The following is a 57671-nucleotide window of genomic DNA, read 5'->3' on the forward strand; positions in this document are numbered from 1 at the left end:
ATCTTTGCGCTGATGGCGTTTGCCGCCGGGTTTATCGTGCGACCGTTCGGGGCACTGGTGTTCGGTCGGTTGGGGGACATGATCGGGCGTAAATACACCTTCCTCGCGACGATCATTCTGATGGGCGTAGCAACATTTTGCGTCGGTCTGTTGCCGACCTACGCCAGCATCGGCATCGCCGCGCCGATCATTCTGGTGGTGCTGCGCATGCTTCAGGGCCTGGCGCTCGGTGGCGAGTACGGCGGCGCCGCAACCTACGTCGCAGAACACGCGCCGATGGGTAAACGCGGGTTCCACACCAGCTGGATTCAATCCACCGCGACCCTCGGCCTGCTGCTGTCGCTGCTGGTGGTGCTCGGTTGCCGCTACTTCACGGGCGACCAGTTTGAAGTGTGGGGCTGGCGGATTCCGTTCCTGCTGTCGATTGTGCTGCTGGGCATTTCCACCTGGATTCGCCTGAGCCTGCACGAGTCGCCGGCCTATCTGAAGATGAAAGAGGAAGGCAAAACCTCGAAAGCGCCGATCCGCGAATCCTTCGGCAAATGGGAAAACCTCAAAGTCGTGCTGATCGCCCTGTTCAGCATCAACGCCGGGCAAGCCGTGACCTTCTACGCGGCGCAGTTCTACGTGCTGTTCTTCCTCACCCAGTTTCTGAAAATGGATCCGGCGCTGGCCAACACCTTGCTGATTATCAGCGTGGTGATCGGCGCGCCGTTCTTCATTTTCTTCGGCTGGCTGTCGGACAAGGTCGGGCGCAAACCGGTGCTGATGCTCGGCCTGCTGCTGGCGACGGTGCTGTACTTCCCGATTTTCAAATCCCTCGCGCATTACGCCAACCCGGCGATCGATCAGGCCAGCCGTCAGGCGCCAATCACGGTGCTGGCCGACCCTGCAACCTGCACCTTCCAGTTCGATCCGGTGGGCAAGGCGAAATTTGACAGCCCGTGCGACAAGGTCAAAACCTTCCTGGTCAAACAAGGCCTGCCCTACTCAAGCGCCGCCGCACCGGCCGGCAGCGCCGTACAGGTCAGTGTTGGCGACGTGAAACTCGACGGCTTCGATGAATCGGCCTTACGCGGCGCAATCACCCTCGCCGGCTATCCGCAACAGGCCGATGCGCAGCAGACCAACAAACCGATGATCGTCGCCCTGATCGTGGCGCTGATCATCATCTCCGCCATGTGCTACGGCCCGCTCGCGGCGCTGATGGTCGAACTGTTCCCGACCCGCATCCGCTACACCTCGATGTCGCTGCCGTACCACATTGGCAACGGCTGGTTCGGCGGATTTCTGCCGACGGTGTCGTTTGCGCTGGTGGTGTACACCGGGGATATTTTTTACGGGCTGTGGTACCCGGTGTTGATCACCGGGGTGAGCCTGGTGGTGGGGATGATCTTTCTGCGCGAGACGAAGAATATCGATCTGGACAAGAACTGAAAGTTGCCTCTCGCCACAGACCCTGTGGTGAGGACCCCTGTGGCGAGGGGATTTATCCCCGATGGGTCGCGGAGCGGCCCCCTTAAAAAAGGGCCTGCTGCGCAGTCCATCGGGGATAAATCCCCTCAACACAGAATCACCTCACCACAGAATTCACCCCCCCACTTGAACCTCCTCAGCGAGAGGTCAGGCATCTGCCTTGATCACCTCAAACTTCACCTGATCCGGATAAAACGCCACATAGTTTTTGATCTGATCGACCGATATTTTCGGTTTCTCGTAAGTCCACACCGCATTCGCCCCCTCATGCCCCGGCACCTGCAGGCTGAAGTAATTGGCGTCGCCCTTGTACGGGCAGTAACTGGTGTGGTCGGTGCGGGCGAAATACTTTTCGTCGATGTCTTCGCGAGGGACGTAGTAAACCGGCGGGTAGTTGGCCTCGTTGAGGATCATCGCGTGGGAGGATGCGGCAACCTGGATGCCATGGAATTTCACCAGCAGGCAACCTGTAAGTTGTTCGAGGGTGATGACGGGGCTGGGGCCGGAGGTTTTCATGGGGCTCTCCTGATACGGCGAACAGACCGGTTCAGGTATAGCGCATGTGTCAGGTTCAGGTGGACTTCACGGCCGAACGGCAATCTTGAACGCTAACCGCGTCCCGACGATGCCAGTCACTTCCCGCAACCCTTTTTATCTGTATATCCATACAGATAAAAGTTGCCCATGGGCGTAAGTGCGGCCATTCTGTGCACCTCTTCGGACATTGATCGACGTGGTGGCTATGCGGCTGTACCTCTGTGAAAAACCTTCCCAGGCCAAAGACATTGCGGCCGTACTCGGTGCCAGGCGCCGGGGCGACGGCTGCTGGCTGGGAACAGACGTCACGGTGACCTGGTGCATCGGCCATTTGCTGGAAACCGCTCCGCCGGACGCCTACGACGCACGCTACAAGCGCTGGGTACTGGCGGATCTGCCGATCATTCCGGATAAATGGAAAATGACCGTCAAGCCGCGCACCGCCAGTCAGTACAAAGCAGTCAAACGCCTGCTCGGCGAGGCCAGCGAACTGATCATCGCCACCGACGCCGACCGTGAGGGCGAGATGATTGCCCGGGAACTGGTCGAGCATTGCCGCTATCGCGGGCCGATCCGCCGCTTGTGGCTGTCGGCACTGGACGAGGCGTCGATCCGCAAGGCCTTGGCCGCGCTGAAGCCAGGTGCAGAGACGTTCAGCCTCTATCACTCGGCACTGGGTCGCTCCCGGGCCGATTGGTTGATCGGCATGAACATGAGCCGCCTGTTCACCCTGCTCGGTCGGCAGTCGGGTTATCAAGGTGTGTTGCCGGTCGGTCGAGTACAAACGCCGACATTACGCCTGGTGGTGGATCGCGATCGCAGCATCTCCGATTTCGTGCCGGTGCCGTTTTGGGCGATCGACGTGCAACTGCTGCACAACGGCACGCCGTTTACCGCGCAATGGCACGCGCCGTCGGACGTCTGTGATGATCAGGATCGTTGTTTGAATCAGGCACTCGCGCAACAAGCCGCCGCCGCGATCACCAGCGCTGCCACGGCCCGGGTCGTCAAGCTACGCACCGAACGTATGCGTGAAGTGGCGCCCATGCCCTTCGACCTCGGTACGTTGCAGGAAGTCTGCTCGAAGAAACTCGGCCTCGGTGCGCAGGAAACCCTCGACATCGCTCAGGCACTCTACGAAACCTACAAAGTCGTCACCTATCCGCGCAGCGATTGCGGTTTTCTGCCGCTGAGCCAGCACGGTGAGGCGCCAGGCATTCTCGCGGCACTGCGTCAGGCCGATCCGAGCCTCGAAGCACTGCAGGGCTTTCTCGAGCCGCAACGTCGCTCCCGGGCGTGGAACGACGCCAAGGTCACCGCGCACCACGGCATCATCCCCACCGCTGCGGCAAAGAACCTTGAACGCCTGACGGGCAAGCACCGCGCGGTCTACACACTGATCCGCGCGCGGTATCTGGCGCAATTTCTACCCAACCATGAATACGACCGCACCCAGGCTGATTTCGATTGCGCCGGTGAAGCGTTGCGTGCGGTCGGTAAACAGATCATCGAACCGGGCTGGAAGCGCGCATTGCCCGAGGCACTGGCACCGAGCAAGGGCCGTGAAGCGCCGGCACCGCAAACCTTGCCGACGCTGAGCCAAGGTATCGACTGCGCCGTCGCTGATGTGAAACTCAAGGATTTGTGGACGCAGCCACCCAAGCCCTACACCGAAGGCGATCTGATCAAGGCGATGAAGAACGTTGCCAAACTGGTGGAAGATCCGCTGCTCAAACAGAAGCTCAAGGACACCACCGGCATCGGCACCGAAGCCACCCGTGCGTCGATCATTCAGGGTTTGCTTGATCGCGGTTATCTGGTGAAAAACGGCAAGGCACTCGCGGCAACACCGGCGGCGTTCAGCCTGATCGACGCCGTACCCCGAGCGATTGCCGACCCCGGCACCACGGCGATCTGGGAGCAGGCGCTGGACATGGTGCAGAGCGGTGAGATGAGTCTGGAAGAATTCGTCACCAAGCAAGCGGCGTGGATGAGCAAGCAGGTGACTCGCTGCTCTGCTCTGAGCCTGAACATCAGCGGCCCACCGCCTACCGGCAAGGCTGCTACGCCGTGGAAGAAAAAACGCAAATCAACGCGCAGCAAGACTACCGGCACAACCAAACGCACGGCCAAATAACAACGTTTCTTATGGTGAGGGGATCCTGTGGCGAGGGGATTTATCCCCGATGGGCTGCGCAGCGGCCCCTCTCTTGATTCAAATAAAGGCCTGCTGCGCAGGCCGTCGGGGATAAATCCCCTCGCCACAAAGTCAGAGTCCACAATATTGGAGTCATCACAGTGGGAGATTCGCCAAAATGCCCAACATCGAACTCCACCCCGTCCAGCGTGACGAACTGCAAATCATCGAAAACCTGATGCAGTTCTACGCGTACGACTTCAGCGAATGGCTGCCGCTGAAGCTCGCCGGGCATGGCTTCTTCGACCTTCAGCCAAAAGACGCTTACTGGCGCCACCCGGACACCCGACCCTTTCTGATCCGCGTCGACGGCGAACTCGCCGGCTTCGTCACGGTGGATAACGAAACCCACATCGCCGGCGCCGAATTCAATATCGGCTACTTCTTCATAACCCGACGCATGCGTGGCCAAGGCGTCGCGCAGTTTGTCGTCTCTGCCCTCTTGAGCCAAATCCCCGGTCGGTGGCAGATTTTCCATATCGACGCCAACCTGCCCGCACAGCGCTTCTGGGCCAGGCTAATGCCGGAATTGGCCGGAGCCGAACTCACTTTGAGCCACCGCGATGTAGACGGCTATCCGTGCACGTTCTATACCCTGCGCAGCCCCGTTTCCGTTGCCTGAACGGATCCGTTCTCATTCCAAAACAGCTTTGTCCGACAATATGTAGTGCTCAAAAATAATCACTACAAAACCGTTGACGGCGTCGTTTTGCTTTTGCATGATGAAGACGTTCCCCGATCGGGAACACGGGTAACACGCTTGAGCAAACTCGTCTGACCGCCGAGTTGTTTTTTCCGGATACACGCTGCCCACAAGGCAGATTGAAGAAGCTGACCTGGCCTGAACGTCCAGTACAAGGACGAGAAGCGCTGGCGAAAATTCTCAAGACGCTTGTGCGTCGACCCTGAAAACGTCGACAAGGGCCTCCCGGTTTTCGCTGCTTCTCCTCGTTGTGACGCTATCGCGTAGCAGTTATTCAACACGACTACATGCAACAGATGCACGACCCCGTATTTCAAACGGGCGACCGCTGACGTCCTGGTTTCGGTGCCAGGGATCAACTAACCGATGGGCTACCTGTATTAGCGAATCAACTTAGAAAGATCACCAAACTGGTCAAGGGGCAAAATCATGAATCTGAACAATCAACCTACTATCGAAGAACTGGCTCGTATGTTCGCTGCGCAAAAAGACAGCCTCGACAGCCATATTCTGTGGATCAGCAAGTCGGGCCAAGTGCATATCGACTGCCTGGCGCCCCACGCTGGCGAAGAAGAGTTCGACCGCAACAATCAGAACCTGCTGGCCCGCCTGAAGATGTACCGCCGCGGCCAAGGTTATGTCGGCAAAAAAGCCGCGGCCGACAAAGACTTCATCGGTAATGTTCTGCAAACGCTGAAACAAGCGTGGGACTCGATGCAGAACAAGAATGAAGTTCGGGTGATTGATCGGTTCTGCTAAGCCACAACTTCAACATTAAAAAAGGGCCTGCTTCCCAATGGAAGCAGGCCCTTTTTTACTATCCCCTGTAGGAGCTGCCGAAGGCTCCTACAGGTGGGTATGTGTTTTGAGGACAAGGTTGGTGAAAGCCTGCGCCGCAGCACTGTGATAATTATTCTTGCGCCGCAACAACGCCGCCCCGCGCTGCGGCGCTTCGCTTTCTACCCGCAGCCTGCGCAAAGCGCGATCCTCAGTCGCAATCGCCTCCGGCAACATCGTCGCAATCGGCGAATGCCGCACCACCTCCAGCAACGTACTGACCGAATTCACTTCAATACGCACCTTGGGCGTGATGCCGTGCTGACGGAAATACTCATCCACCGATAAGCGCGTGATGAAGTCCGGCGCCAGCAAGGCAAAATCCATCTGTGCAATGTCATCCGGTGTCAGCCTCAACGTGCTGTCGTACAACGGGTGCTCGCGCCCGACCATGATTCCCAACACTTCGGTGAACGCCGGAATGCACTCGATATCGGCATTGCGCACCGGGGTGAAGGCAATGGCGATATCCAGAGAGTCATCCGCCAGACCCGCCTCAATGTCATCCATCGACAACTCGAAAATCTCCAGATGAGTCCCCGGAAATCGCGCCGTGTAGTCGCGCACCAGCGGCCCGACCAGATACGCCATGAAAGTTGGTGTCATGGCCAGGCGCAAGGTGCCACGCGACAGATCCTTCACGTCATGCAGCGCCCGCTTGCCCGCCTCCAGCTCCACCAGCACCCGTCGCGCACATTCGATATAGGCCTCACCGGCGTCCGTTGGCTTGACCGACCGGGAGGTGCGATCAAACAGGTTCACCCCGAGGGCTTCCTCAAGTTGGCGAATCTGTTGTGACAGCGTCGGCTGTGACACATGCAGCGCTTCAGCAGCGCGGGTGAAGCCGCCGTGATCGGCAACGGCGAGCAGATAACGCAAATGTCGCAACAGCATCGGGCACACCATCTATAGGCAAGGCTTATGCGAAGCATTGTATATGGGTCTTGGACGCTATGAGTCAATCGGCAGAAGATCAGTCCCACACAGCAAGCCAACCCCTGAAAGGAGTGACACCATGCAACAGTCCCACGCCTACAACGACACCAGCCTGGCCCTGACCACCCGCATTCTCGACGCCAAGGCAGGCAAAAATCTGTCGTGGCAGGATCTCACCGACGGCACCGGCCTGAGCCTGGCTTTCGTCACCGCCGCCCTGCTCGGCCAGCACCCACTGCCGGAAAACGCTGCCCAAGTGGTCGGCGACAAACTTGAGCTGGATGCAGCTGATGTATCGGCGATGCAGATCATCCCGTTGCGCGGCAGCCTCAGCGGTGTGCCGACCGACCCGACCATCTACCGTTTCCACGAGATGATCCAGATCTACGGCACCACCCTCAAAGCCCTGGTTCATGAGCAATTTGGCGACGGCATCATCAGCGCGATCAACTTCAAACTGGACATCAAAAAAGTCGAAGACCCGGAAGGCGGCTCCCGCGCCGTGGTCACCCTCGACGGCAAGTTCCTGCCCCTGCGCCCGTTCTGATGCGTCCCGGCCCGTACATCACGTGCGGGCCCACCGATCTCCATTGAAGAGGACATGCACATGAAAGCCCTGATCGACGGTTTCCTGAAGTTCCAGAACGAAGCCTTCCCGCAACGCACTGAACTGTTCAAACACCTGGCGACCACCCAACAGCCCGGCACCTTGTTTATCACCTGTTCCGACAGCCGTGTCGTGCCGGAACTTCTGACCCAGCAAGAACCCGGCGAGCTGTTTGTGATCCGCAACGCCGGCAATATCGTGCCGTCCTACAGTCCGCATCCGGGTGGGGTTTCGGCGACGGTGGAATACGCCGTGGCGGTGCTCGGCGTGACCGACATTGTGATCTGCGGCCATTCGGACTGCGGTGCGATGACGGCGATTGCCCAGTGCAAATGCATGAATCACCTGCCCGCCGTCAGCGGTTGGTTGCAGCATGCCGAGTCAGCGAAAGTGGTGAATGAGGCGCGGCCGCATGCCAGTGACGCGGCAAAATTGAGTTCGATGGTGCGCGAAAACGTGATCGCGCAACTGGCGAATATCCAGACCCATCCGAGCGTGCGCCTGGCGCAGGAGAAAGGCCTGCTGAATTTGCATGGCTGGGTGTACGACATCGAGACTGGCTCGATCGATGCGTTGTCCTCGGACCGCCGCACCTTTGTACCGCTGGCCGAGCAACCGGCAGTTTGCGCAGTTCAAGCAAAAGCAGCTGCCTGAACAGACAACAAAATTCCCTCGCCACACGTGCGATCTACACAATGAACAGCTCACCCCTGTAGGAGCTGCCGAAGGCTCGGGCCGCGATCGGACGATCTTTTGATCTTGCTTCTAAAAAACCAAAATCAAAAGATCGCAGCCTGCGGCAGCTCCTACACAAGGCACTCAGCGTTTTACGGTGAGATCAATTTGAGTCATGCGACTGCGAACAGTAAATACGCCATCCCCCGAAAGAATCGCACTGCGCGCAAACAAGCGCCCGCTCTCCCAGTTCGAAAGCCCCAGCTCCGGCTTGTTCAGCGCGTACTGGCCATCGACCCAACGGGTGATGCCGTTGCCCACGAACGGCGCGTTGACTGCGTTGTAAAAACGCTCCTGAACCTGCGCACTTTCGCTGATCAGCGACACGGTGAATTGCGGGCTATAACGGTTGAACAGCGCAATCGCCTGATCCAGATCTTCAACGATCATCAGGCTGACTTCCGGCGTTTCCTCCCATTCCCACTCGCGGCCCAACGCGGATTCCGCCAGTGGTTCGGCCAGCGCTTCAGTCTGATAACCCTCGGCGCGATAAACCTGCACCGTCGCGCTCTGCCATTCAGTCGGCAGGCAATTTTCACTGCCTTCGACGATGTGCAACTTGCAGCCCTGCCCGCGTGCGGTGCCGGCCTGTTGCAACGCATCCAGGAACAGCGGCACCAGTTCAGCAGCACGTTCGCGCTGAATCAGGCAGACATTCAGGGTGTTGCAGACCTTGCGATCCAGCGAGTTGCGCACCACTGCCGCGAAGCGCTGAGCGTCAGCGTCTCGATCGGCAATCAACCACGCACCACCGGTGCCATGCAGGCTGACCGCAGTCCCCGCCTGCTGCGCAATGCTGCCCAACTGACTGACCGCACGCCCCGATCCACGAGCCACCGCCAGCGACAGGCGCCGATCGGCAAACATCGCCCAACCGGCCGCGTGATTGACGCTCTCCACCAACGACACAGCGCCCGCCGGAAGACCCGCCGCTGCCAGCGCCGGGTTCAACGCGTGAGTGACAATGGCTTGCGCCGTGCCCAACGCATCACTGCCAATGCGCAGCACCGCAGTATTGCCGGTGCGCAGAACCCCGGCGGCATCGGCAAATACATTAGGGCGACCTTCGAAGACAAACGCGACAATGCCCAGCGGCGAAACCACTTGCTCGACCTTCCAGCCGTCGTGCTCGACGCTGCTGATGACTTTGCCGCGCGTCGGTGGCGCATCACGCCAGGCCCGCAGACCGGCAATCATGTCGCGGCGCATGCGCTCATCGGCGAGCAGCCGTGTAGTGGAACGTCCGCGAGCCTTGGCGCGCTCGATATCGGTGAGGTTGGCGGCTTCGATCTGCGCCCAGCAATCGGCGGTTTCCAGACGTTGCGCGAACAGATCGAAGAATTGGCTGATCGCCTCGTCCGACACCGCCGACAATGCGCCAAACGCCGCAGCCGCGCGCTCGATCGCAACAGACGCCGCTTGTTGATCCACGACCGGAATCAGCAATAACTCGCCAGTCAACTGCTCCACCAAAAGGTGGTCACCGGGCTGAAAGCGCGCAGCCAGTTCGGGGCTGACCACGGTGACGCGGTTACCAGCGAAAGGGATCGGCGTGCCAGCGACTAGACGTTCGAGCGCAAGAGACATGAAGCGGATTCACCATGCAGAGGGCGGCCGGAAAATGTATAGGATTCTTCGCTGAAATACACCTTCCGCAAACATGACTAACCCTGTGGGAGCTGGCTTGCCAGCGATGAGGCCGGCACATTCAAAATTGATGTCGCCTGATCCGCCGCCATCGCTGGCAAGCCAGCTCCCACAGGTTTTTTCAGCGTTCGTGCTATAGGGTTAAAACACAGACCAGCCAATCCGCGAACTGAGCATCTCCAGCGCCGCCATGCCCGCCAGCGAATTGCCCGCGGCATTCAGCTCGGGCGACCATACGCACACCGTGAATTGCCCCGGCACTACCGCGACGATCCCGCCGCCGACGCCGCTCTTGCCCGGCAGACCGACGCGATAGGCAAAGTTACCCGCCTCGTCGTACAGACCGCTGGTGGCCATGATCGAGTTGACCTGCTGAGTCTGGCGCCGAGTCAGAATCTGTTCGCCGCTGTGTTTGCAATAACCGTCATTGGCCAGGAAGCAGAACGCCCGGGCCAGATCGATGCAGTTCATGCGCAGGGCGCAGTGGCTGAAGTAACTGCGCAGCACCGCTTCGACGTCATTGTGGAAGTTGCCGAAGGACTGCATCAGGTAAGCCATCGCCGCATTGCGCGCGCGGTGCTGATATTCGGAGTCGGCGACTTTGCCGTCGATCATGATCTGCGGGTTGCCCGACAGGCGCCGGACGAAGTCACGCATCGACAGGGTCGGTGCGGCGAAACGCGACTGGTTGATGTCGCAGATCACCAGCGCGCCAGCGTTGATGAACGGGTTGCGTGGGCGCCCGCGCTCGAATTCCAGCTGCACCAGCGAGTTGAACGGCTGACCGGACGGCTCATGGCCAAGGCGTTCCCAGATCGCTTCGCCGGAATGATCGATGGCCTGCACCAGGCTGAACACCTTGGAAATACTCTGCACCGAAAACGCCGTTTCGGCGTCGCCAGCGCAGTACATCTCGCCATCATTGCCGTACACGGCGATGCCCAATTGATTGGCCGGCACGGTGCCGAGGGCGGGAATATAGTCAGCCACCTTGCCCTGCCCGATCAGTGGCCGGACAGCGTCAAGGATCTCGTTCAACAGCGCTTGCATGCCGGGTTCCGAAGTCTCGCCCCATGGGATTGCGGGGACACAGGGGCTAGACGCTGCGGGCGCGCGTCGAATCACACCGGCAGGCACCCGGCACAATGATCTAGGCTCAGGCGCTCAACCCTGCTATCGGAGAGCACCCATGCACCTCGAAGGCTCCTGCCATTGCGGCGAGGTTTCGTTCAGCCTCACCAGTGCCCACCCCTACCCTTATCAACGCTGCTATTGCTCGATCTGCCGCAAGACCCAGGGCGGTGGCGGCTATGCGATCAACCTCGGCGGCGCCGCCACGAGCCTAAAGATTCGGGGTCGCAAACACATCAGCATCTACCACGCACGAATGAAAGACGAAGGCGAAAAACGTGCTCACCGCAGCACCGCCGAACGGCATTTCTGTTCGCTGTGCGGCACTGGATTGTGGCTGTTCAGCCCGGAATGGCCGGAGCTGATCCACCCGTTCGCTTCGGCCATCGACACACCGTTGCCGGTGCCGCCGGAACACACTCACCTGATGCTGGGCTCGAAAGCGCCGTGGGTCGAGGTCGATGCGCATCCCAACGATCAACAATTCGAGATCTACCCAGAAGAATCCATCGCCCAATGGCATGAACGCCTCGGGCTGACCCAATAAATCACGGAACCTTGGCGAGCATCTGCAAACGCAATCCAAGTGTAGGAGCTGCGGTACGCTGCGATCTTTTGATCCTGGTATTAAACGCCAGATCAAAAGATCGCAGCGTGCCGCAGCTCCTACAGTTTTTTGTGTCTGCCCCGGCCAGCATCGTTAATCCAGATGCGCCCAGGTCATCCGAAACGACGCTCCGCCCCATGGCGAATCGCCGACTTCAACCTGACCGCCATGGGACTGCGACACCCGCCGCACCAGCGCAAGGCCCAATCCAAAACCACCGGTACGCCGATCGCGACTGGCATCCAGCCGCGAGAACGGTTCGAAAATCTTCTCCCGGCCATGCACAGGCACGCCTGGCCCGTCGTCGTTGACCCGCACTTCGTAATAATCCCCGGTGCGCACCAGCGTCACTTCCACGCGCTGCTCGGCATAGCGAATGGCATTGCGCAGCAGGTTGATCACCGCCCGCGCCATGAAGCGCGGTTCGATGCGCACCGTGTCGAGCCGGCACTCACCGATCAACAACTGCACCCCCGCCGCTTCCGCCTCCAGCGCCACGCTGCCGACGACGCTGTCGAGCCAATTGGCCGCTTGAATGTTCTCGCGCTTGATGACCGTCGCACCCCTTTCAAGGCTGGCGTAGGTGAGCAGTTCCGAAACCATTTCCTCCAGCTCGCCAAGGTCGGCGTACATGTCGGCAATCAGTTCGCGGTTCTGACTGGCGTCCGGCAACTGCTTGAGCTGGTCGAGCTCAAACGACAGCCGCGCAATCGGCGTGCGCAGCTCATGGGAGACGGCGTTGGTCAGTTCACGCTGATTGGCAATCAAGCCTTCGATGCGCGCCGCCATCAAGTTGAAGTGCTCGGCCAGGTCGCGGATGTTCGAGCGTTTGGACAACTGAATGCGCGCCGACAGATCGTTGTCGCCAAAGCGCTCTGCCGCCAGACGCAGCTTCTCCAGGTCACGCCAGTGCGGGCGCACCCAGAAAAACAGGACGATACCGATCAACACCGACAGCATCCCGTAAGCGGCGGCGATGTAAAACGGCATCAGGCTCGGTTCCGGCGGCAGCTTGATGCTGAGCACCTGCGAACCGCCGTCTATGTTGCTGATGAACTGGGTGTAGTTGTCGCGGATCACCAGCACATCCTGCGCCAACTGGGCTTTTTCCTCTGGCGTCAGGGCCAGTTGATCGGCTTCGACCAGTTTCAGTGTCAGACCGTAATGCGGCCGTAAGCTCTCCAGTCGCTGCTCACGATCGGCGCCCTGCCGCCCGCGCAAATGATCTACCAACGACCACGCCTGACCGCGCACCGCCTCGCGGTTGTAGGCCTGCATCTGGTTGTCGAGCAACGCGTTGAAGGTGTGTTCGACCGTCTGCAACGCCAGCACCAGACCGACCGTCATCACCAGAAACAGCCCGAGGAATAACCGCAGCATCTACAACTCCCACGCAAACGGATTGAACAGATATCCCTTGCCCCACACTGTCTTGATGCACACCGGTTCGCGAGGGTTGTCCTTGAGCTTGTTGCGCAACTTGCTGATGTACACGTCGACGCTGCGATTGAGCCCATCGAAGGCAATGCCGCGCATGCGATTGAGGATGTCATCGCGCGACAGCGTATTGCCGGCGGCACTGGCCAGCAGCCACAGCAGCTCGAACTCCATGGTAGTCATTTCGATAATCTCGCCCCCCAGGCGCACTTCGCGGCAACTGCGATCAATGCTCAACTGACCGAATTCAAGGAAATGCACCACGCCGCTGTCCGGCACCTGCCGGCGCTGCAAGGCGCGCAATCGAGCCAGCAACACCGGCGGTTTGATCGGCTTGATCACGTAGTCATCAGCACCGGACTCCAGGCCCAGAATATGATCGAGGTCGTCTTCTTTGGCCGTCAGAATGACAATCGGCGTGTCCGACACACTGCGGATTTCCCGGCACACGTGCAGACCGCTCTGCCCCGGCAGCATCAGGTCGAGCACCACGACTTTGGGCCTGAACGCCAGAAAAGCCGCCACGGCGAGATCACCGCGATGCACCGTGCGCACCTCGTAGCCATGTTGTTCGAGGAAGTGTGCGATCAGTGTGGCGAGGCGCTCATCGTCTTCCACCAACAGGACTTTGCCAAAACCCAGGTTATCCATAACGACCATCTGCCAACCATCTGTGAAGTGGGCGGCATTATGGCGGCAATCAGGGGCGAGACGTTTATCCCAGGCAGCAAAAACCGGCCGCGGGGGCCGGTTTTCGGTGATGTTTCATACTCTTAAGAGTTTTTAACAATCACGAAACAACATCGCCGCCTGCATTTGAAATGCAACCCCCTGTAGGAGCTGCCGAAGGCTGCGATCTTTTGATTTTGATTTTAGAAGCAAGATCAAAAGATCGCAGCCTTCGGCAGCTCCTACATAGACGGTTTCACAAGGTTATACAGCGGCAGGCACGCCACTGTGAAAGCGGAATTCCGTATCCGGCGATTCGATCAACTCCTGCTCGGCGGCGCGGACTCTTTCGATCACCTGCGCAACATCCTTCGCCTCACCATATTGATAAGCCAGTTTCAGATAACCCTGAAAATGCCGTGCCTCGCTTTTCAACAAACCAAAGTAGAACTTGCCGAGTTCTTCGTCCAAATGCGGCACCAGTGCTTCGAAACGCTCGCAACTGCGCGCTTCGATAAACGCGCCGACCACCAGCGTATCCACCAGCTTCACCGGCTCGTGGCTGCGCACCACTTTGCGCAGGCTCGAGGCGTAGCGACCGGCGTGGAGCTGGCGCAATTCGATCTTGCGGCGTTTCATCAGGCGCATGACTTGTTCGTGATGCACCAGCTCTTCCCGGGCCAGACGCGACATCATGTTGATGAGGTCGACGTGGGAATGGTACTTGGCTATCAGGCTCAGCGCGGTGCTGGCAGCCTTGAACTCGCAGTTCTTGTGGTCAATCAGCAGGGTTTCCTGATCGGCCAGTGCGGCCTGGACCCAGGCGTCGGGAGTGCGGCAGCCAAGGAATTCGTGGATTTCGGGAAGGATCATGGGGCTCACGGCAAAAGGTGTTCGAGCGAAGGGCGCCGATTATACCGGCCTGCGGGCAGACCACCAGCGGCTGGCGTTGATATGCATCAAGTCGCAGGTGTTCAAGCAGCAACTATAGTTGTGCAACGCCGTGCCTTTTCTTTGCTGGAGACTCCGCTCATGCAAGCCATTCGCAGCATTCTGGTGGTCATCGAACCCGAACATTCGGAAAGCCTGGCGCTCAAGCGCGCCAAACTGATCGCTGGCGTGACCCAGGCCCATCTGCACCTGCTGGTGTGCGACAAGAAGCATGATCATGCCGGCATGCTCGGCGTGCTCAAAACCGCGCTGCTGGCGGACGGTTACAGCGTGACCACCGAACAGGCGTGGAACGAGAGCCTGCACGAAACCATCATCGATGTGCAGCAAGCAGAAGGTTGCGGGTTGGTGATCAAACAGCATTTTCCCGACAGCTCGTTGAAAAAAGCGCTGCTGACGCCCGCCGACTGGAAACTGCTGCGTCACTGCCCTACCCCGGTGCTCTTGGTGAAAACCTCAACTTCGTGGAAGGACAAGGTGATTCTGGCGGCGATCGACGTAGGCAATACCGATGGGGAGCATCGGCATCTGCACACCACAATCATCGATCACGGCTATGACATTGCCAGCCTGGCCAAGGCGCATCTGCACGTGATCAGCGCCCACCCGTCGCCAATGCTGTCGTCGGCCGACCCGACGATGCAGCTCAGCGAAACCATTGAAGCGCGATATCGCGAGCAATGCCGGGCGTTTCAGGCCGAATTCGACGTTGATGACGCGCACCTGCATATCGAGGAAGGTCCGGCGGATGTGTTGATTCCGTTTATGGCCCACAAGCTGCAAGCGGCCGTCACGGTGATTGGCACCGTCGCGCGTTCCGGATTGTCAGGGGCGTTGATCGGGAATACGGCTGAAGTGATACTGGATGCGCTGGAGAGTGATGTGCTGGTGCTCAAGCCGCAGGAGGTTGAGGATCATCTGGTGGAGTTGGCGGTGAAGCACTAAAGATCAAAAGATCGCAGCCTTCGGCAGCCCCTACAGCTAGAACGCATTCCCTTGTAGGAGCTGCCGAAGGCTGCGATCTTTTGCCTTTCAAGCGCCAAAGGCGTCCTTGAGAAAGCCCGGCGCGATGTAGCGCTCATAGTGCGCTTCAGACAGCAGGAAGAATTCCCGATCAATGGCATCGCGCAATTCCGGCAGATTCCATTCGCGAAACTCCGGCAGCAACACCATGCCGTAGGCTTCCAGATTAATGATCACCCGCGCGCCACGGGCAATCAGCTGATAGGCCCAGCAATATTCCGACTGATGCGGCACGAAGCGGATCTTGCGCTGTTCGAGCTGCTGGCGCAGCCGCGCCGGGTCGAAAATCTCGACCTTGCCCGCCATCACTTGTGACAGCAACTGCTCCAGACGCAGCCATACCGCACGCTTTTCCTCCTCGACGTAACCATTCCAATTGATCACTTCGTGATGGAAACGCTTGCAGCCACGGCACACCAGATCACCGTAAACAGTGGAGCAGAGGCCGACGCAGGGAGTCTTGATGGTCTGATTGGGCATATAAAGTAGGCAAAGGCACTGAAACGCGGAACAGGTCGGCATGTTAGCCCTTTGTCAGGCATTGATCACCCCTCAAACGTCAGGGGCAAGCGCTGGCCCGGTGTTTGGACCGGCTACGCACAACGCCACCAAAGTCCAATAGAGCCCGACTTACCTTTAAATTTTTTTTGCCGTAGAATCAGCCAGCCTTTTAAGGCGCAAATGTCCGTTAGAAGCTGTTTTCAAAGCGTCACGAGCACAGTCGTTCCTTCAGAGTGGTGTTGGCGACGGGTTTTTCCAGCGGGGAAAAGCCCAACGCCAACCCTCATCAGCTCCCCCTCTGCAGGCGTAAAACTTTGAAAGCAGCTTCTGTAAGGAATGGTCGGTAATTCTGGCTAAGTGGCCCACAACGCCACGCAGCGCATGAGTACGAGCATTTCGCGACGAGCGTCCCGGACACCCATTTGGGACCACTGATGAGGGTAATAACTGTGCTTGAAGCCTACCGCAAACATATCGAAGAGCGTGCAGCACTGGGTATCGTTCCCCAGCCGCTTAACGCCGAACAAACAGCCGGCCTGGTCGAGCTGTTGAAGAATCCTCCGGCTGGCGAAGAAGCTTTCCTCGTTGACCTGATCACCAATCGCATTCCACCAGGTGTGGACGAAGCTGCCTATGTAAAGGCCGGTTTCCTGTCTGCTCTGGCCAAGGGCGAAGTCTCCTCCCCTCTGCTGGACAAGAAGCGCGCTGTAGAACTGCTCGGCACCATGCAGGGCGGCTACAACATCGTGACCCTGGTTGACCTGCTGGACGACGCCGAACTGGCGCCAGTCGCTGCCGCGCAACTCAAGCACACCCTGCTGATGTTCGATGCGTTCCACGACGTGGCCGAAAAAGCCAAGAACGGCAACGTTCACGCCAAAGCCGTGCTGCAATCCTGGGCTGACGGCGAGTGGTTCAAGAACCGCCCGACCCTGGCCGACAAGATCAGCCTGCGCGTGTTCAAGGTAACCGGCGAAACCAACACCGACGACCTGTCCCCTGCTCCAGATGCCTGGTCGCGTCCAGACATCCCGCTGCACGCCCTGGCCATGCTGAAAATGGCGCGCGACGGCATCGTTCCTGATCAGCAGGGCGCCATCGGCCCGATGAAGCAGATCGAAGAAATGCGCGGTGAAGGCTTCCCGATCGCCTACGTCGGTGACGTGGTCGGTACCGGTTCGTCGCGTAAATCGGCAACCAACTCGGTGCTGTGGTTCTTCGGCGACGACGTTCCTTACGTGCCGAACAAGCGCGCAGGCGGTTTCTGCTTCGGCAGCAAAATCGCTCCGATCTTCTACAACACCATGGAAGATGCCGGCGCACTGCCAATCGAGTTCGACGTTTCCAACATGCACATGGGCGACGTGATCGACCTGTACCCGCATGCTGGCAAAGTCTGCAAACACGGCACCGACGAAGTCCTGACCACCTTCGAAATGAAGACTCCGGTGCTGTTGGACGAAGTTCGTGCTGGCGGCCGTATCCCGCTGATCATCGGCCGTGGCCTGACCGAGAAGGCTCGCGCCGAACTGGGTCTGCCACCGTTCGATCTGTTCAAGAAGCCGGATGCTCCAATTGAAAGCACCAAGGGTTTCACCCTGGCGCAGAAAATGGTCGGCAAGGCTTGCGGTCTGGCAGAAGGCAAAGGCGTTCGTCCTGGCACCTACTGCGAACCGAAGATGACCACCGTAGGTTCTCAGGACACCACCGGTCCGATGACCCGTGACGAACTGAAAGACCTGGCGTGCCTGGGCTTCTCCGCTGATCTGGTGATGCAGTCGTTCTGCCACACCGCGGCTTATCCAAAGCCGATCGACGTGACCACCCACCACACCCTGCCTGACTTCATCATGACCCGCGGCGGCGTTTCCCTGCGTCCGGGCGACGGCATCATCCACTCGTGGCTGAACCGCATGCTGCTGCCGGACACCGTCGGTACCGGTGGTGACTCGCACACCCGTTTCCCGATGGGCATCTCGTTCCCGGCCGGTTCCGGTCTGGTCGCGTTCGCCGCTGCCACCGGCGTTATGCCGCTGGACATGCCGGAATCGATCCTGGTGCGCTTCAAAGGCAAAATGAAACCTGGCATCACCCTGCGTGACCTGGTTCATGCCATTCCTTACTTCGCTATCCAGAACGGTCTGCTGACCGTCGAGAAGAAAGGCAAGAAAAACGCCTTCTCCGGCCGCATCCTGGAAATCGAAGGTCTGGAAGGTCTGACCCTGGAACAGGCGTTCGAGCTGTCCGACGCCTCGGCCGAACGTTCGGCTGCCGGTTGCACCATCAAGCTGTCGAAAGAGTCGATCACCGAGTACCTGAACTCCAACATCACCCTGCTGCGCTGGATGATCGGCGAAGGCTACGGCGATGCACGTACTCTGGAACGTCGCGCACAAGCGATGGAAGCCTGGGTTGCCAACCCTGAGCTGATGGAAGCCGATGCCGACGCCGAATACGCCGAAATCATCGAAATCGATCTGGCCGACATCAGCGAGCCTGTGCTCTGCGCGCCAAACGATCCGGACGACGCCCGTCTGCTGTCCAGCGTTGCTGGCGAGAAAATCGACGAAGTGTTCATCGGTTCGTGCATGACCAACATCGGTCACTTCCGCGCTGCCGGTAAATTGCTGGATCAGGTCAAGGGTCAGCTGCCAACCCGTCTGTGGCTGTCGCCGCCGACCAAGATGGACGCTCACCAACTGACCGAAGAAGGCTACTACGGCATCTACGGCAAGGCTGGCGCGCGCATGGAAATGCCAGGCTGCTCGCTGTGCATGGGTAACCAGGCACGTGTAGAGCCAAACGCGACTGTCGTGTCGACATCGACCCGTAACTTCCCGAACCGTCTGGGCGACGGCGCTAACGTCTACCTGGCCTCGGCCGAGCTGGCGTCGGTTGCTTCGATCCTGGGTCGCCTGCCGACCGTCGAGGAGTACATGGAATACGCTGGCAAGATCGACAGCATGGCGGCCGATATCTACCGCTACCTGTCCTTCGACCAGATCGCCGAGTTCCGTGAAGCTGCTGCGAACGCCAACATCCCGGTCGTTCAAGCCTAACGTTACAACGCCGTGAAAAACGCCGCCCATCGTGAGATGAGCGGCGTTTTTTTATGCCTGCAGAATCGTCGCCGCCTGCTCCGGCCTCATCGCTGGCAAGCCAGCTCCCACAGGGATTGCGGGTGTCTGCGCATTGGTGGGCATCACACAGAACCCTGTGGGAGCTGGCTTGCCAGCGATAGCGCCGTGTCAGCCACCATCGTCTTTGAGTAAGCCACCGCTATCGCGAGCAGGCTAGCTCCTACATTATTTTGTGTGATGCTCACCATGGCGCAAACACCCGCAAACCCTGTGGGAGCTGGCTTGCCAGCGATAGCGCCGTGTCAGCCACCATCTTTTTTAAATGAGCCACCGCTATCGCGAGCAGGCTCACTCCTACAATATTTGGTGTGATGCCCACCATGGCGCAGACACCCGCAATCCCTGAGGGAGCCAGCCTGCTGGCGATGGCGGTGTATCAGCCACCATCGTATTTGAATGTGCCACCGCTATCGCGAGCAGGCTCACTCCTACAATATTTGGTGCGATGCCCACCATTGCGCAGACACCCGCAATCCCTGTGGGAGCCAGCCTGCTGGCGATGGCGGTGTATCAGCCACCATCGTATTTGAATGTGCCACCGCTATCGCGAGCAGGCTCACTCCTACAATATTTGGTGTGATGCCCACCATGGCGCAAACACCCGCAAACCCTGTGGGAGCTGGCTTGCCAGCGATAGCGCCGTGTCAGTCACCATCGTCTTTGAATGAGCCAACGCTATCGCGAGCAGGCTCACTCCTACAATATTTGGTGTGATGCCCACCATTGCGCAGACACCTGCAATCCCTGTGGGAGCCAGCCTGCCAGCGATGGCGGTGTGTCAGCCACCATTGTCTTTGAATGTGCCACCGCTATCGCGATCAGGCTCGCTCCTACGTGGCGGTTTCATCCAGACGAAAAAAAACCACTGCACACATCGTGTGCAGTGGCTTTTCTGTTGATCTTGCTTTACATCGTCAGTTTGTAAACCACCGCCGAAATTGCCACAAGACCTACCACGGTGACGAACACATTGGACGCTTGACCACGAAAGCGCGCCATCGCCGGCACTTTGCGGATCGCATACATCGGCATCAGGAACAGGATCGCCGCGATGACCGGGCCACCGATGGTCTCGATCATGCCGAGGATGCTCGGATTCAGCGTCGCCACGATCCAGCACACCACCAGCATGAAAGCCGCCACGATGCGATCCAGCGCCTTGGCGCCGGGACGCTTGCCGCTCTTGATGATCAGACCTTTCAGACCTTCACTGGCACCAATGTAGTGACCGAGGAACGACTTGGAAATCGCCACGAACGCAATCATGGGTGCCACGAATTCGATGGTCGGGTTGCTGAAGTGGTTGGCCAGGTACGACAGGATCGACAGGTTCTGGTCCTTTGCTTCAGCCAGTTGTGCTGGTGACAGGGTCAGCACGCAGCTGAACACGAAGAACAGCACCATCACCACCATCAACAGGTGCGCACGACAGAGAATCTGCGAGCTGCGCTCATCGGCGTGGGTGCCGTAACGGCGCTTTTGATCGACCGCAAACGCCGAGATGATCGGCGAGTGGTTGAACGAGAACACGATCACCGGGATCGCCAGCCACAGCGTGTGCAACAGCTCCGACGGCGCAGGGACTTGCGACACGGTGGTGAGGATGCCGCCATTCCAGTGCGGAATCAGGTACACCGCGAGAAACAGCAGCGCGACGATAAACGGATAGACCAGCAAACTCATCGCCTTGACGATCGCCTGTTCGCCACAACGCACCACTGCCAGCAAACCAAGGATCAGCACGAACGACAGCAACGCGCGTGGCGGCGGCGTGATGTGCAGTTGATGCTCGAGGAAACTGGCGACCGTGTTGGTCAGGCCGACGCTGTAGATCAGCAGGATCGGGAAGATGGCAAGGAAATACAGCAGCGTGATCAGCGCCCCGGCCTTGATGCCGAAATGCTCTTCGACCACATCAGTAATGTCGGCGCCTTCTCGACCGGACAGCACAAACCGGGTCAGACCGCGGTGTGCGTAGAACGTCATCGGGAAGGCCAACAGCGAGAGGATCACCAGCGGCCAGAAGCCACCGATCCCTGCGTTGATCGGCAAGTACAGGGTGCCGGCGCCGATGGCCGTCCCGAACAGTCCCAACATCCAGGTGGTGTCCTGGCGATTCCAGCTCGAAAGTTCAGCGGGTGCTGCTGCATCAAAGCGCTCTTCGACGCTATTGGCCTGATCATTCATCCGGTCGGATCTCCGCATTCCGGTCACTTGCCACTCGGTCAGGACGCGTCGGAAAAAACCGACAGACATGCTCCGGCCGAAACAGGGGCGCGATTCTCCGTGATAAATGAGCAGAAGCAAAGACTTAGCTGAGGAATGGTTGTGCGGAGCAGATCAGAGGGATGTCGTTTTTGGGAAATTAGCTGTCGGCGATGGGTACGTATAGTGTCGTTTTCTGGCAAGCACCAGCGCCGAATATGATGGGCGACTTGATCAGATCGATCGAGCCAGGATGAATCCAAGTGACATGCAAAAAATGCCGAACCCCAGCATCCCCCAGACTGGATACATATCGTCCTTGTCCTTGATACGCATTTTCTCAACCCATTCATCGTGCTCTCGATCTAACTGTTCAATCATGGCTTTGCGGTCAAATGTACTCATGTTGATTTCCTTTTTGGGTCATGGGCCTGACTGTTGAGAAGCGCGAACACTCAAAACTTGAAAAAAACGCCTGCTACTGCAGTGATTGCGGTCACCACCCCACCCAACACGGCGAGTGGATATAAATTCGTCTCCCTCTCTAGCTTTTTTGCTTCCGCTAGCAGCTTTTGTCTCTCAGCCGCGAGTTTCCGCGTTTCGTTCATTAGCCTTTGGAGTTCCAGATTGTCGCGATCATCCTGAAGCATGCGCCTTCCTTGGCTATTGGCACTGGCTGCCGAGCTGCTTTGTACCCTCATGATTTCCTATTCATCCCGTGCCAGATAGCAGATGAGTCCGGCGATTTCGTAGGCAAAATCCGCGAGTTGAGTAGGCCGCCTCATACAAAGTCGCTACTGAGATTACGGCGGGCCAATCGCCCTGCCACCGCCTGTGGTCTGCTCCGGCGGCGCCCGGTTATCGAGCACTTGATTGACAGCCGCCCAACACGACCAGCATGATCGACCTCATGAACCTTCGCTCGCTGCACTTCACCCGCACCACCACGACCGCCACGGCGGGTCGTGGTGTTTGCGTCTGAGGTAAAAACCAGCGCAGCGAACCCAAGGCCCCGCCAGCAATGGACGGGGCCTTGTTGTTTCTCCCGTCCGTGCGGCATCAGCTACCCCGCTCGTCAAAAGGAGAAACACCATGTCTGCTGCGCTGTTGATCATCGATATGCAGGTCGGTCTGTTCCACGGCCCGGAAAAACCCCACAAGGGCGAACCGGTTCTCGCCAACATTCAGCACCTGATCAAAAAAGCCCGCCAACAAAACGTGCCCATCTACGCCGTGTGCCACACTGGCTCCCAGGGCTCGCCGGTTGCTGCTGGCAGTCCATTCTGGCAATTGCTGCCAGCGCTGGAGCTGGACGCTGACACCGACATTATCTTCAACAAGTCCAGACCCAACGCCTTCCTCGGCACCAAACTGGCGCAGCAACTCAACAGCCGAAAAATCGACGATCTGTACCTCGTCGGCATGAAGACTCAGTTCTGCATCGACGCCACCTGCCGCGCCGCCGCTGACCTGGGCTTCAAACCTGTAGTGGTCGCCGACGCTCACACTTGCATGGATACCCCGGTGCTGCCTGCTCAAGCCATCATCGAACACCACAACGCAACCCTCGGCGCCGGCTTTGCGAGGCTGATCGACAGCGCCGACGTGACCTTCTGACGAAGCGTCCGCGCGCTCCCCGTTTCAGCTCCTACACTGGCTGAAACGGGGCAGCGCTCAGCCATTGCCAAACAGCTCTGGAATCAGCACTCTGCTACGACTTCGCGACCGAACCGCCATTGTTCAAAGGAGCCGCGCAATGCCCGCCACCGTTCTGGTACTGGTTGAAACCATCAATGACTATCTGCCGATTCTCGAGCATCAAGGTTTTCACCTGATCCTTGCTCCCACCCCGGCCGAACGTGCGCAAGCCATTGCCACCCACGGTGTACGGATCGATGCAGTGCTGACCCGTGGCCCGCTGGGCCTGACCGCCGCTGAAATTGCCGCGCTGCCGGCGTTGAAAATCATCACGGTGATCGGTGCCGGTTACGAACAGGTCGACCTGCAAGCCGCCAGTGATCGTGGGATTACCGTGACCAACGGCGCCGGGGTCAACGCCTCGTCCGTGGCTGATCATGCGATGGCAATGCTGCTGGCGTTGGTGCGCGATATTGCGCGCTGCGATGGCGCTGTGCGTCGGGGGGAATGGCCGAAGATCATGCGTCCATCCCTGGCTGGCAAACGGCTGGGCATTCTTGGCCTCGGTGCGGTGGGTCTGGCGATTGCCAAGCGCGCCAGCCTCGGCTTCGACATGCAGATCAGCTATCACAGCCGCCAATTGCGCAGCGAGGTGCCTTATGCGTTCTGCTCGACCCCGACCGAACTGGCGCGAGCCTCGGACTTCCTGATCGTCGCGACGCCGGGCGGGATCGGCACTCAGCACCTGGTGACGCGTGCGGTGCTCGATGCGCTGGGGCCGAACGGTTTCATCGTCAACATTGCCCGGGCCAGTGTGATCGCCACGGCAGACCTGATCACCGCGCTGGAGCAACGGCGCATTGCCGGCGCCGCGCTAGACGTCTTCGACCATGAACCGCACGTGCCGGATGCGCTGAAAACCCTGAGTAATGTGTTGCTCACGCCTCACGTCGCCGGTCTGTCACCGGAAGCCACCCAAGGCACGGTAGAACTGGTGGGGAAAAATCTGCAGGCGTTCTTCTCCGGGCAACCGGTGCTCACACCGATTCAGTTACCGCCGAAAATCAGCAGCCAGCGCGTGCACTAAAGCACGCCAAGCAACGTCCACAAGCGCCGCGATTCAGCGTCGGCGCTGATCAATTCACCGAGCAATTCACTCAGCGGTTTGTTGCCCCACTCGACTCCACGCCGGATCAGATACGGCACCGGGCTATGCGGTTCGGTGCGGGCGAGGTATTCGGCGATCAGCAGCAATTGGCGATAGGCCTCTTCGCGATTCGCAGGCTCACGAAAGGCCTGCGCGATTGGCGCGTCCTCGACGCATGGCGCAACGGCAGCAGGGACTTCGACCACAGGGGGTGGCGGCGCCGGTTGTTGTGGGTGCATGGCGATAAACTCCTGAACCAGCTTCAGTAACGCTTCAATGGTGTCCTGCAAGGGGCGCAGTCCCGGCGCCTGATCACCCAGATAGGCATCGCTCCAGCTATCGAGCCGTTGCAGGTGTTGCAGGCTCAGCAACAGGTTGCCTTGAGTGCGTAGCCAGAACGCCAGCGGCGTGACGCGAATCTGTTCGTTGAGTTTTTTCTGTTCGTTGCGCGCGGCTTCCGCGGAGGTCTTGGCGTTCTTGCTGTCGTTGGCCTGCACTTGCTGAACCTGCAAACGCCGCCAGACTTCAAGGGTATAAGCCTCAAAATCGCTGTTACGGCTGCCGAATAAAGGCACGCGGGTAAGCAACACTTCACTGTACCGACGCACCAGCCATTCCAGCGGAATCACCCGCCACGACTGGTCGCCATCCTCGGCGCGCGGATGCAAGTCTTCGGGGAAGCGCTCACACAGACCGGCGATCAGCGCCAGACTGCCGGGCAGGCCGTCCAGGGCCTGCAAATGCAACCACGCCTCGCCGAGCCAGGCGCTGAGCATCAGATCCTTGCTGCGCTCCAGCAATAACGTCGTGGTGAGTTTCTCGACATCCGGCCAGTTCGCCCGCTTGAGTGTCGACTGCCAGACTCCGGTCGGCAGGCTGGCATCGTCTTCGCGGCGCAGGTCGCGCAACTGGTCGAACTCACGTTCATAGCGCAAATCGACGCCGCAAGGCGCGTCCGCACTGATCGGCGCGAGCAACTGATCAATCAGGTCCGGCAACGTAGTTGATGGCAGGCTCACAAGCCCTCCTTCCGGGATTCAAGGGCGGCGGTGCTGCCGGTTGCCTGAAACGGCGAGCGCGGCGCGCGGGTCGGCAACGGCGCAATCGACAACGGCAGTTTCGAACCTTGGCTCATCAACGAAACGCGCACGAACATCCGTGTGAATTCGTTAGTGACGCTGTCGGGGGCGCCCGTCACTGGCAAGCGCAGGGTCAAGGGGAAGTCGGTGTAGTCCATGCTCGGCTGGCGCTGCACCGAGAAATGCGCGCGCATCAGCCGCAGCAGCGACCACGGCCCGCCATACTCCCAACCGGCTTCCAGATCACGCACCACCAGGTTCGGTTGCAGCGGATCGTTGACCGGCCGCTCCTTGCCGTTGCGCGCCCAGCGCAGGGTCAGGCGAATCGGTTGGCCAACCATCCAGCGCAGGTTCGGTTGCTCGGCCGGGACGGGATAGTTGATCTGCTGGCTGCCGGCGAGCAACCCCCAGGCAATCACCTGATCGGCGCCCTGCTCGTCATCACGATCGGTGCGCCAACGCACGTCCAGCTCAACGCCGAGAATGCCGCTCTTGTCGCGAACAAACAGCGGCGTCAGCCAAGTGCTGGCCTGCTTCAAGCGATTGAGAAAATCAGCCGCAGCCAGGCGTTCTGGAGTCTGATTGGTAGCCAGTCCGGCCTGGGCGATCGGCAGACGTTTGTCGATCAGTTGCAGAAAATATTCAACCCGCGCCGGATCGGCGTCCTGCATCTGCACGCCGTTGGCGAACGGAAAGCGATCGGCCAGGTATTGGTTGAAGTAGTTGGCCAATTCATTCCACGCCGCCGCAGCCTGTTGCACTTGCAGCATCTGGCAACGCTGCATGGCTTCCTGCTGCAACTCCACGCCGCGCATCGCCAGGGTGCCGCGCCCGCCAGTGAGGTTGGCGGTCTGCAACATTTGCAGGCAGGAATTGACGTCCATTTCAACGAAGTCTCGGCTGACCAGTTGCTCGATCTGCGCCGGCGAACTGGCCGGATTGGCTTCCTTGTACTTGAGCAGTTCGTCGTTGAGCGCGCTGAACTGTGTCACCCGTTCGTAATCGAGCGCCGACAGATTGGCTTGCTGGGTCGTCAGCCACTGCAACGAAGATGTCCGCCGCTCGGTGATGCCAAGCATGGTGTTGAATTGCTGCTTGAGGCTCAGTTTCAGGTCCTGCACATCGCTGGCACCGAACAGTTGCAGGCCGAGGTTTTTCGAGCCATCCCACTGGCTGATTTCGCTGCGTCCGCCAAACAGCGGTTGCTCGGTGACTTCACTCAACGCGTTGGTAATCTGCGCCAGGGCGCGGCGATTGAGTGCCGATTGCAGCTGTGTGGCCAGATCCGTGCGATGGACTTCGACGAACGCTTTTTGCAGGGCCATGGCTTGCTCGGCCTGCACGTTGAACACCGCATAAGGATGCGCCTGATCGTTGTGATCCTTGAGGCTCAACCACATTGCCTGGGCGGCGGCGCCCTCGGCGGCTTTAAGCAGCGCGCCGCGATAATCCGGCGGGATGCGCGGTAATTCTTCAGCGATATAGCGGCTATAGTCGGCGAAGTATTTCAGTGATTCATTGAGGTCATCACCATCCACAGTCTGGCCCTGCAAGTTGACGTTGTCTTCGCTGGCACGCAAGGCCGCTGAAACGAAGTCACGCTTGAACAGCGCCTGTATCGCGTTATCGAGCTTCACCACCTGTTCTTGCAGCGCCAACTGCCCACTGGCCTGCTGAACGAGAAGATTGTCGCGCGAGCCGACCTGGGCGATCCATTGATCACGAAAACTCTGCTGCAAGCGTGTCGCTTGTGTGTCGAGGTCCTGTTGCACCTGTGGCCCCAACAGCGAACTCTTGCCCACCTTGTCGAGAAAGTCCCGATAACCCGGCACGAGCTCCTGGCCCTTGCCGCGGCTCCAGGTCGAATTGGTCAGGGCAATCGCCGCTTGCAGATCGTCGACCAGCGCGGTCAGGTCTTCAAGCTCGGTCAGGCTGTTACCACTGCCGGCCTCCAATTGATCAAGGTGCAACTTGAGATAACCGGCCTTGCTGACAAAATTGTCGGCGAGAAAATATTGATCGAGCCAGCGCTGCATCAAGCCGGAAAAATTACTGACGATCAGCGGCCGGTCGGCGCTCAGGTCAAGCGCCTGCAAGCTGCCGTCCTCGCCCGCCACCAGCAGACGATTGTAGAAAGGCGCATACGCCAGGGTGCCTGCGTTGAGGTTCAGGGACAGCGCGTTATTGCTCAGTTGCACCAGATCTTCCAGCGGTGCGCGCTGATTGTTTTGCACCTGATTGAACAGTTGGTTTTGCTGTTCCAGACGCAGTGCCCGATTCACCAGATCGGTTGCCTTTTGATAGTTCTGCCACTGCGCCGGGTCGTCGCCTTCGACAGTGCTGCGCCGATCAGTGCTGCGGATCGCCTTGATTTGCGCCAGCTCCGCGCTCAGCAGTTGTTGCAGAGGCAGGATCATATGGCGCCGGGTGGACTGAAAAACTTCCTGTTCAAGCTGGTTGTCGAGCGAGGAGAACCACGACGTCGGAAACACCAGCGAAACGTAGTTCCAGTGCGGGGCGCGTTCCAGTACCCGCCAGAAAGCCTGCACGTTGCGCCGGGTCGAGTCGATTCGTTGTGCCTCATCGGTGACCGCCACGTAACTCTTCTGCGCTCCCTGCATCTGCCGCGCCAGTTCATGGGCATCCCTGACCGATGCGTGCCAGACCCACAGCATCGCCACCGCCCAGACCACCCCCACCACCAGCGCCACCCCGGCAGTCAGCCGTTGCAAACGCTGACGCAGGCGCAGCAAGCGCGGCACACCGTGCGCCAGCCCCTGTTCGCCAACCAGGCGCTGGCGCCACAATTGTCGGGCGAACGCGCTGCGCTGCAAGCCGTTGTCTTCCACGCTAAAACCATTCTGCGCGTCTTCTCCCGCGACATTGGCGGTGAAATACACGCCGCGAAAACACGGCGCCTCGCCTTGCGCATTGCCCTGAAATACCGGCTCCAGCACATTCTGCAAACCACGCCGCAAAGTCTCGAGACGGTCCGGCAAGGCATACAGATCGGCACTCAATTGCCCCGACAACGTTCCGATTTCAATCACCGCTTCGGCCACGGCGCGGTGCAGTTGATCCAGCGCCTGATCACTCCACGCGCCTTGCCACACGGCGTCACGCGCGTAGGGTGACGACCAGCCCAGCGTGGCTTCGCGAGCCTCTTGCGGCAACGCACTGATCAGTTCCTGAAATCCCGGCAATTCCTCGAGCCCGGTCACAATCACGTAGACCGGGACGCTCAGGCCGAAGCGTTGCAGCAGGTCGATGAAACGTCGACGCGCGGCCAGACCCAACTGAGTCGCTTGTTCAAGATTGTCCAGGCGACTGACCGGCACCGTCCAGATCACCGCGTCCAGCGGCCGTTTGCTGCGCAAGCGCAGGATCAGGCCGAGCAGCCGCCACCAACTGCCGCGCTGCAAATGCATGCCGTCATCCGGCAGGAACAATGCCTGCGGTACCACCAGCACCGCGCCTTCGGGGTCCGACCACCAGCGCCCGAACCACGCCGGTTTGTCGGTCGGTTGCAAGCGCCACTCGCTGACCAGTTGCGTACCCTGGACCTCGTCGCCGAGCATCAGCAGCCATGGCATCTGGTAGCGGTCGAGATTGCCCTGGTCGCGTTCCATATGGCGCACCGAGGCATAAAAACTGCGGATCGCTGCGCCGCTCTGAGTGCGCAGCCACCACACCGCCACGCCGATGATCACCAGCACCAACACAATGGCGACGACCCACGCGACAATCGTCAGCGGGCTCATGAGTCTTGCTCCGGCGCATCCACCACATCGCTGGTTTGCAATACCGGCGCCAACTGTTGGCCGATGTCACGCCACAACCAATGCCCGAGCCCGGTCAGTAACAGCACAATAGCCAGAATGCCCAACGCCAGACGAAAGCCGTCCGGCAGCGCGGTGCGTACCGGCATCTGCAACGGTATCGCCAGCGAGGGCTGCGCCAGTCGGCGGCTGACATCGGCGTACGTGGCTTCCGCTTGCCAGGCAAAGTTGAACAGCGCCAACCGCCATTTTTCCAGTTGTGCCTGGCTGTGCTCGCCGCGCAGACGGCCATGAAAGCCGAGAATCAGGCACTGCAAATACACGTTGGCCAGATCGCGGGTGGTCGGTTGCTGCTCGTCGAGCAGGGTTTGAATCGCCGCCGGCACCTGCTCGCCAGCCTGACGACTGGAATACAAACGCGACTCCAACGGTTTGTCCTGCCATGCGCCCTGCCCCGGCCACGGCGTGAACAGCAGGGTTTCGTCGACCAGTGCGACGAACGCATACACCACGGCTTTGACCTGTTCGGTGGCCGAGTCGCCGACCCGTGAATACGCGGTGCGCCACAGTCGTTGCGAGGCCTGCGTGGACAGCTCGACCACGGTTTCGACCAGTGCCGCTTCGTCCTCGCTGTCCTTGGGCAATTGCAGCCAATCCTGTTGCCATTGCTGCCACGCCTGCCGGAACGCGCTGCTCAACGGTGCGTCCTGCAACCCAAGGCTTGCGGCACTTCCTTGCGACATACGGCGTTCCTTGTGTGATCAGGCACTTTCGCTGTTCTGGGCGACAAACAGCACCACTTGCCACGGGCTGCTGGTCAGCTTCGCTGCTGGCGCGGCGATCATCAGCGGCAGTTGCGCGTCGAACCACGCGCCCTCGGCCGTGACCACGAACAGTCGCGTGTCCTCACCGACGCTATAGGCCACTTGCTCGGTGCGGCTCATGGCCTGGTGCGTCAAACCGCTCATGCGTTGGCGACTGAGCAAGGCGATATGCGGCGCAGAAGCGATGATCGCGCCGCGCAACCAGTCAATCGCCGCTTGCTCGCTGGCGCCGTTGGGCATGCGCAAACCGATAACCAGGCGCTGGCTCGGCTGTTCGTCCGGCAACTGGATCGAAAAGCTCTGCTCGCTGCGTTCGAACGGCAGACTGCGATAGCCGGCGCGGATCAGTTCGAGGGTGCTTTCGAGCCATTGCAGCACGGCGTCATAACCGCGCTGCAACTCGAGAAAATCCAGCGGCGCGAACGCTGGTACGCCGGCCAGCGGATCGAGCGCCGACCACGCGCCGGCAAGGCCCAGCAAATGCACATACAGGGTTTGCGGGTGCGCGATGCGGCTGTTCAGTGTGCCTTCGACTTCCGGCAGGCGCGCCCACAACGCGGTCAGCTGCCGACGGATTTCCAGCGCATCATCCTGATTGCCGGCCTGTTGCGCCTGACGCAGGCGACCGCCGAGAAACAGACATTTTTCCCGCGCCCGTGCACAGAGCCCTGCGATGCGTCGACCGAGGGCAGATTCCGGCAACAGGACGGGCGTCGGCGGTGTGTAGGCAAGCGGTAGAAAACCGCCGCCCTCCTTGCGGATTTTCAGCAATGGCAGGCAAATCGAATCGGCTCGGTTCAGTTGCGTGCACAGGCGTGGATTGGGGCGCCACACGGTGATCGTTTCGGGGAATTGACCGCTGGTGAGATCCGGCAACGCTTCACCGACCACCGATTGCAAACGGCCCCTGAGCGGCAGCAGTTGCCCGGCGCGCCACATCGGGCTGATCGCCAGATACACGGTGACAGTGGCATCGTCAGTGGCCTCGATCGCCGCGCTGACATCCAGCTCCAGCGTCTCGCCGACACCGGCCTGCACATCCACCGGCAAACCGTCGGGCAGCGTGCCTTGCAGCGACAACACCCGCACCACGCCTGCGCTCAGCGCCGAAGGGTCGAACTCCATGTGGCTGACGCCCCAGAACCACGGGTTGCACGCCTGCGCCAAATGCGCGCCGAGCGCTTCGGCCCGCAGCCCCTGCAACTGAAAATGCTGCGGCAGCAATTGCATGCCTTCATGCCAGCAGACCGCGTCGGGTAGCAGACTCATACGACTCCCTTCGACCATGCCGCAAGCCGGCGGCGGGCGGATTTTTTATTTGTCCTGGCTGACCAGATTCATCTCGCGGCTGTCGAATTTCAGCCATGCCTCGCGCTGATCGTCGAGGCGTAATCGGTGCGCTCCGGGAGTGTTATAGCTGGCGAAGACTAAAAGTCCAGCGGCCTTCTTGCCCTCCAGCGGGAAGGGCTGACGGTCGATGAATTGCCCCGGCACCAGCTCCAGTCCCCACACGCTCATCAGCTGACGATAGTCGCGTTGATACTGCTCGCGTTGAGCAAACCACTGACTGGCATTGATGCCGGACAGTTGCTTGAGCAGGTCCGGGTCATTGACCGCGATGAAATCCACGGCAATCGGCGTGTCGTCATTGGCCTTCGGTGCGACGTCGAGAGTCAGGCTGTCGAGGTCCACCTTCGGCCCGAAGAAGGAACAACCCGTCAGCAGCACAAACCCCAACGTTAGAAAAAATCGTCCAGGCAAAATGAATTTTCCTTTTCGTGATTCTGTCCAAAAATGTTTTCGCTTGCTTTTTTATAGACCTGTTCTAGCGTCTTGGGTAGTTCGGTTCCTACAGCCGAATCCAGGAAGGTTTGTCAAAGGAACGACAGGTCATCTGCCTCCCTTTCTAACCTACGGTCCAGTAAGGGAAAGCGATGAACGGGCCTCCCCGATGCATTGCGCCCGCTCATCGCATCGGAGTCCGCCGACATGGCAGAAAGTACGCAACACAAGCTCGACCGGGTGCGTCCGCCCCGGGTGCAAATCACCTACGACGTCGAAATCGGCAATGCCATCGAGAAAAAAGAGTTGCCGCTGGTCGTCGGAATTCTTGCCGACCTGTCCGGCAAACCGCTTGAGCCATTGGCAAAACTGACCGAACGACGTTTTACCGAAATCGACCGCGACAACTTCAACGAAGTGCTCGCCTCGATTGCCCCTCGCGCCACGCTGCAGGTCAACAACACCCTCAGCGGCGACGACAGCAAGCTCAACATCGAACTCAATTTCAAACACATCGACGACTTCGACCCGGTCAACGTGGTGGAGCAAGTCACGCCGCTGCGACGTCTGTTCGAGGCCCGTCAGCGCCTGCGCGACCTGCTGACCAAACTCGACGGCAACGATGACCTGGACAAGTTGTTGCGCGACGTGATCGCCAACACCGAAGGCCTGCAGGAAATCAAATCGGCTCGCCCAGACACCGCTACCCCGGCCCCAGACGCCGGGGCCCCGGCCGAACCGCAAGCCTGATCGTCCACTTGAATAGATGGAGAATTCGCCATGCCCGCCGCCGCCAAGAACCAAGCCAGCGACAGTACGACCGAGACACTTTCCCTGCTCGACCAGATCATCCTCGATGGCCGCATGGCCCACGATGACAGTCAGCAGGATTACGCCCGCGACATGCTCGCGGAGTTCGCCACCCAGGTGCTTGACGAAGGCATGGCCATCGACAAGGACACCGTGGCGATGATCAACGACCGCATCAGCCAGATCGACGAACTGATCAGCGCCCAGCTCAACGAGGTGCTGCACCATCCCGATCTGCAAAAACTCGAAGCCTCGTGGCGTGGCCTGCACATGCTGGTGAAGAACACCGAAACCAGCTCCCGGCTGAAACTGCGCCTGCTCAACGTCACGCAGAAAGAACTGCAGAATGATCTGGAAAAAGCCGTCGAATTCGACCAGAGCGCGCTGTTCAAGAAGATCTACGAAGAGGAATACGGCACCTTCGGTGGCCACCCGTTCAGCCTGCTGGTAGGTGACTACACCTTCGGCCGGCACCCCCAGGACATCGGTCTGCTGGAGAAACTGTCGAACGTCGCCGCCGCTGCGCACGCGCCATTCATTGCAGCCGCCAGCCCACGGTTGTTCGACATGAACAGCTTTACCGAACTGGCCGTGCCGCGTGATCTGTCGAAAGTTTTCGAGAGCCAGGAACTGATCAAGTGGCGCTCGTTCCGTGAGAGCGAAGACTCGCGTTATGTGTCGCTGGTGCTGCCGCACTTCCTTCTGCGCCTGCCTTACGGCCCTGATACTTCGCCGGTGGAAGGCATCAACTACGTCGAAGACGTCAACGGCACCGACCACAGCAAATACCTGTGGGGCAACGCCGCATGGGCGCTGTCGCAACGCATCACCGAAGCGTTCGCCAAGTACGGCTGGTGCGCGGCGATCCGTGGCGCTGAAGGCGGCGGCGCGGTGGAGGGCTTGCCGGCGCACACCTTCCGCACCAGCTCCGGTGATTTGTCGCTCAAATGTCCGACTGAAGTGGCGATCACCGACCGCCGCGAAAAAGAGCTCAACGACCTCGGTTTCATCGCCCTGTGCCACAAGAAAAACAGCGACGTCGCCGTGTTCTTCGGCGGCCAGACCACCAACAAATCCAAGGTCTACAACACCAACGAAGCCAACGCCAATGCACGGATTTCGGCGATGTTGCCGTACGTGCTCGCCGCGTCGCGTTTCGCCCATTACCTGAAGGTGATCATGCGCGACAAGGTCGGCAGCTTCATGACCCGTGACAACGTGCAGACCTACCTCAACAACTGGATCGCCGACTACGTGCTGATCAACGACAACGCGCCGCAGGAAATCAAGGCGCAGTATCCGTTGCGTGAGGCGCGGGTAGACGTCACCGAGGTGGCCGGCAAGCCAGGCGCTTATCGCGCCACGGTGTTCCTGCGCCCGCACTTTCAGCTTGAGGAACTGACGGCGTCGATTCGTCTGGTGGCGACGTTGCCGCCGCCGGTTGCGGCCTGACCGCGGTGATATTGAATGGCAAAAACTGAGCTCTGGGGGAGCCCCCTCTCACAGGCCCACTGAATTACCTGTGGCGAGGGGATTTATCCCCTCACCACAGGGTCCGCGCTCCACGCACTGACCCATTTGCCCAATTTGAATTTTTCAGGAGTTTCAAGCGATGGATGCAATCATTCTCGACCTCGGCGGCGACATCAAAGGCGATAGCCTGCTCGAGGGTTTTGCCGACAAGATCGAAGTCATGTCCTACAGCCATAACGTGGCGATGCAGGTGACCAACGACGTCAGCAACTCGGAGCGAACCTCCGGCAAACCGCACATCGGCGAGTTCACCGTAACCAAGTTCGTCGACAGCTCGACGCCCTCTCTCAACGAATATTGCTGCGCCGGCAAACCGATTCCCGAAGCCATCATCACCATCGGTCGCAACGCCGCCGAAGGCAGCGGGCAGTTGATGCCCTTTATCGTCTACACCCTGACTAACGTGGTGCTGTCGAACGTCAGTGTCAGCGGCGGCACCGGTGGCAAACCGGTAGAAACCGTGTCGCTGAACTTCACCAAAATCAAATGGGAGCTCACCGCGCAGAAAGACGATGGCACCAAGGAAGGCACCGCCGCGTCGACGTGGGACATGGCCGCCAACAAGCTTGTCAGCTAACCCGGCATCGCGGCCATGGCAGGCACCGGCATACTCGCTCCGCTGTTCGAACGCCTCGCCTCCAGCGAGGCCGACGACACGCGGGAATTTGATCGCCAGGACTTGCTCGACTCGGTACACGCCGAGCTCGGGCGCCTGTTCAACACTCGCCGTGGCCCGCGCACGCTGACCAACCCACCCAGCGTGATCGACTACGGCATCGCCGACTGGAGCGCCCTGCAACAGCAGCGCAGCGATGACCGTCGACGCCTGGCGCGGGACATCCGCGAAGCCATTACTTACTTTGAACCACGCCTGAAACTGGCCGAGGTTCAGGTCAATCCTCTGCCCGCGCACCCACAGCTAATGAGCATTCGCTTGCTCGGCGAGCTGCGCAGCGGCGAGCAACACTGGCCGGTGGCGTTTGTCATCGAACCCGGCGGCCAAGGGCTGGAGGTGCGCCATGAGCGACTCGATTGACCCGCAACTGCTCGACTACTATCAGCGCGAACTGACTTGGCTGCGCCACGCCGGCAGCCAGTTTGCCGAGCGCTACCCGAAAGTCGCCCGACGTCTGCAACTGTCCCCCGGCGAATGCCCCGACCCGCATGTCGAACGCTTGCTCGAAGGTTTTGCGTTGCTCGCGGCGCGGCTGCAACGAAGGCTGGATGACGATTACGCCGAATTCAGCGATGCGCTGCTTGAACAGCTCTACCCGTTGGCCATGCGCCCATTGCCCTCCTGCGCAATCGTTCAGTTCGAACCAGACCCAGGCAAAGGCAATCTCGACGACGGCTATCCCCTGCCCCGCGATACGCCGTTGTTCGTGACCACCAGCAAAGGCGAGAGCATCCATTTTCGGACCACGGCCGCCGCGTGTCTGTGGCCCATTGAAGTGAGCGAAGCGCTGCTGCTGGGCAGCGACGAAGCCCAGGCGCTGACCGGTGTCGCGCAGTCGCGTTCGGCGCTGCGCCTGAGTCTGCGTTGCCTGGGTGAAAGCCAGTGGTCAGCGCTGGGTATCGAGCAACTGCGTATCCACCTTGCGGCTTCGCCCGTGGTCAATGCCTGCCTGTATGACTTGCTCGGCGCCCGGGCGGTGCAGGTGCTGGCAGGGTCGCCCGGCAGTGTCCCGACTGCGCTGAAAGACTTGCCGAAAATCGTTGGTTTCAGCGATGACGAAGTCATGCTGCCCGATGAAGACGGCGTGCATCCGGGCATGCGTCTGCTGGCCGAGTACTTCGCCTTCCCGGACAAATTCCATTTCTTCGACCTGCCGTTGAGCGGCGTCGCCAGTGACAGTCAGACGCTTTATCTGTACATCGTTTTCGACCGTGCGCCGACCAGTCGCCTGCATTTGCAGGCCAGTGACATCGCCCTCGGCTGCGCGCCGGTGATCAATCTGTTCCCGCGTACCTCCGAGCCGCTGCGTCCGGACGGCACCCGCAGCGAGTACCGTTTGATTGCCGACAGCCACCGCGAAAACAGCGTCGAGATCCACAGTATTCGCGGCATGCGCGCCAGTTCCCGCGCCGGCGTGCAACGACTGCCGGCCTATTACGGCAGTCAGCACAGCGGCGGCGATCAACAACGTTATTGGCATGCTCGCCGGGTCAGCGGCATGACCCCGAACCGCCTCGGCAGTGACCTGCTGGTGAGCGTGGTCGACACCCGTTTTGAACCGCAAACCAATCTGCCCGATTACAGCCTCACCGCCGAGTTGCTTTGCACCAACCGTCACCTCGCACAGAGTTTGCAAGCCGGCACGCCGTTGGGTTTCGAGCGCCCCGGCCCGGTGGCGTGGGCGCGCCTGCGCAACCCGCCGAGCCCGCAGAGCATGCCGCGACTGGACGGCGATTCGCGTTGGCGGCTGGTGTCGCAACTGACCCTCAATCACTTGTCACTGGTCGAAGGCCCGCAGGCGCTCGATGCGCTGAAAGAGATTCTGCATCTGCATAATTTGCGAGATGAGACCAGCGCCATACGCCAGATCGAAGGCCTGTCGAGCCTGGGTTGCGAGCGGGTAATCGGCCATGTCGGCGCGGATGCCTGGCGCGGTTGGCGCAATGGTCTGGAAGTGCAACTGCAGCTTGATCCGCAGCATTTTGTCGGCAGCAGCGCGGTGTTGTTTTCAGCGGTGCTCGCACAGTTCTTTTCGGTGTACGCCACTGCCAATCGCTTTGTGCGCACGGTATTGATGCAGGACGACAAGGAGGTCAAGGCATGGCAACCCCAAGCCGGCATGCCGCTGTCGCTCTGACGCTGAGCCAGCGACTGCGCCGCGATCCGCAGGCGTTCGAGTGGTTGCAGGCGTTGCTGCTGCTGGAGCGCGAGCAGCCACAAGCCGCCTCCCTTGGCAGCGGCACCGCGCCGCAAGCCGAAGCGCTGAAGTTGCGCGGGCCGCTGACGCCGTTGTTCGCCGCCAGCCAGATCGAAAACCTGCGCGAAGAGCCCGGCGAACCGTTGACCCTCGACACACCGATCTTCGGCCTCGGCGGCCCCGACGGTCCCCTGCCCTACGCCTATCAGGAATGGCTGCAACAACGGGCGCGGGCCAAGGATCATGCGCCGGCCGCGTTCCTCGATCTGTTTCAGCATCGCCTGCTCAGCCTGCTGTACAAGGTGATGCGCAAACACCGCATCGCCCTCGGCTTTGTCACGCCGGGCACCTCGCCGGTGCAGGCGCAACTGCGCGCGCTGACCGGGTTGCTGCCCAAATCCTTACAGGAGCGTCAGGCCATTCCCGATTGCGCGGTGTTGGCCTGCACCGCGTTGTTTGCCGATGGTCGCCGGTCACTCGCCGGGTTCGCCGCGGTTGTGCGTGAGCAGTTCGCCGTGCCGGTTGAATTGAGCGCTTATGAAGGGGCGTGGCGCGAGATTCCACTGGCCAGTCGCAGCCTGATGAAACCCGGTGGCCGCAATCTGCAGCTTGGTCGCACGGCCGTCGCCGGGACACGCGTCTGGGATGAACACGCCGGTATTCGTCTGACCCTCGGGCCGTTGCCCTCGGCGCAGGCCGGGCGTTTTTTGCCGGACGGTGAAACCCATCCGGCGCTGGCCAGTCTCGCGGCGCTGTATTTCGGTCCGGATCTGGACGTGACACTGGTGCTGCTGATACGCGGCGCCGGGCCAATGAAACTTGGGCGCCAGGCTCCAGTGCAACTGAGCTGGAACGGCGGTTTGCAACGTCAGGCCAGCCTCGCTGTGCAACGCATCGAAACCCGCCTTCGGCAGCTGGAGATCACCTGAAATGGAACTGGCCAGCCTGATCGGACGCCTCAACCCGGACAACCGCCGCGCCCTCGAACGCGCTGCGCAACGCTGTCTGCAACGCGGGCATCACTATGTCGAGATAGAGCACCTGCTGCTGGAACTGCTCGACATTGAGGGCGGTGACTTTGCTTTTCTGTTGCCGCGTTTCGGTCTGGAACGTGATGCGCTGACGGCGGAAATCAACAAGGCGCTGGAGCTGTTCAAATCCGGCAGCACGCGCACCCCGGCGCTGTCTTCCCACACCTTGGGATTGCTGGAAGATGCGGTGGTGCAGGCCAGCGTGTTGGGGCTCGACAGCATTCGTTCCGGCCTGCTGTTGCTGGCACTGATCGATCGCGAAGAACGCCGCAGTTTGTTGCTCAACAGCGCGTCGTCGTTGCTGCGCATTCCCAAGGAAGCCCTGCGTGCGAATCTGCTGGAGTGGACGGAAAATTCGCGGGAACACGTCGGCCCGCGCTCCATGGCTTCTGGAAATCCTGCGCCACGGCAAGATTCGGTGCTTGATCAATACACCCAAGACCTGACCGCCGACGCTCACGCCGGGCGCATCGACCCGATTGTGGGGCGCGACGGCGAGATTCGTCAGTGCATCGACATTCTTCTGCGCCGCCGCCAGAACAATCCGATTCTGGTCGGCGCACCGGGCGTGGGCAAAACCGCCGTGGTCGAAGGCCTGGCCCTGCGCATCGCCGCCGGTGATGTGCCGCCGTCGTTACAGGAAGTCAGTTTGCGCGTGCTCGACCTTGGCTTGTTACAGGCCGGCGCCGGGGTCAAAGGCGAGTTCGAACAACGGCTCAAAGGTGTAATCGACGCGGTGCGTAACGCCGACAAACCAATCATCCTGTTCATTGATGAGGCCCACACGCTGATCGGCGCGGGCGGGGCCGAGGGCGGCAGCGATGCAGCGAACCTGCTCAAACCGGCGCTGGCCCGTGGCGAGTTGCGCACCCTCGCCGCAACAACCTGGATGGAGTACAAAAAATACTTCGAGAAGGACCCAGCCCTCGCCCGTCGCTTTCAGCTTGTGCAGGTAGAGGAGCCGGACGAAATCACCGCCGTGGAAATGCTCCGTGGTGTGGCCGCCAAACTTGAACAACATCACGGCGTGCAAGTGCTCGACGCGGCGATCCATGAAGCGGTGAAACTCTCACACCGCTACATCTCAGGCCGCCAGTTGCCGGACAAAGCCATCAGCGTGCTGGATACCGCGTGTGCCCGTGTCGCCCTCGGCCAGCATGACGTGCCGCCACCGCTGGAAAGCCTGCGCCATCGGCAGAACAGCCTCAAGGATGAAGCCGATCGTCTGCGCCGCGAACAGGCCACCGGCCTCGATCACCGCGAGCGCATCACCCTGCTGGAAACCGAATCAGCCAGTAACGTGCAAGCCATCCGCGAACTGGAAACCCGCTGGGGCGAAGAACGCGTGGCCGTGCGCGAGCTTCTCGATACGCGCCGGGAATTGCTGGCGTTGAGCGAACGCGCCGACAGCGACAAACCTGACGAAGCCACCGACAGCCGCATCGATCATCTGGCCGCTGAATTGCTACGACTTGAAGCCGGACTGGACGCGATTCGGCAGGACGATCCGCTGGTGCCCGAGCAAGTCGACAGCAAAACCGTCGCCGCCGTGATTGCAGGCTGGACCGGCATTCCCGTCGGCAAAATGCTCGCCGACGAAGCCCACGCCGTACGCACCCTTGGCCAGCGCATGGGCCAACGGGTGATGGGTCAGAGCACCGCGCTGAACACCATCGCTCAGCGCTTGCAGGCCTATCGCGCCGGGCTGACCGATCCGCAAAAACCGGTCGGCGTATTTCTGCTGGTCGGCCCTACCGGCGTCGGCAAAACCGAAACCGCCTATGCGTTGGCCGACGCTTTGTATGGCGGCGAACGCAACCTGATCAGCATCAACCTTTCCGAATATCAGGAGGCGCACACCGTCAGCCAGCTCAAAGGTGCCCCGCCCGGTTATGTCGGGTATGGCAGCGGCGGCGTGCTGACTGAAGCGGTGCGGCGCAAACCCTATTCAGTGGTGTTGCTGGATGAAATCGAGAAGGCCCATCCGGATGTGCTGGAGGCGTTTTACAACGTGTTCGACAAGGGTTTGATGGAGGACGGCACCGGGTTGGTGGTGGATTTCAAGAACACCGTAATGCTGGCCACCAGCAATGTCGGTGCCGAACTGTTGCTCGACACGGCAGTAGCGCAACTCGGCTCTGACGCCTTCAACGAGGCGCTGCATAAAGTCCTGCTGAAAACCTTCCGCCCAGCGTTTCTGGCGCGCATGACCGTGGTTGCATATCGACCGCTGGATGAGGCGACGCTGGAAGGAATTGTGCTGGCCAAGCTTGAGAAGTTGCGTGGTCGGTACAAAGCGGCGACGGGCAAGCAGTTCGAGTTTGATTCAGGAATCGTTAAAGCGGTGCTCGCCAAGTGCAGCGCGGCGGGCGCGCGGGATGTCGAGAATGTGTTGATGACGCAGGTGACGGGGAAGTTGGCGGAGTGGGTATTGGAGTGATCCCTGCAAATGAGGATAGTCGGTGAAGAAGGAGCAACTCAATTGGCCAAATATATTGTTTTTAGCCGTGCGACAAACGACATCCAGATTACCTCCGATAAAAACGAGGATTACATCAGTGAAAATATCCACTTCACCGGCTATTGTTTCCCGGTCTGGTTTGACAAAGATGATAAAGCTGCACTGGATCAGATAAAGCCACTCATAAAAGTTCGCAGCGACCCACTACTTAAGGACGTGGAAGTGGTGTGCGATCAATTGATTGCGAAATACCCTGGATCAGGTTTCCTTTCCCTGGGCGCCAGCCCAAAACTGGTCAAGTGGCGAATGAAACAAAAAGGCGTCACCGTAAAAGCAGTGAATGTCAGCTCTATTGCCATCGGTGCGACTCCCTCACTGGCATTCACCACCTATCTGAACGGAAAACTTCCCACCCTGCCGAAAGATAAGCCCATTGTTGTGTTCGATTTCACGGACAGCGGAGCCAGCCTGTACCAAGTCAAAAGAAACGTGCAGGCTCTAGTGCCCGGTACCGAGGTAAAGACTGTTGCAGTAGGCCACTCGGAGAAACTGCTGAAGGGAATCAATAGAACATACAAAGACGATCTCGATCATATCTTCAACGAGACCATTCCCACTCTGTCGCGATTGCTATTCACCCAATCGACGAAAGGAACACTAGGACGTGCCAAGCCGAAAAACCCTTATGGCTCGTGGGCACAAAGCAATCGCGGGGCGGATCCAACGGCGGAACAGTATCGGCAGGCCAAAATTCAGTATCAGGCAGCCTTTACGGCAGGACGGTTTTTCTTCACGGAGGAGAATTTGATTGAGATCGTCACGACCATCGCCGAACAAACCGCCCCGGCCGAGGATGGTGCCGACGACTTTGAGGGAGGTTACGCAAGCGGTGACGATCATGACACGTTCTTTTAACGACGGAGCCTCTGGCGAATCAAGGCAGAACACGCGTACCACCGCGTGCCCCGATTTTTTCCCCGCCTATTTCTCCCTGGACAACAGGAGACAAAAATGACCAGCTGCTATTTTGCTCTCATGCAACGCCATCCCTTTCGAAAACAGGGCAACACCCTCCCGGCCGACTCTTACGCGCAACCGGAAATACGTGTTCAGCAAATTGAGGAGATGATCAAAAACGCCGAAGTCAGTATCACTTCCGAAAGTCTGCCGGCTCCAGATGTCAAAATAGCGATATGTCCAGAGCATTTCCTTGCACGACAGCATGGAAAAAAAATCGCCAGACCGACAGACGGAAGGTTTTTCAATGAAATGCACGAAGTAATACCCATACTCCAACAACTAACCTTGATCAGTCGGAGCAGACCTGACTGGTTGATTATCCCAGGCAGCATTACCGTGTTCGGTCTTAACCCTGTCAAATCAGGGGATCTGGAAAAAGACATTCTATACACCCACGACATGCTAACCAAGACAAATGACGCCGGTCATAACGCCACAATGCAGAATATTGGCTTACAGAAAGAACTGGACCTGACGCATTCATATTTAAAAAAACAAGGCGAACAGTTACTTCGACCGTGCTACAACATTGCCCCCATTTATCTTGCAGGAACAATAATAAAAATCAGACGAAAAAAGTTTGAAGCCTACGGAGAACAAGGCAGCCTCGACCTTATCGGTGAAGGGTCGGAGGCGGGTTTTTTCCCGATGAGCGATCCAAAGGCGGTTTTTGAGTTCAAAGGGCTGACCATAGGTGTTGAAATTTGTGTGGAACATGAACACGGTTTATTGAAATCCGAAGCACCTGATGGTCTTGATTTGCACATCCTTATTTCAAATGAGGTCACCCCCTTCACCGAACACGCAGCGCTTAAAGCAAATGGCGCGCTTGTGCATGTAGATACAAATTCAACGGGGGTTTACAGAAAAAACGAGCTGGTGGGTGCCTCTAACCCATGGGACTTCATCCCAAAAAACCACAGCGTACAAAAAAGTCATTTCGTCCGACAAAATGTTGGCGTCGAGGATGCTATTAGATTAGAGCTCGGAAAATGAACGCTCTTTTTGTTGTTTCTTGTCGTGATCTATCAGGCGAACGCAGTCTGTCAACGAATATCTCGTGCAAGAATTCGCGAAAAACATAACGCCGCTGTTTGGTACGGAATGCTTTTATTCGAGAGCACACTATGCCCCGCTCAACAGACTGCAATACCAGTATTTCAATGACCGCCTCTTCGCTGTCGGCGCTTTACCCTGAGTCGCTGACCGGCGACGAATCGCTCAATCTGTTGGGTGTACAAATCCTCAACGGCCTTAACGACGGCGCCTCGCTCACTCTGAGCAGCGCTATTGCCACACACGTCACCACCACCTTGCACAACGATGCGCAACTGCGTCCTTTCGATGCGCTGGTAGCCGAAATCCGCCAACTGCCGGCCGATGCCACCGCCGAGCGCTATCAACTTTTACTCAGGCCGTGGCTCTGGTGGCTGACGCTGGCCAGCAATAACCGCGTATTCCAGAACCTCGCCACCTCGGACATCGTCACCACGATCTTCAAGGCGCATGGCTTTACCGATTTCAAACTGTCGCTGACCGGCAGCTACACCCCGCGTGAATACTGCGTGCAGTACGGCGAAACCGATTTTTCCTTCGTCTCGCGCTTGCTCGAGGAGGAAGGTATTTTCTGGTTTTTCACCCACGATGCTGGTACGCACACGCTGGTTTTGGGCGACAGCAACGATGCCTTCGTACAGATTCCCAACGGCCCGACAGTCAGTTATCTGGGGCAAGGATTGGGCGAGCGTGAGTTGCACGGCATCCGTTCCGGGCAGGTGTGTTTACAAGCGGTAGCCGGGGTTTATCGGGCGACGGATTATGAGTTCACCACGCCGACCACCTCGCTGTACGACCAGGCCGAAGCGGTGGCCGGGCCGCTTTCAATGTATGAACATCCGGGCGGTTACAACGCCAAGGCGCGCGGCGATGCGTTGACCAAGCAGCGCGTCGACGGTTTGCGCAGTGAGGAGAAACGTTTTGTCGGTGAGAGCGACTGCCGATGGTTGGTTCCGGGGCATTGGTTCACCCTCGACGGCCATGATGATGCGAGTCTGAATATCGATTGGGTCGTCACGCGGGTCACTCATGACGTCAGTCACGAGCACTATCGCAACCGCTTCGAAGCGATTCCCAAAGCCACGCCGTTCCGTCCGCAGCGGGTCACGTCGAAACCACGGATGCACCCACAAACGGCGATTGTCGTGGGCAAATCCGGCGAGGAAATCTGGACCGACGAATACGGCCGGATCAAGTTGCAGTTTCCGTGGGATCGCGATGGCAAGAACGACGAAAGCAGTTCCTGTTGGGTGCGCGTGGTGTTGCCGTGGAGCGGCAAAGGGTTCGGCATGCAGTTCATTCCGCGTATCGGCCAGGAAGTCATCGTGACCTTTATCGACGGGGATCCGGATCGACCGCTGGTGACCGGTTGCGTCTACAACGGCGACAACGCCCTGCCTTACGCGCTGCCGGCCAATCAGACGCAATCGGGGATCAAGACGCAGTCGTCCAAGGGTGGCGGCGGCTTCAACGAGTTGCGTTTCGAAGACAAAAAAGACGCCGAAGAGGTGTTTTTGCAGGCGCAGAAAGATCTGAATATCAACGTGCTCAACGACACCACCGCCACCGTCGGCCACGACGAAACCCTCACCGTGCAGAACGCCCGCACGCGCACGGTCAAGGACGGCGACGAAACCGTGACCCTGGAGAAAGGCAAACGCAGTGTGACCATCCAGACCGGCAGCGACAGCCTCGATGTGAAAGACAGCCGCACGGTGACGGTCGGTGCCGATCAGAACCACAGCACCGGCGGCAACTACACCGACAAAGTCACTGGCGATTACAGCCTGACCGTGGACGGCAACCTGACCATCAAAGTCAGCGGCACCCTGACCCTGCAAAGCGGTGGCAGCTTCACGATCAAGAGCGGCGCTGACCTGGCGACTTCGGCCAGTACCTCGATCACCCACAAGGCCGGCACCGCCCTGACCAATCAGGCTGGGACTTCACTGGACAACAAGGCCGGTACCACGCTGACCAACGACGCCGGCATCAGCCTGACCAACAAGGGCGCGGCCTCACAGACCGTCGATGGCGGCGGCATGCTGACCATCAAGGGCGGCCTGGTGCAGGTCAACTGACGAGAGACGCCATGGCGATCACACCACTGGATCTGCAGCAGGATGACAAGCAACTCAAGGGCCGTTTGCAGGACGGTCAGCTTGAGGGGCCGCTGAACATCAAGGATGACGGACGCAAGCAGGCGGATTTGCAGTACAGCCAAGGAGAATTGCAGGGGACTTCCCTGCTCTATCACCCCAACGGCAAGGTTTCGGCGCAGATGCCGTTCGTGCGCGACAAGCTGCAAGGGGTGGCGAGTTTTTATGCGCCTGAGGGTTGGTTACAGCGCAAGGCGACGTATCGGCGCGGGTTGTTGCATGGCGAGGCATTCAATTACTTCCCCGACGGGCAAGTCGCGGAGGCCGAGTTCTATCGCGATGGGGTGCGTGAGGGGCGCTATCAGCGCTTTCATTCGAACGGGAAAACGGCGGTAGAAGCACGGTACGTGAATGGGCAGTTGTTGGAGCCGGAGCAAGGGTTTGCCGAGGATGGGCGGCCGTTGGGGGCGGATGGCAAGCCGATTTCGCGAGTGCGCTGGTGGTATCAGCGCTGGATGGATCCGCAGCAGGTCTGAGGTTTTTCGGGTGACTGGAATGGCCCTTCGCGAGCAGGCTCGCTCCCACAGTTGATTGCATCGCTTTGCACTTGAAATGCACTCCACTGCTGAAAGACATCTCCCTGTAGGAGCTGCCGAAGGCTCCTACGGCGTGGTTGGTACTTCGGGGTCACGGAATCAACATCTGCATCTGCCCCGGTACGACAATCTTGATCACCCCCGCCCAGTTGCACATCAACGTACTGTTGGCGTCGATTGCCGGCATCCCGCCCAATAACAAGGTCGGCGCCCCACCGGGAATCCACGGTGTGGCCGTCGCCGGAATGCACGGCATCGGCGTCAACACCCCCAACGCCGCCGCGGTCGCTGCGGCCACTATCGGATTGGCCAGACTCATGCACACCCCGAACGGCAGAATGTTCACCAATGGAATGTGATCCATGATGTTCGCCGCCGGTAACCCGCCGGTCAGCGTGCGGTTGACTGGCAGCACGTTGAGCATCGCCGGCGCGGCGCCGAAGCTGCATTGCAATGTGGCGGTGGCACAGACTTGCGGACAGCCCATTTGCAGACTCCTTCAGGGACACGACATACCCGCTAAACCTTAGCCTGCCGTGGCCCGCCCTGCACATTCCCAAAGGTGATTATCCGGCAACACGCTAACCTATAAGACCGACCCGCGCTTGTGACCGACCGGGCGCACCATTAGATTAGCCAATGATGTCTGGCCTCCAAAATAAGCAGAAGGGATAAGCATGGCGCTTACTGACCAGTCCACCCGTATCCGCTCTGGCGAAGAACTCGATGCCAGCCTGATCGATCCGTACCTCAAGGCACACATTCCGGGCCTGAGCGGCTCCCCGGCGATCAGCCAGTTTCCCGGTGGTGCGTCGAACCTGACTTATCTGCTGGAATACCCGCAGCAGGAGTTCGTCCTGCGCCGGCCGCCGTTCGGCCACAAGGCCAAATCCGCCCACGACATGGGCCGCGAATTCCGCATTCTCAATCAGTTGCGCGACGGCTTCCCGTATTGCCCCAAAGCCTATGTGCACTGCACCGACGAATCGGTGATCGGCGCCGAGTTCTACGTGATGGAGCGGGTCAACGGAATCATCCTGCGTTCAGAACTGCCGCCGGAGCTGGGCCTCGATTCGGCGAAAACCGAAGCGCTGTGCAAGGGCTTCATCGACCGCTTCGTTGAACTGCACCAGGTCGACTACAACGCCTGCGGCCTGGGCGATCTGGGCAAACCCGAAGGCTACGTTGCCCGCCAGATCAAAGGCTGGAGCGAACGCTACGAAAAAGCCCTGACCCCGGATGCGCCGCACTGGGAAGCAGTCAAAGCCTGGCTCAACGAGAAGATGCCAGCCGACCACCCGACCTCGAGCATCGTCCACAACGACTATCGCTTCGACAACGTCATCCTCGACCCGCAAAACCCGATGCAGATCATCGGCGTACTCGACTGGGAACTGACGACCCTGGGCGATCCGCTGATGGATCTGGGCAACACCCTCGCCTACTGGATTCAGGCGGACGACCCGGCACCGGTGCAACTGATGCGCCGCCAGCCAAGCCACGCACCGGGCATGCTCACCCGCCGCGAATTCGTCGACTACTACGCCGAGCGTTCGGGCATCCAGATCGACAATTTCGACTTCTACTACACCTACGGCCTGTTCCGCCTGGCCGGCATCGTGCAGCAGATCTACTACCGCTTCTACCATGGCCAGACCCAAGACAAACGCTTCGCGCAGTTCATTCACATGAACAAACTGCTGGAGCAGATGAGCTTGCAGGTCATCCAGAAATCCAGCCTCTGATCCAGGCCCTCCAACAAGACTTTTCACAAGGGAATCCCATGTCCAAGACTCAGTTGTTCGACCTCGACGGCAAGATCGCTTTCGTCTCCGGCGCCAGCCGTGGCATTGGTGAAGCCATCGCCAAACTGCTGGCCCAGCAAGGCGCCCACGTGATCGTCTCGAGCCGCAAACTCGATGGCTGCCAACATGTCGCCGACGCGATCATCGCCGCTGGCGGCAAAGCCACTGCGGTTGCCTGCCACATCGGTGAAATGGAGCAGATCAGCCAGGTGTTCGCCGGGATCAAGGAACAGTTCGGGCGCCTGGATATTCTGGTCAACAACGCCGCGACCAACCCGCAGTTCTGCAACGTGCTGGACACCGACCTCGGCGCTTTCCAGAAGACCGTCGACGTGAACATTCGCGGCTACTTCTTCATGTCCGTGGAAGCCGGCAAGCTGATGCGCGAAAACGGCGGTGGCAGCATCATCAACGTCGCATCGATCAACGGAATTTCGCCGGGCGTGTTCCAGGGCATCTATTCGGTGACCAAAGCGGCGGTGATCAACATGACCAAGGTCTTCGCCAAGGAGTGCGCGCAATTCGGCATCCGCTGCAACGCCCTGCTACCGGGTCTGACCGACACCAAGTTCGCCTCGGCACTGGTGAAAAACGACGCGATCCTCAAGCAAGCATTGACGCAGATCCCGCTCAAGCGCGTGGCGGATCCGAGTGAAATGGCTGGGGCGGTGTTGTATCTGGCGAGTGATGCGTCGAGCTACACCACAGGGGTTTCGCTGAATGTGGATGGTGGTTTCCTGTCCTGATTTTCGATCGTGATCCCTGTAGGAGCTGCCGAAGGCTGCGATCTTTTGATCTTGCTGTTAAAGATCAAAAGATCGCAGCCTTCGGCAGCTCCTACAGGGGTAAGGGGTTAGCCTGCGAGTTTGGGCAACTGCCAGCCAAAGTGCACCGCCAGCAACAGCCGAGACCTGCGCCCCGCCGGCGTTATTGAGTGACGCAACGGGTAGTGGTGATGTGCCGAGTCACCTGCTCGTCGACATAAGCATCGCCCGCCACCTCAGTGTTCTCGATGACCTGACAAGTACGTTCCGGCGGCGGAGGTGGCGCCACGGGTGGAGGCGGCGGCGGACTGGCACAACCGGCCAACAACGCCACACCAAAAGCCAGCAACAACGGCGAACACACGCGTTTCCCAAGACTGTTCATAGGACGACCCGCGATAAAAGGGAGACAAACTTCCGCGACCGAACCGACCACGGAAAACCTGACCACTCATTCTTTATAGACGAGACCTTCGTGAGCGCCAGTAAACCGGTGGTATGCGGGGACATTGGCTGTCGATTTTGCTTTGGAGTTCGAGAGATCAAGGCTCAAATCTCTCGTCGCCGGTGAAGCCGCCATCGCTGGCAAGCCAGACTCCCACAGGGATTGAGTACATCTGCTGGAAATTAGCTGGCTGTCAGGCCTCATCGCCAGCAGGCTGGCTCCTACAGGGATTGAGTACACCCCTGGCAGATACAGGTCGGCTGTCAGGCCGCTATCGCCAGCAGGCTAGCTCCCACAGTTGCACCCGGGTACACAAGCCCAGAGGCCGCCATCGCTGGCAAGCCAGCTCCCACAAGGATTTGAGTACACCTGACAGACACAGGTCGGCTGTCAGGCCGCCATCGCCAGCAGGCTGGCTCCCACAGAAAAGCAAAAACACACCCCCCCACCACCCTCGCTTCTAACCACTCAACACAATGAGCGTTAGCTCGAGTGCAGCTCTTGATCTAAAGGCCCGTCGGGAGGCTGAGTGGAGGGATTCATCCGGGGAGGACATCGAAAGGAGGTGCAGCGAAGCAAACCGGAATCGATGCCCCGGATGGATTCCGGAGCGAAGGAACCCCGAGCTTTAGCGAGCGGGCCGGACGTCAGGGCACAGACCTTTTGGTTACTTTTGGGGCGTTTGCCAAAAGTGACCCGCCGTAAGGGCGGAACCCCAATCCGCCATCACCAAAAAACCGGATATTCACCCAAAACCACCAAGAACATGGTCGGCCCAGAGGCCGCCATCGCTGGCAAGCCAGCTCCCACACACATGCCTAGGCCAAATCAGCATCCCGCGAAGAGCGCAAAGAATTACTCTCCAATTCATACCGCAATTCATCGATCAAAGCCGCCACCGACTCAGGCGTACGCAAGGCATTCAGCTTCAACCCACTGATCACCAGATCCACCTGCCCCGACACCGGGTGATAAAGCTTCACCGTCAGCGAATGATCCCCATCCACCGAACACTCACACGCCAGCGGCGCAAAACTGTGCTCAAGCTGGGCGCGCAACTGCGCAAGATTCATCATTGAGGCCATTCCTTAATCCGTTTCGAAGGGGCACGATCCCAAGCCAGAAAAGGCTCGTACCGCACCCCAACAGACTAAAAAAAGCGTCCTCGCCCCAACACATCAATTTGCACCCTGCCCACTAGTGCATTTGCACCTAACGTTGCCCCTTGGTGCGCCACTCACCGGAAAACAGCCCACGCTCCCGCGCCCACACGATCGCCTCACTGCGGCTATGCACATCGAGCTTGGAATACACCGTCGCCACATGATTACGCACAGTGTTCGGCGCCAGTTTTAGCCGCGCCGCAATCTCCTTGTCCGCCAGGCCTTCGCAGATCAGGCCAAGCACATCACGTTCCCGTGCCGTCAGATCGGTGAACGACACGCTCGGCAGTTGCGGTGAATTGATGTTCTTCACATTCGCCAGTTTTTCGATCAGCGTACGACTGAACCAAGAGGCGTCTTTCATCACCTCCTCAATCGCCGCCACCAGTTCAAGCTCGGTGCGTTTGCGCTCGGTGATGTCCATCAGCACCAGCAAATAGCACGGTATGTCGTGGATGTTGACGGTATCGGCGGACACTGCGCATTCCAGGATATCCGCATCCTTTTTGCGCACGCGCAAATCTACCCGGTCTACCCGACCGCTTTTTGCCAGCGCCGTCAGCAGACGGTTGCGGGCGCCCTCGTCGGCGATGAAATCCAGTTGCGTCACGGTTTTGCCCAATACGTCATCACTGGTATAGGCCAAGGAATCGAGGAAAGCCTGATTGACGTCCATGATCTGCTGCTCGTCGGCCGTGCAAATCAGAATCGGCACCGGGGTCAGTCGAAAAGCCGTGGCGAAGCGTTCCTCGCTCTGGCGCAGCGCCACCTCAGCCCGGCGGCGCAGCTCCACATCAACGAAGGAAAACAGCATGCACTGCTCGTCGTTGAGCAACAGGGGTTGCCCGGCGACAATCACTTGCTTGCTGCTGCCGTCAGGCAGGCGCAGCTCGGCCTGCATCTGCGGAATGGTCGCGACGTCGCGCAGGCGCTGGATGGCCAGATCTCTTTTCTCGGCATGCTCGAAAATGTCTATTTCATAGGCTGAAGTGCCGATCACTTGTTCGCGGGTATAGCCAGTCATCTCCAGAAACCCTGGATTGACCTTGATGTAACGCAAGTCGCTGAGACGGCAGATCACCGCCGGTGCCGGGTTGGCGTTGAAGGTTTTTTCGAAACGCAGCTCAGCGTTGGCCCAATCGGTGACGTCGCTCATGATCAACACCAGCGACTCCGGCTGCCCTTCGCGGTCGGTCAGCACCATGCTGCGCACGCTGTGAACCCAGACACGCTCCGGATCATCCACCGCGAACACCTCGATCAAAACGTCGCTGAAGACTTCGCAACGCGCAACACGGCTGATCGGGTAACTCTCGGGCGGCACCAGATGGTTATTGCGATAGCGCAAACTAAAGCGCTTGGCGTACTCGTCGGCATTCACGCCCAACTCACCAATCCGGCTGACACCGTGCATGGCCAGCGCTGCTTCGTTGGCCCAGAGGATGCTCTGATCAAGTTCAAGCAAAATCACACCGTCGGACAGCCCGGCGATGATCTGCTGTAACTGACGACGATTGGTTTCGCGGGTCAGGACTTCCTGGCTCATTGGATCTCCACAAGTGATACGCCCATGTGAAGGTTACGACCGCACGGCACCGTGATCGTGCGCCGCTATTTTGCACAACACACATCCCCTGTATTCGCACGACAGACATCCCCTGTATTCGCACGACAGACATCCCCTGTATTCGCACGACACACATCCCCTGTACTCGCACGACACGCATCCCCTGTAGGAGCTGCCGAAGGCTGCGATCTTTTGACTTTGGTTTTTAAAAACAAGATCAAAAGATCGCAGCCTTCGGCAGCTCCTACAGGGGTTTAGGGGTTTTCGCGCAATTCACGCAAGGTATCGAGAAACAGCTTGAGCACCGGCGAAGCATCGTCCGCGCGATAGGTGGCGTACAACGGCACTTCCGGCAACGCCGGGGTCAAGTTGCGGAACACCAGCCCCGCCGGCGCCAACTGTTCGATGGACGCTGGCAACAGCGCCACGCCAAAACCCGCACGCACCAGGCTGAGCAGGGTCTGCACCTCGATCACTTGCTGACGGATCTGCGGCGTGAAGCCGGCCTGAATGCAGCACTGATAAAGGAAATTGGCAAACCGTGACTGCTTCAACTCCAGCGCCACAAACGGCTCCAGCGCCAGATCCGCCGGGGCCAACACTTTGCGGCCAGCCAAGGGATGATCCGCTGGCATCACCACATGGATAGGCTCATAGATCAGCAATTCATTGCGCAGTTGTGGGTCGTCATAGCCCACGCGGAACACACAGGCGTCGATGCGTTTTTCCTTCAATGCCTTGACCTGCGCCGCCGGGGTCATTTCATGCAAACGCCAGGTGACTTGCGGATAGCGTTCGCGAAAAAGATGCAGCGCCTTGGGCAGCACGCCGACCATCACCGAACTGATCATGCCGATTTCCAGCTCACCGAGCTGCCCGCGCCCGGTCTGCCGGGTCAGGTCCAGGGCGCGTTCAAGTTGTTCGAACACCAGCGGCGCCTGCTCCTTGAGCATCTGCCCCGCTGCGGTCAGCTCGACGCGATGATGACTGCGTTCGAACAGTGGCGTGCCGAGTTCCTCTTCCAGCAGACGAATCTGTTGGCTCAACGGCGGCTGACAGATGTGCAGCCGCTCGGCGGCACGGCCGAAATGCAGTTCATCGGCCAGGGCCATGAAATACCGCAGCAGACGCAGATCCATGGCCGTTTACCCCAGACTCAACGGTGTCGAGCGCTGCCGCACGCCGGTCAGTGCGAACAGCGCATTGGCGATAGCCGGCACCACGGACGGGCTGCCCAGTTCACCAACGCCGCCGGGTTTACTCGGCTCACCGTCTAGCGCAACGATGTCGGTGGCCGGCATGTCAGACATGCGCGCCACGCGATAATCATGGAAGTTGCTCTGCACCACCCTGCCCTGTTTGATATCAAGCTTGTCAAACAACGCATGGCCCAAGCCCCACATCAGGCCGCCGTAGATCTGTTCCTCGACACCGCCCGGCGACACGGCCAAGCCACAGTCGACCACGCAGGTGAGTTTCTCGACCCGGGCCTTACCATCGACCGTCGTAACTCGCGCTACCACTGCGATAAAACTGGTGTAACCCTGATTGGTCGCGATCCCCAGGGCCGTGCCCGGCGGCAATGGTTGGCCCCATCCGGCGCGCTCGGCGGCCTGCTTGAGCACCGCTACATGGCGCGGCCGCTCCTGCATGTTGACCAGGCGGAATGCCAGCGGATCGGCACCGGCCGCGTGGGCCAGTTCGTCCATGAAGCTTTCCACGGCGAACACGTTGGGAATGAAACTCACCGAGCGATACCAACCGCTGGGCACGTTGCTTTCGTGCTTGACCCAATTCAGTTGCAGATGCGGTGGACGGTAGGCGAAGTCCCACGCTGTGATGGCTTCGGTGGTGCTGTAATCCATGTGATCCGGGCGCTGGAAGTAACCCGGTTCCCACTGCTCGGGCGAAGCAGGCGACACCGCGTGCAATTGCAGTGCGGTGAGTTTCCCCTGAGCGTCCAGTGCACCTTTGATCCGGTTCAGCGTTGCCGGGTGATAGAACAGCGCGTGCATTTCGTCTTCGCGGCTGTTGAGCAGCTTCACCGGCACAGCGGTTTTCTGCGCCAGATAGGCCACTTCGAACAACCAGTATTTGGCCTCCCGCGCACCAAAACTGCCGCCAGAGACCAACTCATGGATGGTCACGTTGGCCTTGTCGATCCCACACACGGTTCGCGCCGCTTCCAGCGCCGAGGACGGCACCTGCACGCCGCCCCAATAGGTGATGGCCTTGTCTTTCACTTGTGCGGTGATGCAGATCGGTTCCAGCGGGTTTTGCACCTTGTAGGGCATGGTGTAATCGGCTTCGAGCAGTTGCGCTGCGCCCGCCCATTGCCCGGCGACATCGCCTTGAGTCATGGCGTTGACGACTTGCGCTTGCGGATCGCCGATGGCTTTGGCCTGGGCGCTGAACAACTGGTCGCTGTCGAACCCGGACAGCACCGAATCGCTCCACTGAATCTCCAGTAGCTTTCGCCCCTCTTGCGCCGACCAGTACGTATCGGCCAACACCGCGACACCTTCCAGATTGCCGCCAAGCACATCGGGCCGGCCGGGAATCGCGATCACTTTGCGCACGCCGGGCACCCGTAACGTTGCCGCCGAGCCCACGCTGAGCACTTTCGCGCCCACAACCGGCGCACGCTGGATCACCGCCACCAGCATCCCCGGCAACTGCACGTCGATGCTGTACTTGAACTGCCCGCAGACCTTGGCCGCCGCGTCTCGTTTATGGCGTAATTTGCCGATGTACTTGAACTGCGACGGATCCTTCAGCGTGACCTTGTCGGGTGCCGGCAGATGCGCCGCCACGCCGACGAGTTCGCCGTAACCCAGGCTGCGTTTGCTCGTTGGATGAACGACCCGACCTTCCTCGGTGGAACAACTCTCGGGGCTGACTTTCCACTGCCTGGCCGCCGCCGTGATCAGCAACGCCCGCGCCGTGGCACCGGCCATACGCAAGCGGTCGTACTCCAGCGAAACGCTGGTGCTGCCGCCCGTGGAGAAGACTTTCCAGATCGGATGAATGTAGGTTTCGAAGAACGGATCTTCCGGGGTGATCACCTGCACGGTCATCGGATTGACATCGAGTTCCTCGGCCACACAGGCGGCTAGCGCGGTATGCGTACCGGTGCCGGAATCGTGCTTGTGCACCACCAGTTTCACCGTGCCATCGGGCAAAACGCGCACCCAGGCATTGGGCTCGAATTCGCTGGCCGGGGCCGGGGCCTTCGGGTCTGTCGCCATGCCGCTCGGCAGATACAGGGCAATCGCCAGACCTGACGCGACCGTGACCGCTTGTTTGAGAAACACCCGGCGCGGCAGCTCGGCACAGCTATCATCGAGAAGGCTCATCAAGCCTCCTTCGGCGTATTCGCCGCGCGTTTGATGGCTTTGTTGATGCGCCCGTAGGTGCCGCAGCGGCAGATGTTGCCGGACATGGCGTTGCGGATCGAATCATCAGTGACTGCCGCGCCAGTGTTGAGCAACGCCGCCGCCGACATGATCTGCCCCGATTGACAGTAGCCGCATTGCGGCACATCTTCGGCGACCCAGGCCAGTTGCAATGGATGGTTTTGCGTCGGCGACAAGCCTTCGATGGTGGTGATGCTATGGCCCGCGACGGCGGCCAGCGGCAACTGGCAGGAACGCACGGCTACACCGTCCAGATGCACGGTGCAGGCACCGCACAGGCCCATGCCACAACCGAATTTGGTGCCGGTGAGTTTCAACTGATCACGCAAGACCCATAACAAGGGCATGGAGGGGGACGCCTCATCCAGCTCGCGTCGTTCGCCGTTAACCGTGAATGTAATCATTGTCAGGCTCCAAGAGAGCGGCCCGTCTTTGTGCGGGCCTGGTCACCGATTATTGGAAGCCACGGCAATCCCCGGCCAGCGACGATTTCTGCCAACCGGTGTAAGCAGGACTAACAACATGTACAAGCGATACCCGTCGGTGCAGTCCATGAGCGCGTTTATTCACGCGGCGCGCAGCGGCAGTTTTTCCAGCGCTGCGCGCAAACTCGATTTGACTCATAGCGCGATCAGCCAGCAGATCCGTGCGCTGGAAGATTTCATCGGCCAGCCGTTGTTCGTGCGTGAAGGTGGCGGCAGCAACCTGACGGACGCCGGGCAGTTGTTTGCCAGCGTGTTATCGGACGGGCTGGCGCAGATTGATCGGGCGTTGTCCTCGGTAAAAAACCGCAGCGTGGCGCAGCGGTTGACGCTGGATGTCGACAGTGAACTGGCGCAGAGCTGGCTCAATCCCCGCCTGCCCCAGTTGCTCGATGGCCTGCCGGATTACGAGGTGACGCTGCTGTCGATGCCGCGCAGTGATCGCAGCACGTTTGAACGGGTCGATCTGGCGTTGCGTTACGGATATGGCGATTGGGACGACTGTGAGATGACGCAAATCTGTGGCGACCGGGTGATGGCGGTGGCTTCGCCTGAGTTGCTGGAACGGCATGGTTTGCAGTTGCCATTGAGTCCGGCGCAAGTGCTTGAGTTACCGTTGCTGGGGTATACGCGGCGCTCGTGGATTCCCTGGCTGGATGCTGCCGGGATGACACCGGCCGAACCCACGGCACGGGTGATTTTTGATAACGCGGCAAATCTGATTGCCGCCGCCGAGGCTGGCGTCGGCGCGGGACTGGTGCGTGGATTACTGGCCGCCGATGCATTGCGCAGCGGACGGTTGGTGGCGCTGAACGAGGCGCAGATTGCGGCGCACTACAACCTCTACGCCGTGTGGCCACACGGGCAGGCTGAGCGCGTGGCGCCGGTGGTTGAGGTGATTAAAGAGTTGGCCTTGCGTACACAAACTTGACGCTATCGCGAGCAGGCTCACTCCTACAGTTGGAATGCGTTCCCCTGTAGGAGTGAGCCTGCTCGCGATAGCGCCGGTGCAGTCTCTACAGAAGCAAAAACCAAAACCATATCGTTCAAGTATCACCACCGCGCCCAATTAATATTGTACGAACCCAACCCCTCCTCCCAATACTCGCCCTCAGCAGCCACCCACCCGGGCCGGATGCGACCAGGCGAGGGAATGCGCGTGTCTTGCGCATAGAAATGGCCGATTGCCCGGGACGTGGTTGCCGAGAGCCGCAAGGCTCCCTTCCCCGCTATCAGGAGATCGACTTCAATGATCATCGATATCAGTTGCTATCCCACCGATCTGGTGGACCTCGCCTGGAGGCATGACGGTGACCCGTTCACCGGCGAGCGTCTGCTGGAGATGATGGATGGCCCCTACATGGTCAACGGCAAGCCTCGCCGCATCGACAAAGCCTTCATTCAACCGCCGCAGGGCAACACCATCTACACCTGGACCGACGGCGACCTGACCGGCCGTGAATCCATCGACGCCTACATGGCCTACACCCTGAAAATGGTCCAGACCTACCCGGACCGGTTCATCGGCTGCTTCGTCTATAACCCGCGCTGCGGCGTGGAAAACGGCGTCGAGGCAATCGAGCGCTACGTCAAGGAACACGGCTTCAAGATGGTCCAGATGCAGGCCAACATGCACGCCTATCGCCCGGACCGTGCGCTGGACTGGGTGCGCCCCTGCTTCGAGAAATGCGCCGAGCTGGGCATCCCGGTCAAGCTGCACACTGGCGACGGACCGTACAGCATCCCGTCGGAATGGGTGCCGATGATCAAGGAGTTTCCCAACGTCGATTTCATCATGGCCCACTTCGGCGTGCAGACCGGTGGCGTCTATGTGTTCGAACCGATGCAATGGGCGATGGAATTACCCAACGTCTACTGCGAGTCGGGCTGGTGCCTGCAATCGCGGATCGTCGAATTCGCCAAGGTCCTGCCGACGCACAAAATCCTCTTCGGCACCGACACCCCGCCGAACGAACCGGGCATGTGGCTGCGCTTGCTCGAAGTGCTGTGTCATGAGCCGCCGCAGGGCCTCAACCTCGACGAAGACACCCTCGAAGAGTACCTGGGCAACAACACCGCGCGGATGATCGGCCTTGAGCCAACCCCGCCACCGCGTTCCGTTTCCGAAGCAGAGGCGCAACTCAAGCGCCCCGTCACCACTCAACTGGCCAGGAGCTGAACCGATGATCATCGACACCCATCTGCACCCCACCAACCTGGTCGACGAGGCCTGGCGCCACACCGGCGAACCGTTCACTGGCGAGCGCATGCTCAAGTTGATGGACGGCCCGTACATGATCAACGGCAAACCTCGCCGCATCGACATGGGTTTCATCCAGCCGCCACCGGGCAACACCGGTTATCGCGACGGCAACCGCCGTGGCCGTGAGGGCGTGCGCGACTATATGTCGTACATCGCCGAACTGTGCATGAAGTACCCGGACCGCTTCATCGGCAACTTCAACTTCAACCCGCGCTGGGGGCCGGAAAACGGTGCGGCGGAGCTGGAATTCCATATCAAGGAATACGGTTTCAAGATGCTCAAGCTGCACGCCAACATGCACGGCTATCGCCCGGACCGGGCGCTGGACTGGCTGCGTCCGGCGATGAAGGTTTGTGCCAAATACAACATCGTGGTGTTGATCCACACGGGCGATGGCCCGTACACGATTCCGACGATGTTTTACCCGATCATCCGCGAGTTCCCGATGGTCAATTTCATCATCGGCCACTTCGGTATTCAGACCGGCGGCAACTACTCGTTCGAAGCGTTCTGGATGGCGATGGACACGCCGAACGTGTACTGCGAATCGGGTTGGTGCTTCCAGTCACGGATCGTCGAGTTCGCCAAGGAACTGCCGCGCAACAAGATTGTGTTCGGCACTGATTCACCGCCGAACGAACCGGGCATGTGGCTGCGTGAACTGGAGGTGCTGTGCTCGCCAGCGCCGCAGGGTCTGGG

50 protein-coding genes (2 of these 50 cut by a window edge) are annotated in these 57671 nt (G+C 59.6%); 27 read left to right on the forward strand and 23 right to left on the reverse strand.

The annotated features are described in order from the left end of the window. On the forward strand, positions 1–1437 hold the 3' portion of the coding sequence (locus ICA15_RS08475) for an MFS transporter (protein ID WP_150615314.1). The gene continues 186 nt to the left of window position 1, outside the view; the window shows 1437 of its 1623 coding nt (coding positions 187–1623); the start codon falls outside the window, past its left edge; it ends in the stop codon at positions 1435–1437. 186 nt (positions 1438–1623) lie between these two features. Here the strand turns inward: ICA15_RS08475 and ICA15_RS08480 are convergent, their stop codons facing one another. Next, entirely contained in the window at positions 1624–1992 is a 369-nt protein-coding gene (locus tag ICA15_RS08480; protein WP_150615313.1) for a DUF427 domain-containing protein, read from the reverse strand. Positions 1993–2218: 226 nt separating this feature from the next. Here ICA15_RS08480 and ICA15_RS08485 point away from each other — a divergent pair, with 226 nt between their 5' ends. From ICA15_RS08485 to ICA15_RS08495, 3 genes are all read left to right on the forward strand, one after another. Continuing rightward, entirely contained in the window at positions 2219–4150 is a 1932-nt protein-coding gene (locus tag ICA15_RS08485) for a DNA topoisomerase III (RefSeq protein ID WP_210552991.1), read from the forward strand. Positions 4151–4328: 178 nt separating this feature from the next. Beyond that, on the forward strand, positions 4329–4832 hold the full coding sequence (locus ICA15_RS08490) for a GNAT family N-acetyltransferase (RefSeq protein ID WP_210552992.1): 504 nt from the start codon (positions 4329–4331) through the stop codon (positions 4830–4832). Between the two features lie 510 nt (positions 4833–5342). Continuing rightward, positions 5343–5672 carry a hypothetical protein gene (locus ICA15_RS08495; protein WP_042559618.1) on the forward strand — a complete coding sequence of 110 codons (330 nt, stop codon included), beginning with the start codon at positions 5343–5345 and terminating at the stop codon, positions 5670–5672. An 87-nt stretch (positions 5673–5759) separates the two neighbouring features. Here ICA15_RS08495 and cynR read toward each other — a convergent pair whose 3' ends face one another. Next, positions 5760–6644, reverse strand: coding sequence for a transcriptional regulator CynR (gene cynR, locus ICA15_RS08500; protein WP_210552993.1), 885 nt, complete (start codon positions 6642–6644; stop codon positions 5760–5762). A 121-nt stretch (positions 6645–6765) separates the two neighbouring features. Here cynR and cynS point away from each other — a divergent pair, with 121 nt between their 5' ends. Both cynS and ICA15_RS08510 read left to right on the forward strand, forming a co-directional pair. Next, entirely contained in the window at positions 6766–7233 is a 468-nt protein-coding gene (cynS, locus tag ICA15_RS08505; protein ID WP_187680258.1) for a cyanase, read from the forward strand. A gap of 60 nt (positions 7234–7293) precedes the next feature. Beyond that, positions 7294–7947 (forward strand): carbonic anhydrase, encoded by a 654-nt coding sequence (locus ICA15_RS08510; RefSeq protein WP_150615309.1) that lies wholly within the window; start codon positions 7294–7296, stop codon positions 7945–7947. A 165-nt stretch (positions 7948–8112) separates the two neighbouring features. Here ICA15_RS08510 and ICA15_RS08515 read toward each other — a convergent pair whose 3' ends face one another. Then, on the reverse strand, positions 8113–9615 hold the full coding sequence (locus ICA15_RS08515; RefSeq protein ID WP_210552994.1) for an aldehyde dehydrogenase family protein: 1503 nt from the start codon (positions 9613–9615) through the stop codon (positions 8113–8115). 201 nt (positions 9616–9816) lie between these two features. Further along, positions 9817–10725 carry a glutaminase B gene (glsB, locus tag ICA15_RS08520; protein ID WP_150592233.1) on the reverse strand — a complete coding sequence of 303 codons (909 nt, stop codon included), beginning with the start codon at positions 10723–10725 and terminating at the stop codon, positions 9817–9819. 139 nt (positions 10726–10864) lie between these two features. Between glsB and ICA15_RS08525 the strand changes: the two genes are divergently transcribed. Beyond that, entirely contained in the window at positions 10865–11353 is a 489-nt protein-coding gene (locus tag ICA15_RS08525; protein ID WP_210552995.1) for a GFA family protein, read from the forward strand. A 153-nt stretch (positions 11354–11506) separates the two neighbouring features. On the opposite strand, the gene ICA15_RS08530 is transcribed toward ICA15_RS08525, so the two are convergent. The 3 genes from ICA15_RS08530 to ICA15_RS08540 all read right to left on the reverse strand — a co-directional run bounded on the left by ICA15_RS08530 (position 11507) and on the right by ICA15_RS08540 (position 14392). Further along, positions 11507–12793 carry an ATP-binding protein gene (locus tag ICA15_RS08530; protein ID WP_210552996.1) on the reverse strand — a complete coding sequence of 429 codons (1287 nt, stop codon included), beginning with the start codon at positions 12791–12793 and terminating at the stop codon, positions 11507–11509. Further along, positions 12794–13501: a response regulator gene (locus ICA15_RS08535; RefSeq protein WP_210553199.1), complete on the reverse strand. Its 708-nt coding sequence runs from the start codon at positions 13499–13501 to the stop codon at positions 12794–12796. 282 nt (positions 13502–13783) lie between these two features. Next, on the reverse strand, positions 13784–14392 hold the full coding sequence (locus ICA15_RS08540; RefSeq protein WP_150602857.1) for a tRNA-(ms[2]io[6]A)-hydroxylase: 609 nt from the start codon (positions 14390–14392) through the stop codon (positions 13784–13786). Positions 14393–14551: 159 nt separating this feature from the next. On the opposite strand from ICA15_RS08540, the gene ICA15_RS08545 reads away from it, so the two are divergent. Then, entirely contained in the window at positions 14552–15415 is an 864-nt protein-coding gene (locus tag ICA15_RS08545; protein ID WP_150602858.1) for a universal stress protein, read from the forward strand. Between the two features lie 87 nt (positions 15416–15502). On the opposite strand, the gene ICA15_RS08550 is transcribed toward ICA15_RS08545, so the two are convergent. Continuing rightward, complete coding sequence (locus tag ICA15_RS08550) at positions 15503–15973, reverse strand: DUF1289 domain-containing protein (protein ID WP_210553200.1); 471 nt, start codon at positions 15971–15973, stop codon at positions 15503–15505. Between the two features lie 470 nt (positions 15974–16443). On the opposite strand from ICA15_RS08550, the gene acnB reads away from it, so the two are divergent. Continuing rightward, positions 16444–19053: a bifunctional aconitate hydratase 2/2-methylisocitrate dehydratase gene (gene acnB / locus ICA15_RS08555; protein WP_150602907.1), complete on the forward strand. Its 2610-nt coding sequence runs from the start codon at positions 16444–16446 to the stop codon at positions 19051–19053. A 987-nt stretch (positions 19054–20040) separates the two neighbouring features. Here the strand turns inward: acnB and ICA15_RS08560 are convergent. From ICA15_RS08560 to ICA15_RS08570, 3 genes are all read right to left on the reverse strand, one after another. After that, on the reverse strand, positions 20041–21321 hold the full coding sequence (locus ICA15_RS08560; protein ID WP_150615304.1) for an HAAAP family serine/threonine permease: 1281 nt from the start codon (positions 21319–21321) through the stop codon (positions 20041–20043). 252 nt (positions 21322–21573) lie between these two features. Beyond that, positions 21574–21744 (reverse strand): hypothetical protein, encoded by a 171-nt coding sequence (locus ICA15_RS08565; RefSeq protein ID WP_191626428.1) that lies wholly within the window; start codon positions 21742–21744, stop codon positions 21574–21576. 50 nt (positions 21745–21794) lie between these two features. Next, complete coding sequence (locus tag ICA15_RS08570) at positions 21795–21989, reverse strand: hypothetical protein (RefSeq protein WP_150602860.1); 195 nt, start codon at positions 21987–21989, stop codon at positions 21795–21797. 442 nt (positions 21990–22431) lie between these two features. Here ICA15_RS08570 and ICA15_RS08575 point away from each other — a divergent pair, with 442 nt between their 5' ends. Together ICA15_RS08575 and ICA15_RS08580 are read left to right on the forward strand one after the other, a co-directional pair. After that, complete coding sequence (locus tag ICA15_RS08575; RefSeq protein WP_210552997.1) at positions 22432–22956, forward strand: cysteine hydrolase family protein; 525 nt, start codon at positions 22432–22434, stop codon at positions 22954–22956. A 139-nt stretch (positions 22957–23095) separates the two neighbouring features. Next, positions 23096–24064 (forward strand): 2-hydroxyacid dehydrogenase, encoded by a 969-nt coding sequence (locus ICA15_RS08580; RefSeq protein WP_210552998.1) that lies wholly within the window; start codon positions 23096–23098, stop codon positions 24062–24064. Here ICA15_RS08580 and tssA read toward each other — a convergent pair. The 5 genes from tssA to ICA15_RS08605 are packed head-to-tail and all read right to left on the reverse strand — an operon-like array spanning position 24061 to position 31567. Then, positions 24061–25143, reverse strand: coding sequence for a type VI secretion system protein TssA (tssA, locus tag ICA15_RS08585; protein ID WP_210552999.1), 1083 nt, complete (start codon positions 25141–25143; stop codon positions 24061–24063). The two genes, ICA15_RS08580 and tssA, sit on opposite strands and share 4 nt — an antisense overlap. After that, positions 25140–28964 carry a type VI secretion system protein gene (locus ICA15_RS08590; RefSeq protein ID WP_210553000.1) on the reverse strand — a complete coding sequence of 1275 codons (3825 nt, stop codon included), beginning with the start codon at positions 28962–28964 and terminating at the stop codon, positions 25140–25142. Before ICA15_RS08590 ends, tssA begins: the two co-directional genes overlap by 4 nt. Further along, positions 28961–29725, reverse strand: coding sequence for a DotU/TssL family secretion system protein (locus ICA15_RS08595; protein ID WP_210553001.1), 765 nt, complete (start codon positions 29723–29725; stop codon positions 28961–28963). Before ICA15_RS08595 ends, ICA15_RS08590 begins: the two co-directional genes overlap by 4 nt. 18 nt (positions 29726–29743) lie before the next feature. Beyond that, entirely contained in the window at positions 29744–31075 is a 1332-nt protein-coding gene (gene tssK / locus ICA15_RS08600; protein WP_150615297.1) for a type VI secretion system baseplate subunit TssK, read from the reverse strand. A 45-nt stretch (positions 31076–31120) separates the two neighbouring features. Beyond that, positions 31121–31567 carry a type VI secretion protein gene (locus ICA15_RS08605; RefSeq protein WP_210553002.1) on the reverse strand — a complete coding sequence of 149 codons (447 nt, stop codon included), beginning with the start codon at positions 31565–31567 and terminating at the stop codon, positions 31121–31123. A gap of 228 nt (positions 31568–31795) precedes the next feature. Between ICA15_RS08605 and tssB the strand changes: the two genes are divergently transcribed. The 11 genes from tssB (at position 31796) to ICA15_RS08660 (ending at position 45007) form a co-directional block, all read left to right on the forward strand. Then, positions 31796–32338 (forward strand): type VI secretion system contractile sheath small subunit, encoded by a 543-nt coding sequence (tssB, locus tag ICA15_RS08610; protein ID WP_150602868.1) that lies wholly within the window; start codon positions 31796–31798, stop codon positions 32336–32338. 30 nt (positions 32339–32368) lie between these two features. Further along, a complete protein-coding gene (gene tssC, locus ICA15_RS08615) occupies positions 32369–33850 on the forward strand; it encodes a type VI secretion system contractile sheath large subunit (RefSeq protein ID WP_210553003.1) in 1482 nt (493 codons plus the stop codon). A 160-nt stretch (positions 33851–34010) separates the two neighbouring features. After that, positions 34011–34508, forward strand: a complete 498-nt coding sequence (locus tag ICA15_RS08620; protein WP_150602870.1) for an Hcp family type VI secretion system effector — start codon at positions 34011–34013, stop codon at positions 34506–34508. A gap of 15 nt (positions 34509–34523) precedes the next feature. Beyond that, on the forward strand, positions 34524–34967 hold the full coding sequence (tssE, locus tag ICA15_RS08625; protein WP_210553004.1) for a type VI secretion system baseplate subunit TssE: 444 nt from the start codon (positions 34524–34526) through the stop codon (positions 34965–34967). Then, a complete protein-coding gene (tssF, locus tag ICA15_RS08630) occupies positions 34951–36744 on the forward strand; it encodes a type VI secretion system baseplate subunit TssF (protein WP_210553005.1) in 1794 nt (597 codons plus the stop codon). Before tssE ends, tssF begins: the two co-directional genes overlap by 17 nt. Continuing rightward, a complete protein-coding gene (gene tssG, locus ICA15_RS08635; RefSeq protein WP_210553006.1) occupies positions 36708–37733 on the forward strand; it encodes a type VI secretion system baseplate subunit TssG in 1026 nt (341 codons plus the stop codon). The genes tssF and tssG overlap by 37 nt, the downstream gene beginning before the upstream one ends. A gap of 1 nt (position 37734) precedes the next feature. Beyond that, positions 37735–40275, forward strand: a complete 2541-nt coding sequence (tssH, locus tag ICA15_RS08640) for a type VI secretion system ATPase TssH (protein ID WP_210553007.1) — start codon at positions 37735–37737, stop codon at positions 40273–40275. 42 nt (positions 40276–40317) lie between these two features. Continuing rightward, positions 40318–41211, forward strand: coding sequence for a hypothetical protein (locus ICA15_RS08645; RefSeq protein ID WP_210553008.1), 894 nt, complete (start codon positions 40318–40320; stop codon positions 41209–41211). 96 nt (positions 41212–41307) lie between these two features. Next, a complete protein-coding gene (locus ICA15_RS08650) occupies positions 41308–42312 on the forward strand; it encodes a hypothetical protein (protein ID WP_210553009.1) in 1005 nt (334 codons plus the stop codon). A gap of 131 nt (positions 42313–42443) precedes the next feature. Then, the gene (gene tssI, locus ICA15_RS08655) at positions 42444–44453 is read left to right on the forward strand and encodes a type VI secretion system tip protein VgrG (protein ID WP_210553010.1); all 2010 of its coding nucleotides are present in this window, start codon (positions 42444–42446) and stop codon (positions 44451–44453) included. 11 nt (positions 44454–44464) lie between these two features. Continuing rightward, on the forward strand, positions 44465–45007 hold the full coding sequence (locus ICA15_RS08660) for a toxin-antitoxin system YwqK family antitoxin (protein ID WP_210553011.1): 543 nt from the start codon (positions 44465–44467) through the stop codon (positions 45005–45007). Positions 45008–45158: 151 nt separating this feature from the next. On the opposite strand, the gene ICA15_RS08665 is transcribed toward ICA15_RS08660, so the two are convergent. Beyond that, positions 45159–45554, reverse strand: a complete 396-nt coding sequence (locus tag ICA15_RS08665) for a DUF4280 domain-containing protein (RefSeq protein ID WP_210553012.1) — start codon at positions 45552–45554, stop codon at positions 45159–45161. Between the two features lie 190 nt (positions 45555–45744). On the opposite strand from ICA15_RS08665, the gene ICA15_RS08670 reads away from it, so the two are divergent. Together ICA15_RS08670 and ICA15_RS08675 are read left to right on the forward strand one after the other, a co-directional pair. Continuing rightward, positions 45745–46812, forward strand: a complete 1068-nt coding sequence (locus tag ICA15_RS08670; RefSeq protein WP_210553013.1) for a phosphotransferase family protein — start codon at positions 45745–45747, stop codon at positions 46810–46812. 38 nt (positions 46813–46850) lie between these two features. Next, positions 46851–47618, forward strand: a complete 768-nt coding sequence (locus ICA15_RS08675; protein ID WP_042559635.1) for an SDR family oxidoreductase — start codon at positions 46851–46853, stop codon at positions 47616–47618. A gap of 181 nt (positions 47619–47799) precedes the next feature. Here ICA15_RS08675 and ICA15_RS08680 read toward each other — a convergent pair whose 3' ends face one another. The 6 genes from ICA15_RS08680 to ICA15_RS08705 all read right to left on the reverse strand — a co-directional run bounded on the left by ICA15_RS08680 (position 47800) and on the right by ICA15_RS08705 (position 54631). Beyond that, entirely contained in the window at positions 47800–48021 is a 222-nt protein-coding gene (locus ICA15_RS08680) for a hypothetical protein (protein ID WP_210553014.1), read from the reverse strand. 878 nt (positions 48022–48899) lie between these two features. After that, positions 48900–49157 carry a DUF1652 domain-containing protein gene (locus tag ICA15_RS08685; protein ID WP_150602881.1) on the reverse strand — a complete coding sequence of 86 codons (258 nt, stop codon included), beginning with the start codon at positions 49155–49157 and terminating at the stop codon, positions 48900–48902. 136 nt (positions 49158–49293) lie between these two features. Next, a complete protein-coding gene (locus tag ICA15_RS08690) occupies positions 49294–50790 on the reverse strand; it encodes a helix-turn-helix transcriptional regulator (RefSeq protein WP_210553015.1) in 1497 nt (498 codons plus the stop codon). 275 nt (positions 50791–51065) lie between these two features. After that, the gene (locus ICA15_RS08695; protein WP_150602883.1) at positions 51066–51950 is read right to left on the reverse strand and encodes a LysR substrate-binding domain-containing protein; all 885 of its coding nucleotides are present in this window, start codon (positions 51948–51950) and stop codon (positions 51066–51068) included. Between the two features lie 6 nt (positions 51951–51956). Further along, positions 51957–54167: a xanthine dehydrogenase family protein molybdopterin-binding subunit gene (locus ICA15_RS08700; RefSeq protein WP_210553016.1), complete on the reverse strand. Its 2211-nt coding sequence runs from the start codon at positions 54165–54167 to the stop codon at positions 51957–51959. Next, a complete protein-coding gene (locus ICA15_RS08705) occupies positions 54167–54631 on the reverse strand; it encodes a (2Fe-2S)-binding protein (protein ID WP_210553017.1) in 465 nt (154 codons plus the stop codon). Before ICA15_RS08705 ends, ICA15_RS08700 begins: the two co-directional genes overlap by 1 nt. A 118-nt stretch (positions 54632–54749) precedes the next feature. On the opposite strand from ICA15_RS08705, the gene ICA15_RS08710 reads away from it, so the two are divergent. The 3 genes from ICA15_RS08710 to ICA15_RS08720 all read left to right on the forward strand — a co-directional run. After that, positions 54750–55640, forward strand: coding sequence for a LysR substrate-binding domain-containing protein (locus ICA15_RS08710; protein ID WP_210553018.1), 891 nt, complete (start codon positions 54750–54752; stop codon positions 55638–55640). 318 nt (positions 55641–55958) lie between these two features. Next, positions 55959–56888, forward strand: a complete 930-nt coding sequence (locus tag ICA15_RS08715) for an amidohydrolase family protein (RefSeq protein WP_042559644.1) — start codon at positions 55959–55961, stop codon at positions 56886–56888. 4 nt (positions 56889–56892) lie between these two features. Continuing rightward, on the forward strand, positions 56893–57671 hold the 5' portion of the coding sequence (locus ICA15_RS08720; RefSeq protein WP_034152486.1) for an amidohydrolase family protein. 127 nt of this gene lie beyond the right edge of the window; only the first 779 of its 906 coding nucleotides appear in the window; it begins with the start codon at positions 56893–56895; its stop codon lies off the right edge, out of view.

It is taken from the genome of Pseudomonas sp. P116, from assembly GCF_020149425.1.
Taxonomy (GTDB): domain Bacteria; phylum Pseudomonadota; class Gammaproteobacteria; order Pseudomonadales; family Pseudomonadaceae; genus Aquipseudomonas; species Aquipseudomonas anatoliensis.

Excerpts from the sequence above, each read along its gene's own strand:
- ICA15_RS08575 (WP_210552997.1), top strand. The coding sequence starts at position 22,432 with ATGTCTGCTGCGCTGTTGATCATCGATATGCAGGTCGGTCTGTTCCAC.
- ICA15_RS08550 (WP_210553200.1), bottom strand. The coding sequence starts at position 15,973 with ATGCCCAATCAGACCATCAAGACTCCCTGCGTCGGCCTCTGCTCCACT.
- ICA15_RS08695 (WP_150602883.1), bottom strand. The coding sequence starts at position 51,950 with ATGGATCTGCGTCTGCTGCGGTATTTCATGGCCCTGGCCGATGAACTG.
- ICA15_RS08700 (WP_210553016.1), bottom strand. The coding sequence starts at position 54,167 with ATGAGCCTTCTCGATGATAGCTGTGCCGAGCTGCCGCGCCGGGTGTTT.
- ICA15_RS08665 (WP_210553012.1), bottom strand. The coding sequence starts at position 45,554 with ATGGGCTGTCCGCAAGTCTGTGCCACCGCCACATTGCAATGCAGCTTC.
- ICA15_RS08715 (WP_042559644.1), top strand. The coding sequence starts at position 55,959 with ATGATCATCGATATCAGTTGCTATCCCACCGATCTGGTGGACCTCGCC.
- ICA15_RS08685 (WP_150602881.1), bottom strand. The coding sequence starts at position 49,157 with ATGATGAATCTTGCGCAGTTGCGCGCCCAGCTTGAGCACAGTTTTGCG.
- ICA15_RS08485 (WP_210552991.1), top strand. The coding sequence starts at position 2,219 with ATGCGGCTGTACCTCTGTGAAAAACCTTCCCAGGCCAAAGACATTGCG.
- ICA15_RS08690 (WP_210553015.1), bottom strand. The coding sequence starts at position 50,790 with ATGAGCCAGGAAGTCCTGACCCGCGAAACCAATCGTCGTCAGTTACAG.
- tssF (WP_210553005.1), top strand. The coding sequence starts at position 34,951 with ATGAGCGACTCGATTGACCCGCAACTGCTCGACTACTATCAGCGCGAA.
- ICA15_RS08580 (WP_210552998.1), top strand. The coding sequence starts at position 23,096 with ATGCCCGCCACCGTTCTGGTACTGGTTGAAACCATCAATGACTATCTG.
- tssB (WP_150602868.1), top strand. The coding sequence starts at position 31,796 with ATGGCAGAAAGTACGCAACACAAGCTCGACCGGGTGCGTCCGCCCCGG.
- ICA15_RS08525 (WP_210552995.1), top strand. The coding sequence starts at position 10,865 with ATGCACCTCGAAGGCTCCTGCCATTGCGGCGAGGTTTCGTTCAGCCTC.
- glsB (WP_150592233.1), bottom strand. The coding sequence starts at position 10,725 with ATGCAAGCGCTGTTGAACGAGATCCTTGACGCTGTCCGGCCACTGATC.
- ICA15_RS08515 (WP_210552994.1), bottom strand. The coding sequence starts at position 9,615 with ATGTCTCTTGCGCTCGAACGTCTAGTCGCTGGCACGCCGATCCCTTTC.
- ICA15_RS08495 (WP_042559618.1), top strand. The coding sequence starts at position 5,343 with ATGAATCTGAACAATCAACCTACTATCGAAGAACTGGCTCGTATGTTC.
- tssE (WP_210553004.1), top strand. The coding sequence starts at position 34,524 with ATGGCAGGCACCGGCATACTCGCTCCGCTGTTCGAACGCCTCGCCTCC.
- ICA15_RS08570 (WP_150602860.1), bottom strand. The coding sequence starts at position 21,989 with ATGCTTCAGGATGATCGCGACAATCTGGAACTCCAAAGGCTAATGAAC.
- ICA15_RS08540 (WP_150602857.1), bottom strand. The coding sequence starts at position 14,392 with ATGATCCTTCCCGAAATCCACGAATTCCTTGGCTGCCGCACTCCCGAC.
- ICA15_RS08620 (WP_150602870.1), top strand. The coding sequence starts at position 34,011 with ATGGATGCAATCATTCTCGACCTCGGCGGCGACATCAAAGGCGATAGC.
- ICA15_RS08565 (WP_191626428.1), bottom strand. The coding sequence starts at position 21,744 with ATGAGTACATTTGACCGCAAAGCCATGATTGAACAGTTAGATCGAGAG.
- ICA15_RS08705 (WP_210553017.1), bottom strand. The coding sequence starts at position 54,631 with ATGATTACATTCACGGTTAACGGCGAACGACGCGAGCTGGATGAGGCG.
- tssI (WP_210553010.1), top strand. The coding sequence starts at position 42,444 with ATGCCCCGCTCAACAGACTGCAATACCAGTATTTCAATGACCGCCTCT.
- ICA15_RS08535 (WP_210553199.1), bottom strand. The coding sequence starts at position 13,501 with ATGGATAACCTGGGTTTTGGCAAAGTCCTGTTGGTGGAAGACGATGAG.
- ICA15_RS08530 (WP_210552996.1), bottom strand. The coding sequence starts at position 12,793 with ATGCTGCGGTTATTCCTCGGGCTGTTTCTGGTGATGACGGTCGGTCTG.
- ICA15_RS08710 (WP_210553018.1), top strand. The coding sequence starts at position 54,750 with ATGTACAAGCGATACCCGTCGGTGCAGTCCATGAGCGCGTTTATTCAC.
- tssG (WP_210553006.1), top strand. The coding sequence starts at position 36,708 with ATGGCAACCCCAAGCCGGCATGCCGCTGTCGCTCTGACGCTGAGCCAG.
- ICA15_RS08545 (WP_150602858.1), top strand. The coding sequence starts at position 14,552 with ATGCAAGCCATTCGCAGCATTCTGGTGGTCATCGAACCCGAACATTCG.
- ICA15_RS08590 (WP_210553000.1), bottom strand. The coding sequence starts at position 28,964 with ATGAGCCCGCTGACGATTGTCGCGTGGGTCGTCGCCATTGTGTTGGTG.
- tssH (WP_210553007.1), top strand. The coding sequence starts at position 37,735 with ATGGAACTGGCCAGCCTGATCGGACGCCTCAACCCGGACAACCGCCGC.
- ICA15_RS08510 (WP_150615309.1), top strand. The coding sequence starts at position 7,294 with ATGAAAGCCCTGATCGACGGTTTCCTGAAGTTCCAGAACGAAGCCTTC.
- ICA15_RS08490 (WP_210552992.1), top strand. The coding sequence starts at position 4,329 with ATGCCCAACATCGAACTCCACCCCGTCCAGCGTGACGAACTGCAAATC.
- ICA15_RS08670 (WP_210553013.1), top strand. The coding sequence starts at position 45,745 with ATGGCGCTTACTGACCAGTCCACCCGTATCCGCTCTGGCGAAGAACTC.
- ICA15_RS08560 (WP_150615304.1), bottom strand. The coding sequence starts at position 21,321 with ATGAATGATCAGGCCAATAGCGTCGAAGAGCGCTTTGATGCAGCAGCA.
- cynR (WP_210552993.1), bottom strand. The coding sequence starts at position 6,644 with ATGCTGTTGCGACATTTGCGTTATCTGCTCGCCGTTGCCGATCACGGC.
- ICA15_RS08595 (WP_210553001.1), bottom strand. The coding sequence starts at position 29,725 with ATGTCGCAAGGAAGTGCCGCAAGCCTTGGGTTGCAGGACGCACCGTTG.
- tssC (WP_210553003.1), top strand. The coding sequence starts at position 32,369 with ATGCCCGCCGCCGCCAAGAACCAAGCCAGCGACAGTACGACCGAGACA.
- ICA15_RS08650 (WP_210553009.1), top strand. The coding sequence starts at position 41,308 with ATGACCAGCTGCTATTTTGCTCTCATGCAACGCCATCCCTTTCGAAAA.
- ICA15_RS08675 (WP_042559635.1), top strand. The coding sequence starts at position 46,851 with ATGTCCAAGACTCAGTTGTTCGACCTCGACGGCAAGATCGCTTTCGTC.
- ICA15_RS08680 (WP_210553014.1), bottom strand. The coding sequence starts at position 48,021 with ATGAACAGTCTTGGGAAACGCGTGTGTTCGCCGTTGTTGCTGGCTTTT.
- cynS (WP_187680258.1), top strand. The coding sequence starts at position 6,766 with ATGCAACAGTCCCACGCCTACAACGACACCAGCCTGGCCCTGACCACC.
- ICA15_RS08480 (WP_150615313.1), bottom strand. The coding sequence starts at position 1,992 with ATGAAAACCTCCGGCCCCAGCCCCGTCATCACCCTCGAACAACTTACA.
- tssK (WP_150615297.1), bottom strand. The coding sequence starts at position 31,075 with ATGAGTCTGCTACCCGACGCGGTCTGCTGGCATGAAGGCATGCAATTG.
- ICA15_RS08660 (WP_210553011.1), top strand. The coding sequence starts at position 44,465 with ATGGCGATCACACCACTGGATCTGCAGCAGGATGACAAGCAACTCAAG.